Origin of the sequence: Rhodococcus sp. NPDC058505 (assembly GCF_042720095.1) — a bacterium.
GTDB lineage: Bacteria > Actinomycetota > Actinomycetes > Mycobacteriales > Mycobacteriaceae > Rhodococcus_G.
This window is the reverse complement of record NZ_JBHXNB010000010.1, coordinates 8,129-65,134: the sequence shown is the minus strand read 5'-3', so window position 1 is coordinate 65,134 and position 57,006 is coordinate 8,129. Positions and strand designations below refer to the sequence as shown.

The following is a 57,006-nucleotide window of genomic DNA, read 5'->3' as shown; positions in this document are numbered from 1 at the left end:
CAGCTGGCCCGCGCCGCGGTCGAGGCAGGCACCGACGCCCTCGTCGCGGTCGGCGGCGACGGGCTGATCAACATCGCCTGGCAGGCGGTCGCGGAATCCGGGGTGCCGCTGGGCATCATCCCCGGCGGGACCGGCAACGACCATGCCCGACTGTTCCACATCCCGGTCGACGACCCGGTCGCGGCGGCGGACATCGTCGCCGAGGGCGAGACGGCCGACGTCGACCTCGGACGGGTCACCGTCGGCGCGGCCGCGCACTGGTTCGGCACGGTGCTGTGCGGCGGTTTCGATTCCCTCGTCACCGAACGGGCGAACCGGATGCGCTGGCCGCGGGGCCCGATGCGCTACAACCTCGCGATGCTCGCGGAACTGGCGAGCCTGCGGGCGATCCCGTATCGGATCGTGCTCGACGACCGCACCCTCGATCTGGACGCGGCGATGGTCTCGATCGGGAACGGCACCTCGTACGGCGGCGGGATGCTCATCGCGCCGGACGCGAGCCTGACCGACGGACTGTTCGACGTCGTCGTCATCGCTCCGGGCAGCCGATGGAAGCTGGTCCGGCTGTTCCCCACCGTCTACAAGGGGACCCACGTGTCGCTCGACGAGGTGCGGGTCTTCCGCTCCGCCTCGGTGCGGGTGGAGGCGGCGGGTATCACCGCGTACGCGGACGGGGAACGGATCGCGCCGCTGCCGATCGACGTCCAGACCGTTCGGGGGGCCGGGCGCGTCATCGTCGGCGCTCCGGTCCACTGACCCACGCCCCAGGATTGAATGGGGGTTCAGGTGCCACCGTGCCGCCGGAAATGCGCCATGAACCCCCATTCACCGCATCGCGGCGGGCGGGTCAGAACGAGAACAACTCGAACCCAACCGCCCGCGGCGCCGGGAATCCGGGCTTCGGACCGGTTGCCATCTCCACCTGCGCGGCGGCCTGCTCCGCGACCGGGACGTCGCTGAGCGCGGCGAGGTAGCGGGCATGCTCGGCAAGGGACGCGACCGCGAGGTCGACCGTTGCCGTCACGTCAGCGGCGTGCGTGTGCCCGGACGGCCCGGTCACCGCCGCCCACCGCACACCCGACCAGCGCGGTTCGGGCAGGTCCGGGAAGATCCACTCGTTCGCGGCGTCCGCGATCGCGTCCAGTGCGGCCAACCCGACGGCCCGGTGGTCGGCGCTGTTGCGGCGTCCGGGGACCACGGCCTCGTGATGAGTCAGGGTGACGACGATCTCGGGCCGGTGCCTGCGGATCGCCCCGGCGATCGCGGCGCGCAGCGCCGGGCAGTACTCGACGGTGCCGTCCCGGAGGCCGAGGAACTCGACCTCGGTGACCCCGACGACCCGGGCGGACCGGAGTTGCTCCGCCTCCCGCAGCGGTCCGCACTCGGCGGGCGGGACCCCCTCGATCCCCGCCTCCCCCCGCGTGACGAGGACGTAGCGGACGTCCTTGCCCTGCGCGGTCCACCGGGCAACGGCCGCCGCGCAGCCGTATTCGATGTCGTCGGGATGCGCGACGATCACCACGCCGCGCTGCCAGTCCTCGGGAATCGGTTCGATCGTGGGCTCCATGCCAACGAGCATGCCGCCGGATACCGGTTCGGGTGGCGAGACGCGCCCGGGCAGCACGCCTAGATCTTCGTGACCTTCTGCGAGTCCGAATCCGAGAACGCCTTGACCAGCAGGTACACACCGAACACCACGGCGCTGACGGCGAGGATCCAGAACAGGCCCTTCACCAGCACCCCGACCAGGGCCAGTGCGATCCACACCAGCGCAACGACACCGAGAATCTTCCAGAACACGATGGTTCTCCGTTTCTTGCGGGCCGAACCACCACGAGTTGGCGGTCCGCTGCCGTCCAGCCTGACAGGATCGCGCCGGTAAATCACCAGCTCAACGGCAAGATCAGGGAAAGATCAGGGTGAACCCCCATGCCCCGCGGCCGCCCCGACCGGGTGGAGGAGCCCATCGGCCGACGCGCCTGACATAAGCTCGACCGGTCCCCGCCACCTAGGAGCTCTGCACCACCCGTGTCCTCCCGAATCTCCGGCGCCCCGGCACTGACCGCGCGCGACCTCGCCCAGGTCGCGGTCTTCGCGGCGCTGATCATCGCCCTCGGCCTGCCCGGCACCATCACCATCGGCACCTCCGGCGTGCCGATCACCCTGCAGAGTCTCGGCGTGATGGTCGCGGGCGCGCTCCTCGGCGCCCGCAAGGGATCGCTGGCCGTGCTGACCGTGATCGCGGTCGGGATGGCCCTGCCCGTCCTCGCAGGCGGGCGCACCACCCTGACCGCGCTGGCCAGCCCGACCGCGGGCTTCCTGATCGGCTGGATCCCGACCGCCGCGCTGATCGGGTGGCTGACCGTCAAGGCGCTGCCCCGCTACAACGCGATCGTCGGGACCCTGATCAACCTGCTCGGCGGGATCGTCGTGCTGTACGCCTGCGGGATCGCGGGCATGCTGCTGCGCACCGACCTGACGCTGGTGGCCGCGCTGTCGGCGAACGTGACCTTCCTTCCCGGCGACGCGATCAAGGCGGTGGTCGCCGCCGTCGTCGCCGCCCAGGTGCACCGGGCGTACCCCGCCCTGCTGACCGGCCGCCGGGCGCCAGCGGCGCCCGCCGCCGACGCCGCCTGACCCCGCCGATGACCGAGATCCGGTTCCGGTCCGTCGCGCACCGCTACGGGGAACGCGCCGTCCTGCGCGAGGTGGACCTGACCCTCACCGAATCCCGCATCGGGATCGTCGGTGCCAACGGCAGCGGCAAGTCGACACTCGCACGAATGATCAACGGGCTGGTGGTCCCCACCGCCGGGACGGTGACCGTCGACGGACTCGACACCGCCCGCGACGGCAGGAAGGTGCGTCGCAAGGTGGGGTTCGTGTTCACCGACCCCGACCATCAGATCATCATGCCGACCGTCGCCGAGGACATCGCGTTCTCCCTCAAGCGGTCGGGGCTGCCCGCCGCCGACCGGGACGCGCGGGTCGCCAGCGTGCTCGGCCGGTTCGGGCTCGCCGGGCACGCCGACCACCCCACCCACCAGCTGTCCGGCGGGCAGAAGCAGCTGCTGGCGCTCGCGGCGATCATGGTCACCGAGCCCGAGGTGATCGTCGCCGACGAGCCGACCACGCTGCTGGACCTGCGCAACACCCGGCTGGTCTCGGACACCTTCGCGGCGCTGCCGCAGCAGCTGATCGCGGTGACCCACCATCTGGACCTGCTCGCGGACTTCGACCGGGTCATCGTCATCGACTCCGGGGGCGTCGCCGCCGACGGCGCGCCCGCCGAGGCGATCGGCTTCTATCGACGGCTCGCCGGGTGACGACGCTCGGCCTGTACCGACCGGGGCGGTCCGTGCTGCACCGGCTGCCCGCGGGCGGGAAGCTGATCGGGTTGGTGCTGTTCCTCATCGGGCTCGCGGCGTTCGTTCGGCAGCCGTGGCAGCTGGCGCCCGCCGCGGTCGTGGTGATCGCCGGGTTCGGCATCGCCCGCATCCCCGCACGGGTGGTGCTCGCCCAGTTGCGTCCGGTGCTGTGGATGCTCGCGTTCATCGCGGTGTTTCAGGTCGTCTTCACCGGGTGGCGACGTGCGCTGGTGGTGTGCGGGGTGCTGCTGCTGTCCGTCGCCGTCGCGGCACTGGTGTCCCTGACCACCCGGGTACTGGACATGCTCGACGCGCTGCACCGGATCCTCGGGCCGTTCCGGCGGTTCGGGGTGGACCCCAACCGGGTCGGTCTGGTGCTGGCGATGACGATCCGCTGCATCCCGCTGCTTGCCGGGCTGGTCGCCGAGGTGACCGAGGCCCGCAAGGCCCGTGGTCTCGGCTTCTCCCTGCGGGCCCTGGCCGTCCCGGTCGTGATCGGTGCCGTCCGCACGGCCGACGCGATGGGCGAGGCCCTCGCCGCGCGCGGCGTCGACGACTGACGAACGCGGGTCGGAAAACGACGCCAGGCCCGGACGATGTCCGGACCGGGCCTGGCGTCGGTGTGGAACTACTGCGCGGCGGGACCCTCGGTCTTCGGGGCAGCCGCCGGGGTCTGCGGCGCTGCCGCCGGAGTGGCACCGCCCCCCGACGGAAGCGCGTCGCCCTTCATCGAGGCGCGGATCTGCTCGAGACGACTGTGGCCTGCCATCTGCACGCTGGCCTGCTGGACCTCCATCATCCGTCCCTGGACGGAGTTCTGAGCCAGCTCCGCGGAGCCGAGCGCGTCCGCGTAGCGGCGTTCGATCTTGTCGCGCACCGCGTCGAGGCTGGGGGTGTTGCCCGGCGCGGACAGGGTGGCGTCCATCGACCGCAGCGAGTCGCTGACCTTCTCCTGCATCTTGGCCTGCTCGAGCTGGCTGAGCAGCTTGGTGCGCTCGGCGACCTTGGCCTGCAACGCCATCGCGTTCTGCTCGACGGCCTTCTTCGCCTGCGCGGCCGCCTGCAGCGACTGGTCGTGCAGCACCTTCAGGTCCTCGACGGACTGTTCGGCCGTCACCAGCTGTGCGGCGAAGGCCTCGGCGGCGTTGGTGTACTGGATCGCCTTCTCGTTGTCGCCCGCGGTGGCGGCCTGGTCCGCCAGGGTGACGGCCTGACGAGCGTTCGCGTTGAGCTTCTCCACCTCGTCGAGCTGGCGGCTCAGCTTCATCTCCAGCTGGCGCTGGTTGCCGATGACCGATGCGGCCTGCTGCGAGAGTGCCTGGTGCTGGCGCTGCGCGTCCTCGATTGCCTGCTGAATCTGAACCTTCGGGTCCGCCTTCTCGTCGATTTTCGAGTTGAAGAGCGCCATCAGGTACTTCCAGCCCTTGACGAACGGGTTAGCCATGGGTGTGATCCTGCCTCCATCTGATGCGCCGCGTCATCCGCGACCCGGTGCGCGACCGTCGCACACCGCCTTGCGCCACTGTCCTCGTCGAATCTACAGCGATCCGGCACCACCGCGAACCATCCGCGCCGACCCGAATCCGGTCCGGCTGAAGCGAGCGGACCGACCGAACCGCCCCCGAGCGGACCGTCAGGCGGCGGCCAATGCCGTCGCCTGCGGCGCCGGAATCACCACCCGGGTGTCCCCGTCGATGCGCGGCGCCGCCGCGTGCACGACCTCGGGCATCGCGGAGCCCGCGGTCTCGGTACTGACGGCCCCGGCACGTACCGCGGTCGCGTCCGACAGCGTCTCGCTGACGTCGTGGAGCACGTCCGACAGCGGAACGTCGAGCGCGTCGCAGATCGCGGCGAGCAGTTCGCTCGACGCCTCCTTCCGCCCCCGTTCGACTTCGGAAAGGTATCCCAGGCTGACACGCGCCGAGCTCGACACCTCGCGCAGCGTGCGGCTCTGGGCCACCCTCGTGCGCCGCAGACTGTCCCCGAGCGCTTCTCGCAACAACACGGTCATCTGGCACCTCCTTCACTTGCCCCCGACGGGTCGTACGACGAGTCCTGTTGGTTCAACGAGCCGCCATGTCGAGTTGGTTCCCGACCCTATCCCGCCGCACCGGAACGCACGCGACCGAGGACGTCCGACACGGCCTCGGCGACGGCCGCGCGGCGAATCTCCCAGCGACCACCCGGCAACGTCAGCCGCCGGACGGCGACCCCGTCCCGGCCCGCGACCCCGAGGAACACCGTTCCGACCGGGGTGCCGTCCTGCGGGTCGGGTCCGGCGACACCGGTGAGCCCGATCCCCCAGTCCGAGCCGCAGCGCGCGGCAGCGCCGGTGGCGAGTTCGGCGGCGGTGCTCGCGGCGACCGGGCCGTCCGCGGCGAGCGTCGCCGCCGACACCCCGGCCAGGCCTACCTTCAGGTCGGTGGCGTACACGATCAGTCCGCCACGCAGCACAACACTGGCGCCGGGCACGCCCGCGATCGTCGCGGCAAGCAGCCCGGCGGTCAGGGATTCGGCGGTCGCGACGGTTTCCCGTCGTTCGGTCAGCGCCGCAACCAGCGCGACGACCTCGGTGCCGTCGGTCAGCGGATCGGTCATGGCGCCGGGTGGCGGGTGTGCACGTCCGCGCGCAGCCGGATCGACTGAATCACGTAGTCGAGTCCGGTAACGACGGTGAGCAACACCGCGGCACCCATCAGGACGGCGGCCGCGGTCGCCACGGCACCGGACAGCGGCAGCAGATACAGACCGATCGCGACGGACTGCACCAACGTCTTGACCTTGCCGCCGCGGCTGGCCGGGATCACCCCGTGCCGCAGGACCGCGAACCGCAGGACGGTGACGCCGATTTCGCGGGCGGCGATGACGCCGGTCACCCACCAGCTCAGGTCACCCAGGATCGACAGGCCGACGAGCGCCGCGCCGATCAGGGCCTTGTCCGCGATCGGGTCCGCGAGTTTGCCGAAGTCGGTCACCAGCCCGTACTTGCGGGCCACCTGGCCGTCGATCCGATCGGTGATCGCCGCGATTGCGAACACCGCGGCCGCCGCGATCCGCCACGGCGTCTCGTGCCCGTCGCCGACGAACAGCAGAAGCAGGAACACCGGGACCAGCAGGATCCGGAGCATCGTCAGCACGTTCGCGATGTTCAGCACCGGGACGGGGCGCCCGGCCGCCGCGTCGGAGCCCTCGGTCGACGACACCGCGAGACCGTCCGAGGCCCGCTGCTGCGCGGTCATTTTCGGGCTCCGCGACCGGCGCAACGGGGGCGCACGCCCGAGGCGTCAGCGACGCGGGCGGAGATAAGACGGGACGGCACATCGCCCAGAATATCGTTTCGTGCCCCGACTACTGTTCACCCCATGACTTCAGGCGTTGCCCAGTCCGACCCGGACCCGCTGCTCGTCCGCCGCGCACGCACCTCGGACGTCCCGGACATCAAGCGCCTGATCGACATCTACGCCGGCCGCATCCTGCTGGAAAAGAACCTGGTGACCCTGTACGAGGCGGTGCAGGAGTTCTGGGTCGCCGAGATCGGCGGCGAGGTCGTCGGCTGCGGCGCGCTGCACGTGCTGTGGGGCGACCTGGGTGAGATCCGGACCGTCGCGGTCGACCCGACGGTGAAGGGACGTGGTGTCGGCCACCTCGTTGTCGCCCGATTGGTCGGCGTTGCGCGGCAACTCGAACTCGAGCGGGTCTTCGTGCTCACCTTCGAGGTCGACTTCTTCGCCAGGCACGGCTTCGTCGAGATCGAGGGCACCCCGGTGACCGCGGAGGTGTACGCGGAGATGTGCCGGTCCTACGACACCGGTGTCGCCGAGTTCCTCGACCTCAGCTACGTCAAGCCGAACACGCTCGGCAACACCCGCATGCTGCTGACCCTCTGACCCGCCCCTGCCTCCCCCAACGAAAGCGAGTTCCGATGCCCGTCATCGCCGTCGAATACAGCTATGCCGCCGCGACCGCGGCGGCCCGCGACGAGATCCGCCCCGACCACCGCGGGTGGCTCGCCGGCCTCGTCGACGCGGGCACCGTCCTGAGCACCGGCCCGTACGCCGACGGCAGCGGCGCGCTGATTCTCGTCCGAGCCGTGGACGTCGACGCCGCCCGCGCCCTGTTCGCCGACGATCCGTTCGGGCGGGCGGGCCTCGTCGACCGTGCCCGGTTCACCGAGTGGACGCCGGTGATGGGCGCCTTCGCCTGACGCAGGTGCGCCCCGCCCCGCGGACGCGGGACGGGGCGGACAAGCGATCACGCCGTGGTCGTCGGCTCCTTGTCCTTGTCGCCACGGGTCTTGATCAGGCTGGCGACGGTCGTGACGATCAGCACGCCGATGATCACGGTCAGCGAGAACGCGATGCTGATCTCGGGGACCGTGACGTGCTCGCCGCCGTTGACGAACGGCAGGGTGTTCTCGTGCAGCGCGTGCAGCACGAGCTTGACGCCGATGAACGCCAGGATGATCGACAGACCGTAGGACAGGTACACCAGCCGTTCGAGCAGGCCACCGATCAGGAAGTACAGCTGCCGCAGGCCCATCAGCGCGAACGCGTTCGCGGTGAAGACGATGTACGGCTCCTTGGTCAGACCGTAGATCGCCGGAATCGAGTCGAGCGCGAACAGGATGTCGGTGAAGCCGATCGCGATGAGGGCAAGGAGCAGCGGGGTGACGAAACGCCTGCCGTCGATCTTGGTGACCAGCTTGTCGCCGTCGTACACCTCGCTGACCGGCACGAACCGGCGCACGATCGAGACCATCCGGTTCTCGCGCTTTTCCTCCGCGTCTGCCTCGTCACCGTGGTCCTTGACCAGCTTGATCGCCGTGTACACGAGGAAGAAACCGAACAGGTAGAAAACCCAGCTGTAGGCGTTGATCGCGGCCGCGCCGACGGCGATGAACACACCGCGCAGCACCAGCGCCATCACGATGCCGATCAGCAGCACCTTCTGCTGGTATTCGCGGGGCACCGCGAAGCTGGACATGATGATGACGAACACGAACAGGTTGTCCACCGAGAGCGCCTTCTCGGTGATGTACCCGGCGAAATACTCACCGCCGGCGCCGGTTCCCCACTGCCACATGACGAACAGGCCGAACAGGATCGCGATGCCGATGTAGACGGCCGACCAGAAGCCGGACTCCCGCAGGGTTGGTGCGTGCGGTGTCCGCACGTGCGCGAAGAAGTCGAAGACGAACAGGCCAAGGATCACCACGCAGGTGACGATCCAGATCAGGGGTGTGATGTGCACTCGTAGACCTCCGGTAGTCGATCAGGACACCGGAGGTCTCTCCCGCCGAACGTCACCGGCCGGCCGCGTCACCGCGTGCCGCCCCGGGTCGATCGACCGACAACCCCGGAGCGGCGACGGCGCCGATCGTGTTGACGAGGTTGCCACGGATCACGGGGATACTCCCCTCCAAAGCCTCCCCATTCAATCACAGCATCGGCCGCTCGCCACGAACGAGCAGGTCAGTCGTCGGACGGGGATTCGTCCGGGTCGCCGCCGCGGATCGACCACAGCAGACCGTCCAGTTCATCCGGTTTGATCAGCACCTCGCGCGCCTTCGACCCCTCGCTCGGCCCGACGACGCCGCGGGTCTCCATCAGGTCCATCAACCGCCCCGCCTTCGCGAACCCGACCCGCAGCTTGCGCTGCAGCATCGACGTGGATCCGAACTGGCTGGTCACCACCAGCTCGACGGCCTGCAGCAGCACGTCCATGTCGTCGCCGATGTCGGGGTCGACGTCCTTCTTCTCGGCGGCCTTGGCGGTGGTGACGCCCTCGGTGTATTCGGGTTCGGCCTGATTCTTGGTGAAGTCGACGACGGCCGCGATCTCCTCGTCGGTGATGAACGCGCCCTGCATGCGGGTCGGCTTCCCCGCGCCCATCGGCAGGAACAGCCCGTCGCCCATGCCGATCAGCTTCTCCGCGCCGGGCTGGTCGAGGATGACCCGCGAGTCGGTCAGCGACGACGTCGCGAACGCGAGCCGGGACGGCACATTGGTCTTGATCAGGCCGGTGACGACGTCAACCGACGGCCGCTGCGTGGCCAGCACCAGGTGGATTCCCGCGGCGCGCGCCTTCTGGGTGATCCGGACAATCGCCTCCTCCACGTCGCGGGGGGCGGTCATCATCAGGTCCGCGAGTTCGTCGACGATCGCCAGGATGTACGGGTACGGCCGGTACACCCGCTCGCTGCCGAGCGGCGCGGTGATCTCCCCCGACCGGACCTTCTTGTTGAAGTCGTCGATGTGCCGGACCTTGTTGGCCTGCATGTCCTGGTACCGCTGCTCCATCTCCTCGACCAGCCACGCCAGCGCGGCTGCCGCCTTCTTCGGCTGGGTGATGATCGGCGTGATCAGGTGCGGGATGCCCTCATAGGGCGTCAACTCGACCATCTTGGGGTCGATCAGGATCATCCGGACCTCGTCCGGGGTGGCCCGCTGCAGCAGTGACACCAGCATCGAGTTGACGAAGCTGGACTTGCCGGAACCGGTGGAACCCGCGACCAGCAGGTGCGGCATCTTCGCCAGGTTCGCGCTGACGAAGTCGCCCTCGATGTCCTTGCCGAGGCCGATCACCAGCGGATGGTGGTCCTTACGCGTGGACGGGGCGGTGAGCACGTCGGCGAGCCGGACCATCTCGCGGTCCGTGTTGGGCACCTCGATACCGACCGCGGACTTGCCGGGGATCGGCGCCAGCAGCCGCACATTGTCGGTCGCGACCGCGTACGCGATGTTGCGGGCCAGGGCGGTGATCTTCTCGACCTTCACACCCGGACCCAGTTCCACCTCGTAGCGGGTGACGGTCGGACCGCGGGTGTAGCCGGTGACGGCGGCGTCGATCTTGAACTGCAGGAGCACCTCGGAGATCGCGTCGATCATCGCCTGGTTCGCGGAGCTCCCGGTCTTCGGTGGATCGCCGTCGATCAGCAGCGACGCGGGCGGCAGCGTGTAGTCGCCCTCGACCACCCGATCCGGGATCAGCATCTCCGGTTCGTCGTCGGCCTTCGGCGGCGGTGTCGCCGCCTGCTTCGGCTTGGGCTTCGGTTTCGGCTTCGGCGCGGGTGGCGCGGCGGGTGCGGCCGGGGCGGCGAACTCCGCGTCCGGGACGAGCACCTCGGTCGGCGCGTATCCCTCGTCGAGCGGATAGTTCGATTCCGGGTCCGTCGCGACCGGATGGTCGTCGAAGCGGGCGTACCCGGACGAGTTCACGCCGTACCGACCGGAGCCGTCCGCGGCGCGGTCGTCGTCGACCGGGTAGCCGTCGGCGTCGAAGAGCGCGGGGTCGTAGTCGGCCTCGGCGCGCCGCCGAGACGGGCGCAGATTGCGCAGCCCCCTGAGGTAGTCCGGCTCGTGGTCGCCGTACTCGGAGCCGACGTCCTCCTCGTCGTCATACGGTTCGTGCTCGCCGTCCGAATGCGACGCCCCGACCAACGCCCGCAGCCGCGCCGGAACCTCGCGGACCGTCGTCCCCGTGAGCAGCAGGACACCGAAGCACATCGCGAGGAGCAGCAGCGGCACCGACAGCCAGAAGGTGACGCCGTCGGTGAGCGGGCCGCCAGCGACGGACCCCACGATGCCCGCCCCCGTTGCGCGCCCGTCCGCGTCCCGCGGTTCCCCGCTGATCACGTGGTAGACGCCGAGCGCGGGGACCGCGACGAGCAGCGACCCGAGCACCAGACGGGGACGGATGTCGGGTTTCGGTTCGGTGCGCATCAGGATCACCGCGACCACGACACCGACCACGGGCAGCATCGCAGCGGCACCGCCGAACAACCCCCGAACCCCGGTTTCGATCCACCCGCCGACCGGGCCGCCCGCCGAGAACCACATGGCGGCGGCGATCACCGCACTGACCGCGATCAGGCCGAGCGCGATCCCGTCCCGCCGATGCCCGTGCTCGATGTCGCCCGCGCGCCCGACGGTGCGGGTCGCGGCCCCGACCCCGCGGGCCATCAGCGTCCACCCCCGGCCGAGTCCGGCGCCGACGGACTGGAGCGCGCCGCCCGACTTCCGGGGCGCGGGCCTACGGTTCGCGGGCCTGCGCGTGGCGGGTCGCGGCGCCGTTGCCTTTCGGGGGGTGCTGACGGTCTTCGTGGTCCGGCTGCGCGCCGTCGCGCCCTTCGCTCCCGCCCCCTTCGCGCCCCGGGCGGCCGACGACCCACCCGAGGCCCCGCCCCGCGGTGCGGACCGCGGCGTGCTCGTGGTGGATCGGGTCCCGGACTTACCTGCCATGACGGCCAGGTTAGTCGCTCCAGCCCCACCGGGACCATCCGCAACACTCGTCCCAGCGCCGGAGCAGCGCGATCAGACGCCCCGCGTCAGCGCCCGGACCGCGGCGACCGCCCGGTCCGGGCCGTCCAACGCGACCCGGACCGCGTCGCGGCCGAAGCCGTACAACACCAGCTCCGGCGGCGTGCCCACCATGGTCACCTGATCGGCCCCCGCCACCTGGCGCGGGATCACCCGCCGCCCCTCCCCCGCCTCGACGACGACCGTGCACGGCGCCCTCCGGAACGCCATCCGCGTCGTCCGCTTCGCCAGCGACCACAGCGGACCGTCCCAGTCGGCACCCAGGTCCCGCGGCTCCCAGCCGGCACCGGCGCGCCGGACGTCCTCGTGGTGCACGAACATCTCCCCCAGGTTGGCCTGCGCGTCGAACCAACGCAGCGGCGACCAGGCGGGCGGGCCGGTCCGCACCAGCTTGAGCAGCTCCGGGTACGGGCGGGCGGCGATCCCCGCCTGCACCCGCGCGGTGTGCCCGGCCAGGGGCGCCACCAGGATCCCCGGCGCCGCGTCGAGTCGACGTTCCCGCAGGATCAGGTGCGCGGCCAGGTCGCGGGTGGTCCAGCCCGCGCACAGCGTCGGCGCCTCCGGTCCGACCGAGGTCATCGTCGCCACCAACGCGAGTCGTTCGTCATGGGCGAGGCTCATGGCGCGCACGCTACCGCTCCCCGCGCGTCGGCGGGGTCCACGCCCTCGATAGCGTGCCGACATGACCGCCGCCGAGATGATCGTCATCGCCCTCGCCGGGTTCTGCGCGGGCGGCATCAACGCGATCGTCGGATCCGGCACCCTGGTCACCTTTCCCACCCTCGTTGCGTTCGGCTACCCGCCGGTGGTAGCGACGATGTCGAACGCGGTCGGTCTCGTCGCGGGCGGCGTGTCCGGGACGTGGGGGTACCGCAGGGAACTGCGCGGCCAATGGGATCGGCTGCGTTGGCAGATCCCCGCCTCGCTGCTCGGCGCCTGCCTCGGCGCGTGGCTGCTGCTGCACCTGCCGGACGAGGCGTTCGTGACAATCGTCCCCGTCCTGCTGGTCGGCGCGCTGACCCTGGTCATTGCCGGGCCGCGGATCCAGGCGTGGGCGCGGGCAAGGGCGGAGGCAGCGGGACGCACCGCCGACCACGTCGGGACGGGTCGGATGCTCGCGCTGACCGCGGGCACGTTCGCGGTCGGCGTCTACGGCGGATACTTCACGGCCGCGCAGGGCATCCTGCTGGTCGGCGTGATGGGCGCCCTGCTTCCGGAGTCGATGCAGCGGATGAACGCGGCGAAGAACCTGCTCGCACTGCTGGTGAACATCGTCGCGGCCGCCGCGTACACCCTGGTCGCGTTCGATCGGATCGACTGGGCAGCGGCGGGGCTGATCGCCGTCGGTTCGCTGATCGGTGGGTCGATCGGCGCCCGCTATGGTCGCCGGCTGTCCCCGAACGCGCTACGCGCCGCGATCGTGGTGCTCGGCCTGATCGGCCTGTGGCGCCTGCTGGCCTGACGTGACGCGACCCCCGGTGCGGAGGCACCGGGGGTCGCGTGAGGTGACGATGCTAGACGCCGATGACGGTCGGCACGATCATCGGCCGACGCCGGTACTTGTCGGCGACCCAACGGCCGACGACGCGGCGGACGGCCTGCGCGATCCGGTGGGTATCGGTGACACCCTCCCCGGCGAGCCGGGCGAGTTCCGCCTCGACGAGCACCGCCGCCTCCTTGAGCGCGGCCGGGTCGTCGGAGAAGCCGCGCCCATGCACCTGCGGGGTGCTCACGGCCTTGCCGGTGTGCTGGTCGACCGCGAGGGAGATCGAGATGAACCCGCCCTCGCCGAGCACCAGCCGGTCCGAGAGGGTCGAGTCGCCGACGTCGCCGACCGAGTTGCCGTCCACGTAGACCATCCCGACCGGGACGCGGCCGACGATCTCGGCGAGCCCGTCGACCATGTCGACGACGACGCCGTCCTCGGCGAGCACGATCCGCTCCTCCGGAACACCGGTCGCGGCGGCGAGGGCGGCGTTGGCGCGCAGGTGCCGCCACTCGCCGTGCACCGGCATCGCGTTCGTCGGCCGCACCGCGTTGTACAGGTACAGCAGCTCACCCGCGGACGCGTGCCCGGAGACGTGCACCTTCGCGCTCTGCTGGGTGACGACGGTCGCGCCCCGCTTGGCGAGGCCGTTGACCACCGCGAACACCGAGTTCTCGTTGCCGGGGATCAGCGACGACGCGAGCACGACCAGGTCGTTGGCGCGGATGTTGATCTGGCGATGCTCGCCGCGGGCCATCCGCGACAGCGCGGACAGCGGCTCACCCTGCGAGCCGGTGGAGATCAGCACGAGCCGGTCGTCGGGCAGGTTCGCGGCGGTGTCGATGTCGACGACCACCCCGTCCGGCACGGTCAGGTAGCCGAGATCCTGCGCGATCTGCATGTTCCGGACCATCGAGCGACCGACGAACGCGATCTTGCGCTTGTAGCGGACCGCGACGTCGACGACCTGCTGGATCCGGTGCACGTGGCTGGCGAAGGATGCGACGATCACCCGCTGCTTCGCCTTGCCGATGACGCCGTCGAGGACCCCGCCGATCTCGCGTTCGGGGGTGACAAAGCCGGGGACCTCGGCGTTGGTGGAGTCGACGAGGAACAGGTCGACACCCTCGTCGCCGAGCCGCGAGAACCCGGCGAGGTCGGTGAGCCTGCCGTCGAGCGGCAGCTGGTCGAGCTTGATGTCACCGGTGTGCAGCGCGACACCCGCGGAGGTCTTGATCGCGACCGCGATCGCGTCCGGGATCGAGTGGTTGACCGCGAAGTACTCGCACTCGAACGGGCCGTGGGTGGTCATCTGACCCTCGACGACCTCGACGAGGTTCGGCCGCTGCCGATGCTCGCGGCACTTCGCCGCGACCAGCGCCAGGGTGAACTTCGCCCCGATCACCGGCACATCCGGGCGCATCCGGAGCAGGAACGGCACCGCGCCGATGTGGTCCTCGTGGCCGTGCGTGAGGACGATCGCCTCGACGTCGTCCATCCGGTCCTCGATGTGCGCGAAGTCCGGCAGGATCAGGTCGACGCCGGGCTGCTGGTCCTCGGGGAAGAGCACGCCGCAGTCGACGATGAGCAGCTTGCCCTTGTGCTCGAAGACGGTCATGTTGCGGCCGATCTCGCCGATGCCGCCGAGCGCGACGACCCGCAGGCCGTTGTGCGGTGCCTTCGGCGGAAGACCGAGCCGCTCGGTCGGGTCGACAGCGGCGAGTCCGTCGGGGCGCCCCTTCGACTGCCTCGGCGCCTTGTTTCCGCCCTGGCCGCGACGGCGCCGCGGCGCCTTGTCCTTGGCCTGCTTCTCCTGCGCCGGTTCGGCTGCCCGCTCGGCCGCCGCCTTCCGGGACTTCGCCGCCTTGGCCGGGGCCGCCTTCGCGGGGGCGGCCGTCGCGGGGGCGGCCTTCGCGGGGGCGGCCGTTGCCGGGGCCGCCTGCGCCGGGGCGGCCTTCGCGGGGGCGGCCTTCGTCGCGGGCGCAGTATCGGGCACGTGGGTCACGATCGGCGTCTCGGGAGCCGCCTGCGCGATGCTCGGCGGTCCGGCCTGGCGGCGCGCGCTGCGGCGGCGCTCCGGGCGGGTCACGACAGTGCTCCCGCCGCGCGCAGATCCGCTGCCAGTTCCTCGACTTGCGTTGGTGTCGGCGGTACCTGGGGCAACCGCGGATCACCGACCTCGATGCCCTGCAGTCGCAGTCCAGCCTTCGACCCGGTGACACCACCGAGGCGGCCGAACGACCGGATCAGCGGGAGCATGCTGGCATTGATCTGCGTGGCCCGGGCGACGTCACCGGACCGGTACGCGTCGAGCAGCTCACCCAGCCTGCCGGGCACGAGATGCCCGATGACGCTGACGAATCCGACGGCGCCGACGGACAGCCAGGGCAGGTTCAGCGGGTCGTCACCGGAGTAGAACTCCAGGTCGGTGTTAGCGATCAGCTCGGCGCCGGCGACCAGATCACCCTTGGCGTCCTTGACCGCCTTGATCCGGGGGTGCTCGGCGAGCCGGTAGATGGTCTCGGTAGCAATCGGAACGACCGAACGCGGCGGAATGTCGTACAGCATCACCGGCAGGTCGGTGGCGTCGGCGACCGCGGTGAAGTGCGCGAGCAGGCCGGCCTGCGGCGGCTTCGAGTAGTACGGGGTGACGACCAGCAGGCCGTGCGCACCCGCGCGGGCGGCATCCCTGGCCAGTTCGACGCTGTGCGCGGTGTCGTTGCTGCCCGCGCCAGCGACGATCTTGGCGCGGTCGCCGACGGCGTCGATCACCGCGCGCATCAGTTCGAGCTTCTCGGTTTCGGTGGTGGTCGGAGACTCCCCGGTGGTGCCGGCAAGCACCAGGCCGTCACAGCCTCCGTCGACGAGATGGGTGGCCAGCCGCACACCCGCATCCACGTCCAGCTTTCCGTCGGCAGTGAACGGGGTCACCATCGCGGTCAGGATGGTGCCGAACGGACGCTCGACTGGTGCGGATTCAGCATTGGTCATGGTTGTCAAGGTTACCCGGTGGCGCCGCCCACTTCGCACACCGATCACACCCGGCCCGCGACGCCCGGTCAGGCGCCGGCGTCGAACTCGCTGACCGCCACCTCGGAGCCGTCGGCGAGCGTCGCAATCTCAAAGTCGCCGAACACGTTTGGCGCGGCAACGATCAGCTGCCGCAGGCACTCGACCGCGACCTCCCGGATCTCGACGTCCGCGTGCTCGGTGGCGCGCATCGCGATGAAGTGCCGCCACGCCCGATAGTTGCCGGTCACCACCAGGCGCGTCTCCGTCGCGTTGGGCAGCACCGACCGGGCGGCCTGCCTGGCCTGCCTGGCCCGCAACGATCCGTTGGGCACGCTGGCGAGTGCGACATCGAGCGCGTCGAGGAGGTCGCCGTAGGCCGCGCGACTGGCCTCGGTCGCGGACTCGAACAGCGCCTCCAGTGCGGGGTCGCCCGCGATGGCGGGCGGCACGACGACGTTGGCGTCGCGCTCGGACACCGACCGCTGCGACAGCTGCGAGAACGACAGGTGCCGATGCCGGATCAGTTCGTGGGTGCACGAGCGCGAGATGCCGGTGACGTAGAAGCTGACGCTGCCGTGCTCGAGCACCGAGTCGTGCCCGACCTCGAGCAGATGCCGCAGATACCCGGCGTTGGTCGCCGTGCGCGGGTTCGGCTTGCTCCAACTCTGGTAGCAGGCCCGCCCGGCGAACTCGACGAGCGCCTGACCCCCGTCGGCGTCCGTGTCCCACGGGACATCCGCGGGCGCGAGGAACTCGGTCCTCGCGATCAGCTGCACGTTCAGGGACACCGCTCGCCGCACGGAATCATGCGCCACCGGACCACCGCCTTCCCTCCGTCGCCGCGAATCGGCTCCTGCCCGCACCCTATCCACCCCCACCGCCCCCACCACTCCGAGTGAACGGAAGCGTTCAGTCGATGAGATCGACCGAATGTGCCGTTCGCTCGCCGCCCACCTGCACCCGGAAGGACGGGCGGGCGCGGGCACCCGACGTCCGCGCACCGGACCCCACCCAGCGATGACGCCAAACTGGCGTCAACATGCCCTTGACTGATGTCATGTGTGACGCCACACTGACGTCATGGACCTGTCGACCTACACCCAATCCCTGCGCCGCGACCTGACGGCGGCGGCCGCCCTCGGCGACGACAACACCCGCCGCATCGCGGAGGCCCTTGCCGACGCCGCAGAGAATTCGGCCCGCCTGATGGTGATCAGCGCACTGTCCGATCTGGCCGCGGAGGTGTCCGCCGAACTCGGCGACCGCGCCGTGCACGTCCGGCTGACCGGGAACGACGCGACCGTCGAGATCACCGGCACCGACCGCGCCACCGATCCCGAGCAGCCCGCCGCGTCGACACCGCCCGGCGGGGACGGCACGACCGGGACCCGGCCGCCGACCTCGGACTTCGACGACCTGAGCGGGGACATCTCCCGGGTGACGCTGCGCCTGGTCGAGCAGGTCAAGGCGCGCGCGGAGGAGGCAGCGGCACAGAACGGCGTGTCACTGAACTCGTGGGTCGCGCAGGCCGTGCAGGGTGCACTGAGCGATCAGATGCGGCGCAGCCGGGAGAACACGCGGTTCGGCCTGTAACTGACTCACGGGTAAGGTTCGGTCGTCGGCGGTCGTCACCACCGGTGGTGATTGACTGACGCGTCACGTTCGCGGCAATCAGAAGGGGTGGGTCCCACATGGCGGTATCCGGGTCCAAGCAGTTCGACGTCAAGGCCGATCCGGCGACGGTAATGGCGGCACTGGTCGCGGTCGAGCGGCTCGGCGAGTGGTCGTCGGCGCACAAATCGGTCGCGGTCGAGACCACCTACCCGGACGGGCGTCCGCACCGGGTGCGGATGACGGTCTCGGTCATCGGCATCACCGACGAGCAGGTCGTCGACTACTCCTACGAGGGCGACGAGAAGCTGTCCTGGACGCTCGTGGAGGGCAGCCAGCAGAAGCAGCAGGACGGCAGCTACGTCCTCACCGACAACGGCGACGGCACCACCCACGTCGACTTCGCGTTGACCGTGGACCCGAAGATCCCGGTGCCCGGCTTCCTGGTGAAGAAGGCGCAGAAGATGGCCCTCGACACCGCGTCGAAGGGCCTGACGAAGTTCGTCGAGGGCTGACGCCGGGCGGGTGAGGGTGACCGAACCGCGGCAGAGCCCCGGGCCCGACACCAGTCGGGCCCGGTGGTCGTGGCGGGACACCGCCGTCGTGGCCGGGATCGTCGCGCTCGGGTTCGGGGCCGCATCGGCGCTGCCCCGCGACCACCCGGACACCGGTCCGGCCGCCCCGACCTATGCCACCGAACCCGTCGCGTATCCGGTCGACATTCCGGGCTGCGCCGAGGTGCTGCCGCCACCGCCGCCGGTCACCGGCTCCGGCTGGACGATGTACGGCGCGTCGTACGGTTACGGCGACCCGGACTTCGCCTGGTTGACGGCGCCGAAGGCGACCGCGATGACCGACGCGCTGCGCGCCGCGCTCCCGACCGACGCCGACGTGCGATTCGACGCTCCGCGCCGGATGCTGTTGTTCCAGCCGATCTTTCGCATGAACCCCGACCAGCTTCCGGAGGACGTCGCACCCGAGGACGTGTCCGGCGTCAGCGAGTCGCGCGGCTTCCTGGTCCGGGGCGAGGGGTCGGGAACGCTCCGCACCGCCGTCCGCGCCGGCAGCGGAACGCCGCCGGACTGCGTCGCGGGGGCACTGGACGAGCGGCGCACCCTCGCCGACGGCACCGTCGTCGACGTCCTCGACAGCTGGTTCGAGCGCGGCGGGGTGCGCACCCGCACCGCGGGCGCGACCGCGTACACACCGGATGGATCCCGCGTCGACGTGTCGGTGGATGACACGGACGGCGACACCCACAGCGGCGCCCTGCCCCTGACGGTGGACGAGCTGGCGAGGGTCGCGGCCGAACCCGGATTGCGCACCACCACAACAGTTCCCGTCGGCACTCCCGCGGCACGCATGGGCTGCGGCGCGGCACCGGACGGGTCCGGTGCACCGCTCGATCGCGCCGACGTGGAACGGCTGAACGGTGCGCTCGACGCGGCCTTGGTTGCGCTCGGTCCGCTGCCCGCGACCCCCGACCGGCCGCTCGGGTCCCTCGAACTGACCGGCGCCGGCCGGACGTCCGTGTGCACGGAGGTCACGCTGTCGGGTTCCGGCGGCGAGTCCCGACTGCGGGTCGTGATCGCACCGGCACCGTCGGAGTCGCGCGCGGCGGGCGAGCCGCGTCCGGACGGCACCCGGGTGCGCACGCACCGCGAGTACGGCACCACGCACGTGACGGCGACCCGCCCGTCGGGCACCGCGGTGACCGTGGACCTCGGCGGTCTCGGTGCCGTGCCGACGGTCGACCAGGTGATCGCCCTGGTCACCGCGCCGGGCCTGGACCTGCCGTAGAACCGCCGCCGGTCACAGCCGGGCCGCGAGGGTCGCCGCCAGATCGCCCCGGTCCCCCACCGCGACGTCGGAGAGCCCGAGCCACGTCGCCATCGACCGCAGTTCGATCGCGAGCGCCTCGGCGACCTCGCCGGGGTGGTGGCCGTCCTCGACGAACGCGCCCGGGACCCGCAGCGCGTCGGCCGCGCGGTCGGCCTTGAGGTCCACCCGCGCCACCAGTTCCCCGTCGCGGAGGAACGGGAACACGTAGTAGCCGTGTACCCGTTGGGCGGCGGGCGTGTAGATCTCGATCCGGTACCGGAACCCGAAGATCCGTTCGGTGCGGGGCCGGAAGAAGACGAGCGGGTCGAACGGGCTGAGCAGCGCGGTTCCGGTCGCGCGGCGCGGGGTGCGGGCATCGACGTGCCGGTACGCCGCCTCGTCCCAGCCGCGGACCGCCACCGGGATCAGGGTGCCCTCGTCGACGAGGTCGGCGATCGCGGCACGCCCCTGGGCCGCCGACAGCCGGTGGTAGTCGCGCAGGTCTGCCGCGGTCGCGACGCCGAGCGACCGGGCAGCGCGGCGGACCAGTTCCCGGATCGCGTCCGATTCGTCGACGTCGACGGCGACCACGTGGGTGGGGAGCACCCGGTCGGCCAGGTCGTAGTGCCGGGCGAACGCGACCCGGCGGTCCACCGACAGCTGTCCCGAGGCGAACAGTTGTTCGCAGATCACCTTGGTGTCGCTGCGCCCCCACCACGGCCCGCCCCGCTCGGAGGAGATGCTGAGGTGCCGTTCGACGTCGCCTGCGGTGGCGGCGCCGACCTCGGTGATGGCGTCGAGGATGTCCCTGCCGAGGGTGGGGTTTCGTTCGAGGACCCGCCGCTCCCCCTCCCATCGGCCGCCGGCGTACCGCCGCATCCGCCAGCGCAGCAGCGGCCAGTCGTCGACCGGGATCAGCGCCGCCTCGTGCGCCCAGTACTCCACCAGCGCACGGGGTTTCGCTGCGGTGTCGCGCCACGCCGCGGCGTCGAGAAGCGCACGGTCGTAACCACCGATCCGGCTGAACACCGGCATGTAGTGGGCCCGGACCGCCACCGAGACGGAGTCCAGCTGCAGCAGCCCCGTCCGGCGCACCGCGGCGAGCACGTGCCGCCGTGTCGGGGTCGCGGCGGGCCTGCGGTCGGTGAACCCCTGCGCGGCCAGCGCGGCCCGCCGCGCCGCGGACGCACTCATCGTCAGCATGCGCTCACCCTGTCACGGGCCACCGACATCACCGGGGCGGCTACGATCCGGTCGTGCGCATCGCGATCCCGATCATCGCCGCCGCCGTTGCCCTGTCCGCGGCGGGATGCGGGTCGACGGTCGAGGGCACCGCGACCCCCGACCGGTTCGTGCCGTCCTTCGACAACCCGGATCCGTCGGTGCGCATCGAGGGCATCGTGATCGTCGAACCCCCCGCCGGTCTGCATGTCCGTCCGACGCAGCGGGTCGACTACGACCTGGTACCGCCGGTCGGCGGACCGCACGACGCGGTGTGGGCGGCATGCAACGGTCTCGTGTACCCGACCGCGGTGCGCACCGAGAGCATCGTGCATTCGCTCGAGCACGGCGCGGTGTGGATCGCGTACGACCCCGACCGGGTGCGCGGCGCCGACCTGGATCGGCTCGCGGAGCGGGTGGAGGGGCGCAGCTATCTGCTGATGTCGCCGTATCCGGGCCTGCCGGTGCCGATTTCACTGCAGTCGTGGGGGCATCAGCTGCCGGTGGACAGCGTCGACGACCCGCGCATCGACCGGTTCGTCACCGCGCTGCGGCTGAACCCGGCCACCTTCCCCGAGCCGGGCGCCACCTGCTCCACCCTGCCGGGCCGCTTCGACCCCGACGACCCGCCGCCGTTCGATCCGTCACCGGTCGACCCCGACGACCCGGACACCGTCCCGGTCCGCTGACGGTCTGGCCGCGGTCAGCCGGTGCGCTCCGCGAGCCCCTTCCGCCAGTACCCCATGAATGCGACCCGCCTGCGGTCGACGCCCCAGTCCGTCACGAGGAGCCTGCGGAGCTGCTTGATCACCGCGGCCTCCCCGGCGAGCCACGCGTAGAAGTCGCCGGTCGGCTCGGGTTCGGGCGAGTCCCAGAGGATCTGGTCGTCGACGTCGATGTCGTCGAGGTGCTGACTCCCGGCCGCCCGCGCGGCGTCGACGAGCTTGCGGTGGGTGCCGTGCCAGTCGTGCAGGGCGGGCACGAGGAGCGAGCCGACGGCGGCCCCGCCGCGCGGCAGGTACCGGAGGTCAACGTCGGCGGCGCTGGCGATCGGGAGCATGTCGGCCGGCTCCGGCACCTCGACGAGCGCGGTGGCCCGGCATCCCGCGGGCAGCCGCTCGAGGATGCCCGCGATGGCGGGTGCCGCGGTCTCGTCACCGGCGAGCAGGAGTTCGGTCGCGGTGCCCGGCTTCCAGTCCATCCCGCCTGCCGAGTCCGCGCTGCGGGCGTCGGGGCCGACGATGATGAGGTCGTCGCCGGGGCTGGCGCGGTGCAGCCAGGTGGAGCCGGGGCCGACCGGACGGCCCGCCTCGGTGTGTGCGACGAAGTCGATGTCGACGCGGCGGCGCGCCGGGTCGACGACGCGAACGGTGTAGGTGCGGAACGGGCTGCGGTGCTCGTCGGGCAGGTCCCGCCAGCGGGCGTACCAGTCGCCCCGGAGCAACGCCTCCTCGTCGTCGACACCCAGGTCCGCGTAGCAGCGGTCGGCGGTCGGGAACACCACCTTCACCCGCTGATCGCGTGCGTGGTCGGCGAAGTGAACGAAGTCGGGACCGGTGAATCCGACCCGGACGAAGTGCGGGCTCAGCCGCCGCACCTCGGTGACCGTGGCGCGGTAGGGGCGGTAGCCGGGTCGCACGGGGTCCGGAGTCGGGTCGGGCATCGGGGCTCCTCGGCGCGGGTGGCGGCACACCGGCGGTGTCGACCGATGCGGGCAATGAACTTAGGCAAGGCTACACACGGCCGTGGGTGCGCCAGACAGTCAGGCGACGAGCGTCACCGCGATACCCACAATCGCGCCTCCACATCGGCAGGTACCCCCGCCCTCGTCGAGGTGTTGCATCCGTGTCCGATGTCCCTGTCGTTGCGGTGACCTAGGTTGGGCAGATGTCGATGACCTGGCCGCGGGTGCGCGGATTGAACTTCAGCACGATGGGTCGACCCGTCGGAGCCGAAATGTATTCGGACGGAAGCTATACCGGACGCGTGTGGTTCGCACCACCGACATCGTGGCGCGTCGAGAACGCCGCCGGCGAGGTGACGTACATCGAGAACGACACCGACGAATACCGCAGGTCCGATGACGGCATGATGGTGCACTCGGTCAAGTCCCCGAATCGGTGGGTCATGACCATCGGAGATGCTCCGCAGACCCTCCTCACCTCGTACCTGATGTGGCCGCTGGAGGAGCGGGGCACCGAGCCGCACCTGACTGCACCGAGCACCCCGGAACCGGTCGAGTGTCGTGGTCGTTCGGGCTGGCGGGTTCGGTTCATCAATGCCGCATCCGGCGGCGAGGTCGCGTACGTGATCGACGCCGAACTCGGCCTTGTCTTGTCGAGGACAGTGGGAAGTCAGGTGATGGAACTGGCCAACCCCACGCTCGATGAGGACGTCGACCCGGCTCTGTTCGAGTGGACCGGCCCTGCCCGCGAGAAGCAGGACGGCTTCGTCACCCCGGCCCAACGCGAATACGAAGAGAAGATGGCGGCACTGAAGCAGCTGCCCAGGCCACGCGTCACCTGGGTGCCGCGAACCATCACCGCCGAACCGCTCGATGGCGATCCCCGAACGGGTGCCCTCGAACTCCAGGTCACCGCCGAACACGGCTTCTTCACGCTGCGCCAGTGGATCACCGACGTCGGCGAACCCGACCCCGGATGGTCCACCCAGCACGTCCCGGTGAGGCATGCGCTGTCGGTCGGGCCCTGGACCTACGAGATCCGCAGCCACACCCCGATCGACCCGGACGACTGCACGCGGATCATCGAATCCATCGAGCCCGCCGCCCTGCCGGCCGCCACACCTGAACAGATCCGTGACGCCCTCAACCGCGATGCCGCGGCGAAGACCGAGACCGAGGCATCCGAATCGCTGGGTACGGGTCGTCGACTCGACGACTATCTCGGGGACCGCCACGGGGTGTCGCTACTGATCCGGACCGACTTCACCGACGACGACGCCTGGCGGAGCGTGGCCGCGTCGGCGATGGCACCCGGCGTCGGCGACGAATCCGACTTCGTTGCCGTGCTGACGTGCATCGACAACCGGGAGTACGACGGCATGACGATCAACCAACTACTCGACGACATCGGAGATCAGCCGGTGTACTACGCGTTCCTTGCCGACACCACTACCATCACCGATCCCGAGCACCCGATCCTCGCTGTCGATACCAGCCCCACCGAAAGCGACCGGTCGCGGGGCGGAACGGTTCGGGTGATTCCGTCCCAGATGTGGTCCATCGAGAACAATCTCTCCCTCGCCAACATGGACTTCGAGGACTTCACCTCCGCGGCCGGACCCGACGGAATCTACCGCGGATTCGCCTAAGAGCCGGGCTAGTTCATGAGCTGCGCGGCGACCGTTGCCCCCAACTCCCAGCACGCCTCCACCTCGGCCTTGCTCGGCTTGCCGGACACGATGACATTTCCCGCCGCCCGCACCCAGCCGAGCCCGGCGGTGATGGAGTCGACGGCTCGCTCCGCGCCCTCGGTGCCCTCGTTCCCGTGGAGGTAGAGGCCGAACGGCCGACCCCGAGTGGAGTCGAGGATCGGGTAGTAGCAAACATCGAAGGCGTGCTTGAGAGCACCACTGATGTACCCGAGGTTCGCCGGGGACCCGAGCAGGTACCCGTCCGCCTCCAGCATGTCCAACGGCGTCACCGCGAGCGCTGCCCGCCGGACCACCTCGACACCCTCGATCTCGGGGTCGGTTGCGCCGGCGACGACGGCCTCGAACATCTCCTGGCAATGCGGGGAGGGCGTGTGGTGCACCACCAGCAGGGTGGACACCCGGGACGACGCGGTATCTGCGGTCACGGGTGCAGGTTACGGCGTCCCACGCTCGGCCGCCTCGAGTGCGACCGCGCGCCGCATCGTCTCCCTGGCCCGCGACCGATCACCCGCATAGTCGTATGCGCGGGCGAGGCGGTAGGTGGCGAGCCAGCTGTCGGGCTCGGCCTCCCACTCGCGCTGCACCTGCGCGAACAGGGCGTCGGCGGCGTCGCGCTGGACGCGGCCGGACGGCATCGTCGGCAGGTCCGACACGTCGAGGTCGCGACCCTCTTCCCTGGCCCGGGACACCAGGTGCTGATGCTGGAATCCGGATCGGATGGTGGAGTACACCATCCAGATGCCGAGGAACGGCAGCACCAGGACCGCGATGCCGAGCACGACGGGGACGGCGCCGCCGTCCTGAATCAACGCGATCCCGCGCTGCCCGAGCAGGACGAAGTAGAACGCGAGCGCGACGACGATGCCCGCGATCGTCGCGACGACCTTCGTCGAGGACCCCTTCACAGGTCCAGCAGCGGGTCGATGCCGACGGTGAGACCGGGCCGCCCGGCGATCTCCCGAACACCGAGCAGGACGCCGGGCGCGAACGAGTTGCGGTCGATCGAGTCGTGCCGAATGGTCAGGGTCTCGCCCTGCGTGCCGAGCAGCACCTCCTGATGCGCGACGAGTCCGGCGAGCCGCACCGAGTGCACCCGCACCCCGTCGACGTCGGCGCCGCGGGCGCCCTCGAGTTCGGTGCTGGTCGCGTCGGGGCTCGGTCCCCGACCGGCGGCGGCGCGGGCCTCCGCGATCAGCGCCGCGGTCCGGTAGGCGGTGCCGGACGGGGCGTCGGCCTTGTTCGGGTGGTGCAGTTCGATCACCTCGACGGAGTCGAAGAACCGCGCCGCCTGCTGCGCGAACCGCATCGACAGCACGGCGCCGATCGCGAAGTTCGGGGCGATCAGCACGCCGACCTCGGGCCGCTCGGCGAGCCACTGCTGGACCTGTGCGAGCCGGTCGTCGTCGAATCCGGTGGTGCCGACGACGGCGTGGATGCCGTTGGCGACGAGGAACTCGAGGTTCCCCATCACCACATCGGGGTGGGTGAAGTCGACGACGACCTGGGTGCGGGTGTCGACGAAGGTCTCGATCGGGTCGCCCGCGTCGACCTGCGCGACGAGGTCGAGGTCCGCGGCCGCCTCGACGGCCTCGCAGATCGCCTTCCCCACCTTGCCCCTGGCACCGAGCACTCCGACGCGAATCACGGTCACCTGATCTCCACTTCATCCGATCGTTGTCTGCGGCGTCCACGCCGCCGGGTCGCCCGGTCATGAGCCTACGCACCCCCGAACGGCGCCCGGCGGACACGCCCGCTCGACCCCGGGCCGGCGGCGTCGGGCGCGGCCGGGACCCGCCGACCCGGCATCTCGTAACAGGATCGACATACTCGCAGGTGAGGACGTCGCGGGCGGCGCCGTCACCGCCCCCGAGTGCGTCGCCGAACTGGCGATTTCGTCATTCGTCATGCTAAGCAAGAGAGGAGATCCACGAGAATAGGGGACAGTCTTGACGCCAAGGATTGCGATTTTGGGAGCCGGACCGAGTGGGCTCGCACAACTGCGAGCATTCGAATCCGCGTTCAAATCGGATCCCGGCTCGACACCCGAGTTGGTTTGTTTCGAAAAGCAGAGCGATCTGGGCGGCATGTGGAATTACACGTGGCGCACCGGGCTCGACGAACACGGTGAACCGGTACACGGGAGCATGTACCGATTCCTCTGGTCGAATGGCCCGAAGGAATGCCTCGAGTTCGCCGACTACTCGTTCGAGGAACACTTCGGCAGGCCCATCCCGTCGTACCCGCCGCGCGCCGTGCTGCGCGACTACATCATGGGCCGGGTCGAGCAGAGCGACGCCCGCAAGTACATCCGGTTCGACACCGCCGTCCGGCGGGTGGAGTGGGTCGAACCGACCGACGGCAGCGACACCGGCCGGTTCGCGGTAACCGTCGCCGACCACAACTCCGGCACGCTGGACACCGAGATGTTCGACCACGTCGTCGTCGCGACCGGGCATTTCTCGACCCCGAACGTTCCCCATTTCGAGGGGTTGGAGAACTTTCCGGGCCGGGTCATGCACGCTCACGACTTCCGCGACGCCCGCGAGTTCACCGGAAAGCGGCTGCTGCTGATCGGCAGCAGCTACTCGGCCGAGGACATCGGGACGCAGTGCCACAAGTACGGCGCGGCGGAGATCACGTTCAGCCACCGCACCGCCCCGATGGGCCACGACTGGCCTGCCGGCTTCTCCGAGGTCCCGATGGTGACCCGGATCGACGGCAACACCGTGTCCTTCCGCGACGGGAGCGTCCGGGAGGTCGACGCGATCGTCCTGTGCACCGGATATCAGCATCATTTCCCGTTCCTGCCGGACGAGTTGACGCTGCGGACGAATAACCGCCTCTACCCCCGCGGCATCTACAAGGGCGTCGTGTCGCAGGAGAATCCCCGGCTGTACTTCCTCGGAATGCAGGACCAGTACTTCACCTTCAACATGTTCGATGCGCAGGCCTGGTATGTGCGGGACGTCATTCTCGGCAAAATTGCACTGCCGGACCGCGAATCCCGCGAACGGGACATCGATGAATGGCGGGCCCGGGAGGAATCACTCGTCGGCGCGACCGAGGAGATCGATTTCCAGGCGGCCTACATTCGCGACCTCGTGGACCGGACCGATTACCCGGAATTCCATGTGGAAAAGCAGGGCGCGCTTTTCAAGCAGTGGAAGAAGGACAAGAAGAACGACATCATGGGGTACCGGAACTGCAGTTATGCATCGACGCTCACCGGCACCGTCGCGCCGCCGCTGCCCGACCGGTGGCTGAACATCATGGACGATTCCGCGGAGTCGTTCCTCAAGAACGATTTCACGGCCGGGCACCCGCGGGTGGCCGTCGCGGACGTGATCCCGCAGCCCGGCCGGGCCACGGTCTCCGCCTGACCGTCTCGGGACCCGCGGGTGACGCCGCGGGTTCCGAGGTCGCGACCGCTACCGAGCCCGGCCCGTCCGGGACGAGCGCCACGCGAACACCACGCCGAGTCCGAGAAGGACGCCGACCACGTCGGCGAGCCAGTCGAACACCGAACCGCTGCGCTGGATCGGCAGCACCGCCTGCAGCACCTCGGACGCCGCCGCGTACAGCACCCCGCCGAGCAGCACCCAGCCCGCCCGCCAGCCCGCGTACCTGGCCGCGACGGCCAGCGCGAGGAACATCAGCAGGTGCGTGACCTTGTCACTGTTCGGTGGCCCGCTCGGCACCGCCCCGCCGGGCGAGAACAGCATCACCACGGTGATCGCGAGGACCGCGTAGAACGGGATCGCCCGCCGCGGGATCAGCGTCTCGATCCTCACACGATGCCCCGCACCACGGCAGGCAGATCCCGGGCCCGCCGGTACGGCCCGACGACCGACGCCGCGAACGGCCGGGTCAGCAGCATCCCCGCGACCTCCCGCACCTCGTCGGTGGTGACGGCGTCGATGCGCTGCAGCGTCTCGGTGATGCTGCGATGACTGCCGTAGTTCAGCTCCTGACGGCCGATCCGATGCATGCGAGAACCCGAATCCTCCAGTCCCAGAACCATTCCCCCGCGAATTGCCCCCTTGGCGCGGGCGCACTCGGCGTCGGTGATGCCGTTCGAGGCGACCTGGGCGAGGACCTCTCGGATCAGGGTGGTGACGTCGGCCAGGTTCTCCGGCTGGCAGCCCGCGTACACCGAGAACGCGCCGGTGTCGGCGAACGTGTCGACGCTCGAGTACACCGAGTACGCCAGCCCGCGTTCCTCCCGGATCTCCTGAAACAGCCGCGACGAGAGCCCACCCCCGACCGCCGTGTTCAGCACCGACAGCGCCCACCGGTGGCCCTCGTGCCTGCCGAGTCCGCGGACACCGACGCACAGGTGCGCCTGCTCGCTGTCCCGTTCCAGCACGCTCAGTGCGGGCGCGGTGCGGGCCCGCAGCCTGCCCTCCCTGCGGGGCGCCGGTTCGGCACCGTCGACCAGGTGACCGTCGAACGCGCGGCGCACCAACTCGACGGTGTCGTCGTGGTCGACATTGCCCGCGACCGCGACCACCATCCGCTGCGGGGTGTACCGGCGGACGTGGAAGGAGTGCAGCTGGGTCCGGGTCATCGCCTCGATCGACTCGGTGGACCCGATCACCGGCCTGCCGACCGGGTGGTCGCCGAACAGCGCGGTGAGGAACTCGTCGCCGAGCAGATCCTCGGGGTCGTCGTCGCGCATCGCGATCTCCTCGAGCACCACCTGACGCTCGACGTCGACGTCGGCGCTGCGGCACCGGCCGCGCAGCACGACGTCGCTGACGATGTCGATGGCCAGCGGCAGATCCTCGTCGAGGACGTGCGCATAGAAGCAGGTGTGCTCGCGGGAGGTGAACGCGTTCAGCTCACCGCCGATTCCGTCGATGACCTGCGCGATGTCGAGGGCGCTTCGGGTCGGGGTCGCCTTGAACAGCAGGTGCTCGAGGAAGTGCGCGGCACCGGCGACCGACCCCTGCTCGTCCCGGGAACCGACGCCGACCCAGATGCCGACCGATGCCGACCGCACCCCCGGCATGTGTTCGGTCACCACCCGCAGGCCGCCCGGCAGTACCGTGCGGCGGACGGTCGATTTCGGTGTTCTGGTCCGCTTCCGCGGAGTCGGCGTGGTGGCGGTGCGTCGGCGTGCTGTGGTGGCCATGTAGTGGTTCAGCGGTCCTCGTCGAGATGTCCGGACGTCGAGTACCACACAGTACAGGCCACTCAGCGCCGATCGTCCGACGGCACCGCCGTCACCAGCCCTTCCGGTGCGGCTGCGATCCGACCAGCTCACCCTTGCCCGCCGCCTCCCGCGAGCGGTACACGACGTAGGGCCGGAACAGGTAGGCGAACGGCGCACTGAAGGCGTGCACGAGCCGGGTGAACGGCCAGATCGCGAACAGCACGAGCGCGATCGTCACGTGAACGTGGAACGACAGCGGGGCCGCCGCCATCGCCGCCCCGTCCGGCTGCAGGATCCAGATGGACCGGAACCACACCGACACCGTCTCCCGGTAGTTGTGCGCCGCGTTGCCCTCGAACGCGCCGATCATGGTGGTGGCCAGGCCGGCGACGATCGCGGCCACCAGCACCACGTACATGATCTTGTCGTTGACGGTGGTTGCGGTGAAGACCGGTCCGGTGGCCCGGCGCCGGTAGATCAGCAGCCCGATCCCGATCAGGGTGGCGATGCCCGCGATCACGCCGGGGATCGCCGCCATCCAGTGGTAGGCGTGCTCGCTGATCCCGACCGCCTCGGTCCACGACTCCGGGATCACCAGGCCGATGATGTGCCCGAGGATCACGACGAGCATGCCGAAGTGGAACACCGGGCTCGCGATCCGCAGCAGACGGCTCTCGTAGAGCTGCGAGGAGCGGGTCGTCCAGCCGAACTTGTCGTACCGGTACCGCCACCAGGTGCCGACGATCAGGACCGCGAGGGTCACGTACGGGATGACGGACCAGTAGATTTCCCCGGCGGACATGTCAGTGCGCTCCTTCGGTTCGGCGGGGTGGGACGGTCAGGGTGAACGGCTGCAACCCGACCGCCTCGGCGGGCGGGCCCGCCGCCGCCAAGCGCCGGGCCCGCGCGACGTCCTGGTCGGTGGCGGGGGGCAGCGTCGCGGCGACCGCGTCGAGGACCGGCGCGTAGGGCGACCCGAGGGTCGCGAGTCGCTGCTGCAGCAGGTCGATCGCGGGCCGATGCTCGGCGAGCAGGCGCCCACCCGTCCCGGGGTCGACGGTCGCGGCGAACTCCAGCAGGACGGCGAGATGATCGGAGGATTCGGCGGTCGGCGGCTCCACGCCCGCGTCCCGGTAGACCCGGGAGAACCGCAGCATCGCCTCACCGCGATTGCGGGTGTCGCCCTCGGTCCAGTAGGTCAGCAGCAGGGTGGTCCGGCAGTGCAGGTCGAAGGTGTCGACGTAGGCGGTTTCCGCCTCGACCTGCGGCAGCTGACGCAGCCGCAGAGCCGCCCCGCCGAGCTGTTCACGGAGCTGGCCGGGCAGGTGCCCGAGCAGACCGTCCACCGTGTCCATGCGCCCGTTCCGACCCGCGTCCGGATATGCCAGCAGCAGCGACGCACACTGCCAGGCAACACGATTGCGCTGTACCGACCGGTCCCCGTCGACGGTCGACGAGGCCCGCCGCAGCAGCTTCATCGCCCACCGCCGCGGGGGAACATGCCATCCTCGACACCCTTGCCGTCCCAATTGAGCAGGTTCACCCGGGACGGGTTGCTTGCGTTCGCACCCATCGCCTCACTGGTCTGGCGTTGCCGCAGCGCATGGAAGGTCTCCACGGCCACCGGCACCGGGCCACCGCTGGACTCCCCGAACGGTCCGGACCCCTGGTCGTAGAGGCCGGGCCCGCCCTCGAAGTCGAGGGCGCACTCGGTGACGGTCTCCTCGAGGCCGTGCGCGTCCGCAGCATAGGCCGATGGGATCACATACCGCTCTTCATATTTCGCGATCGCAAGCAGCCGGTACATCGCATAGAGCTGCTCCTCGGTCATGCCGACGGTGGCCGGAATGTGTTCCTGCGTCGGCCGGCCCAGGTTGACGTCCCGCATGTACGACCGCATCGCCGCCAGCTTCGCGAGCACGTCCGTCACCACCCCGGTATCGCCCGCGGTGAACAACTCCGCGAGGTACTCGATCGGGATGCGCAGCGATTCCAGCGCCCCGAACAGGTTGCCCAGATCCTCGCCGTCGTGCCCGTCGCGGCTCACCGCGTCGACCACCGGGGACAGCGGCGGGATGTACCAGACCATCGGCATCGTGCGGTACTCCGGATGCAGCGGCAGCGCGACCCGGTACTCCTTGATCAGGGTGTACACCGGGGACCGCTGAGCCGCCTCGATCCAGGTGTCCGGGATGCCGGAGGTGTGCGCCGCGGCGATCACGTGCGGGTCGTTCGGGTCGAGGAAGGTGCCCAATTGCGCCTCGTAGAGGTCCTTCTCGTCCTCCACCGACGCCGCCTCGGTGACCCTGTCGACGTCGTAGAGCACCAGCCCGATGTAGCGCAGCCTGCCGACGCAGGTTTCCGCGCACACGGTTGGCAGGCCCACCTCGACCCGCGGGTAGCAGAACGTGCACTTCTCGGCCTTGCCGGTCTTGTGGTTGAAGTACACCTTCTTGTACGGGCACCCGGACACGCACATCCGCCAGCCGCGGCACTTGTCCTGGTCGACCAGGACGATGCCGTCCTCGGAGCGCTTGTAGATCGCCCCCGACGGGCAGGACGCCGCGCAGGCCGGGTTCAGGCAATGCTCGCAGATCCGCGGCAGGTAGAACATGAAGCTCTGTTCGAGCTCGAGCTTGACCTGGTCGCTGACCTTCTTGAGGATCGGGTCGTCGGCGAGAATCTCCGGCGAGCCGGCCAGGTTGTCATCCCAGTTCGCCGACCACTCCACCTTCATCTGTTTGCCGGTGATCAGGCTGCGCGGCGGCGCGACCGGCATCTGGTCGCTCAGCGGTGCGCTGGTGAGATTCTCGTAGTCGTAGGTCCACGGTTCGTAGTAGTCCGAGATCTCCGGCAGCTTCGGATTCGAGAAGATCCGGGACAGCTTCGCCAGCCGTCCGCCGTCCTTGAGTCGCAGCCGACCCTTCTTGTCCCGCACCCAGCCGCCGCGCCAGCGGTCCTGGTCCTCGTAGGTGCGCGGATACCCCTGTCCGGGACGGGTTTCGACGTTGTTGAACCACACGTACTCGGTGCCGGACCGGTTGGTCCAGGCCTGTTTGCAGGTGACCGAGCAGGTGTGGCAGCCGATGCACTTGTCGAGGTTCATCACCATCGCGAGCTGTGCCATGACCTTCATATCAGTACGTCACCTCCTGGCTCCGGCGGCGAACCACCGTCACCTCGTCGCGCTGGTTGCCCGTCGGGCCGAGATAGTTGAACGCCCAGGAGATCTGCGCGTACCCGCCGGCCAGGTGGGTCGGCTTGACCAGCAGCCGGGTCAGCGAGTTGTGGATGCCGCCACGGTTGCCGGTGGTCTCGGAGCGCGGCACGTCGATGGTGCGCTCCTGCGCGTGGTAGACGTACACGACGCCCTCCGGCATGCGATGCGAGACGATCGCCCGACACACCACCACGCCGTTGCGGTTGACGGCCTCGACCCAGTCGTTGTCCTTGACCGCGATCTTCGCCGCGTCCGCCGGGGACATCCACATCGTCGGCCCACCCCGGGACAGCGACAGCATGAACAGGTTGTCCTGGTACTCGGAGTGGATCGACCACTTGCTGTGCGGGGTCAGGTAGCGGACGGTCAGCCCGACCCCGTCCCGCATCTCCCCCACGTTCGGCTCGTCGAACAGCCGCGCCATGTCCAGCGGCGGCCGGTAGATCGGCAGCTGCTCGCCGACCTCCTCCATCCAGTCGTGGTCGAGATAGAAGTGCATCCGGCCGGTCAGCGTGTGGAACGGTTTGAGTTCCTCGATGTTGACGGTGAACGGCGCGTACCGGCGGCCACCGGTCTCGCTGCCCGACCACTCCGGGCTGGTAATCACCGGCACCGGCCGGGCCTGGGTGTCGGCGAACGTGATTCGGCGTTCCTCGCTGCCCTCCGCGAGGTGCACCATCTGCCGTCCGGTGCGCTGCTCGAGTTGCCGGAACCCCTGCACCGCGAGCCTGCCGTTCGAGGTCCCGGACAGCCGCAGCACCGCCTCGCACATCTTCTCCGCGGTGTCGAGCGCCGGACGACCCGCCGCCGCACCGGAACTCATCACCCCGTGCTTGTCGGCGAGCTCGGCGACCTCGGCGTCGGGCAGGTAGGTGACGCCCTTGGTGACCAGGCCCGCCTTCTCGACCAGCGGCCCGAGCGCGGACCACTTCTCGGCGATCGCCGGGTAGTCCCGCTCGACGACGGCCAGCGGGCCCATCGTCCGGCCCGGGACCGGTACCTCCCCGGTGACCCGCCAGTCCGATTCGGTGCCACCGGGATACGCCATCGCGCCCGGCGTGTCGTGCTGCAGGGTGCCGAGCACCACGTCGGTGCGGGTGCCGAGGTGGCCGCGAGCGAGGGCGGAGAACGCCCGCGCGATCGCACCGAACGCCTCGAAGTCCGACTTCGTCTCCCACGGCGGGTCGATCGCCGCGGTGAAGGCGTGGATGTACGGGTGCATGTCGGTGCTCGACAGGTCCGGCTTCTCGTACCAGGTGGCCGCGGGCAGCACCACGTCCGAGAGCAGCGTCGTCGACGTCATCCGGAAGTCGATGGACATCACCATGTCCAGCTTGCCCTCGGGACCGCCATAGCCGGTCGCTCCGCTGGCTCCGCTCCCCTCCTCGCCGTCGCGCCAGGCGACGTCGTTCGGACGCAACTCGGGTCGGGTCGGCTCGGCCTGCAGGTTCGAGGTGGTTCCGAGCAGGTGCTTGAGGAAGTATTCGTTGCCCTTGCTGGACGAGCCGAGCAGGTTTGCGCGCCAGACGCTCAGCACCCGCGGCCAGTTCCGCGGATTGTCGGGATCGGTGACGGCGAGCCGCAGGTCGCCCGACGCCAACTGTTCGGTGACGTGCGCGGCGACCTCCTTGCCCGCGGCAGCGGCCTCGTCGGCCAGGTCCAGGCTGGACCGGTCGAACTGCGGGTAGAACGGCGTCCAGCCCATCGCGACGGCCGAGGCCATCACGTCCATTGTGTGCTTGCCCGCGAACCGGCCGCGCCCGGTGGGACTGGACAGGGCGTCGGCGCGGTAGCCGTCGTAGCGCCACTGGTCGGTGTGCGCGTACCAGTACGAGGTGCCCGCCATCTGGCGCGGCGGCCGACTCCAGTCGGTGCCCATCGCCACCGTCGCCCAACCGGTGACCGGACGACACTTCTCCTGCCCGACGTAGTGCGCCCAGCCGCCACCGTTGCGGCCCATCGAGCCGGTGAGCAGCAGCAGCGACAGGATCGCCCGGTAGGTCGCATCACCGTGGAACCACTGGCAGATGCCCGCCCCCATGATGATCATCGAGCGGCCACCGGAGTCGATCGCGTTGGTCGCGAACTCCCGCGCGATCCGGACCACCTGCTCCGCGGACACCCCGGTGATCGGTTCCTGCCAGGCCGGGGTGTTCGGCGAGGACGCGTCGTCGTAGCCGCTCGCCCACTGCCCGGGCAGTCCGGGCCGCGCGACGCCGTACTGGGCGAGCATCAGGTCGAACACCGTGCACACCCGGTGCCCGGCGACGGTCCGGACCGGAACCCCGCGCGCGATCTCCTCACCGTGCCCGTCGAGGGTGTCGAAACGCGGGAAGGCAACGGCCGCAACCTCGCCGAGGGAGCCGTCGGTCGGGGCGACGGTCAGGGCCGGCGCCAGATCCCCGAGGTCGAGGTTCCACTTGCCGACCCCCTCCTCCCCGAATCGGTGGCCGAGGGAGCCGTTCGGCACCGCGGGCCGGTCGGTGCCGCCGTCGATCAGCACCGGCTTGAACGCCGCGTTCTCCACGCTCTCCCCGAGATCGGCGGCGGTGAGGTTCTTGCCGGGCACCCACCGTCCGTCCCGTTCCTCCAGCTTCACCAGGAACGGCAGGTCCGTGTAGCGGCGGACGTAGTCGACGAAGAACGGTTCGCGCCGCTGCACGAAGTACTCGGACAGGATCACGTGGCCCATCGCCATCGCCATCGCGCCGTCGGTGCCCGCCGCGCAGGGCATCCACTCGTCCGCGAACTTGGTGTTGTCGGCGTAGTCGGGGCTGACCGTGACGACCTTGGTGCCGCGGTAGCGCACCTCCGCCATCCAGTGTGCGTCCGGGGTGCGGGTGACCGGCACGTTCGAGCCCCACATCAGCAGGTAGCTCGCGTCCCACCAGTCCCCCGACTCGGGGACGTCGGTCTGGTCGCCGAACACCTGAGGGGAGGCGACCGGCAGGTCCGCGTACCAGTCGTAGAAGGAGGTCATCACGCCGCCGAGCAGCTCGATGAAGCGGGATCCGGCGGCGAAGGAGATCATCGACATCGCCGGGATCGGTGAGAAGCCCGCGACCCGGTCGGGGCCGTACTCCTTGATCGTGTGCACGTGGGCCGCGGCGATCATTTCGGTCGCCTCGTCCCAGTTCACCCGGACCAGGCCGCCCTTGCCGCGCGCCCGCTGGTAGCGTCTGCGCCGCTCGGGATCGTTCTGGATGTCCGCCCAGGCCAACACCGGATCCTTCAGCCGGGCCTTCGCCTCCCGGTACATTTCGACCAGGACCCCGCGGGCGTACGGGTAGCGCACCCGGGTCGGCGAGTAGGTGTACCAGGAGAACGCAGCGCCGCGGGGGCAGCCGCGCGGCTCGTACTCCGGCCGGTCCGGCCCGACCGACGGATAGTCCGTCTCCTGGGTCTCCCAGGTGATGATGCCGTCCTTGACGTAGATCTTCCACGAGCACGACCCGGTGCAGTTCACCCCGTGCGTGGACCGGACCACCTTGTCGTGACTCCACCGGTCCCGGTAGAAGATGTCACCGTCCCGGCCGCCCTCCCTGCTGATGGTCCGCCGGTCCGCCGACTCGGTGCCCGGGGTGAAGAACCGCCCGCTGCGCACCAGCGCGTCCTCCACCATGCCACCGGTGGCCGCTCCCTTGGCTGTCACGTGAGCCTCCTCCGCGCTGTCGCGCCCAGTTCCGTTCCGACCTCGTCAACTCGTGGGTTCACTCGACTTCTCCGGCTCGCGCGCATGCAGCTTGACGGCGGTGTACAGCAACGCAACCAGTGCGGTCGCCACCAGCAACGCCAGGCCGACGGTGTAGTCGTTGTCCGTCTCGTCGTACGTCGCGCCCATCACCAGAGGCGGGAAGTATCCGCCCAATCCGCCTGCCGCGGCAACGATTCCGGTGACGGAACCGACGCTCGATGCGGGCGATCGGCGGGCCACCCAGGCGAACACCCCGCCGGTGCCGATGCCGAGGAAGATCGCAAGCAGAATGAAGTCGGTCGCCGACCAGACGTCCGGCGGCGGCTTCATGATCGCGATCCCGGACATCACCGCCGTCCCGGCCAGCGAGGCCAACACGACCCACTTCGGGGCGATCCGGTCGGACAGGGCACCACCGATCGGGCGGGCGATGACGGCAGCGAGCGCGAACGCCGCGGTGCGGGTGCCCGCGTCGACGGCGGAGAAGTCGTAGATCGTCTTGATGTACGTCGGCAGGTAGTTGCTGAACGCGACGAAGCCACCGAACACGATCGCGTACAGGAATGACATCTCCCAGGTCACACGGAGTTTCGACGCGGCGACCAGCTTGGGGACGACGGGTTCGGTGTTCGGCGCGAACGCGGGTGAGTCCTTCATCGCGACCACGCACAGGCCCGCGGTCGCGGCGAGCGCGACCGCGATGATGATGTGCGTCGGGATGAGGCCGAACCACCGGACGAATCGCGGCGTGAAGAAGGCCGACAGCGCGGTACCCACCATGCCCGCACCGAAGATTCCGGTGGCGAAGCCGTGCCGACTTGCGTCGTACCACGACTTGGCGAACGGGATCCCGATCGCGAACACCGTGCCGGCGACGCCGAGCAGGAAGCCCGACACCAGCAGGCCGGTGTATGAATCGAGGTTGGCCGAAAAGCCCACCGCGAGAACGGGAATGATCGACGCCAACGCGACAAAGACGAACAGTGCGCGGCCGCCGTACCGATCCGTCAACGGCCCGGTGACGATCCGGCCGAGCGACCCGACGAGGATCGGGGTGGCAACCAGCATCGACGCCTGCGAACTGGACAGGTCCAGCCGGTCGGCATAGGTGGTCGACATCGGGCCGATCATGTTCCAGGCCCAGAAGCAGATGGTCGAGGTCCAGGTCGCGAGAATCAGGTTCCGCGACTGGGCCGCCTTGTCGAATACAACCTTCGTTGCGTTCACGGCTATCAGCAAACCACCGCCGCGGGCCGATTGCAGTGCGGACACGGCACCGCGGCCAAATTTTCATCTCACATACAAAAAAGGGAGTGCCCCCGGCCACACGGTGGCCGGGGGCACTCCCCGGAGATCAGACCCTCGGGGTCAGGCGTCGGCGCCCTGCTCGGCCGCCGCGTCGCCGCCCTCCTCGTCGACCGGAACCAGCGAGATCTTGCCACGGTTGTCGATGTCCGCGATCTCGACCCGGATCTTGCTGCCGACGTTCACGACGTCCTCGACCTTGCTGATCCGCTTGCCGTTGCCCAGCTTGGAGATGTGCACCAGTCCGTCGCGACCCGGCAGCAGCGAGACGAACGCACCGAAGGCGGTGGTCTTGACGACCGTGCCGAGGAAGCGCTCGCCCACCTTGGGCAGCTGCGGGTTGGCGATGGCGTTGATCATGTCGATCGCGGCCTGCGCGGACGGACCGTCCGCCGCACCGACGAACACGGTGCCGTCATCCTCGATGGAGATGTTCGCACCGGTCTGCTCGGTGATCGAGTTGATCATCTTGCCCTTGGGGCCGATGACCTCACCGATCTTGTCCACGGGCACCTTGATGGTGGTGATCCGCGGGGCGTACGCGCTCATCTCGTCCGGGGTGTCGATGGCCTCGGCCATCACCTCGAGGATCGTGGTGCGGGCATCGTGCGCCTGGGACAGCGCACCGGCCAGCACCTGCGACGGGATGCCGTCGAGCTTGGTGTCGAGCTGGAGCGCGGTGACGAAGTCCTTGGTGCCGGCGACCTTGAAGTCCATGTCGCCGAACGCATCCTCGGCGCCGAGGATGTCGGTCAGGGCCACGTAGCGGGTCTCGCCGTCGACCTCGTCGGACACCAGGCCCATCGCGATGCCCGCGACCGGCGCCTTCAGCGGCACGCCCGCGTTGAGCAGCGACAGCGTCGAGGCACAGACCGACCCCATCGAGGTGGAGCCGTTGGAGCTGAGCGCCTCGGAGACCTGACGGATCGCGTACGGGAACTCCTCGACGCTCGGCAGCACCGGCATCAGGGCCCGCTCGGCGAGGGCGCCGTGGCCGATCTCGCGGCGCTTCGGGGAGCCGACGCGGCCGGTCTCACCGGTCGAGTACGGCGGGAAGTTGTAGTGGTGCATGTAGCGCTTGCTGGTCTCGGGGCCCAGCGAGTCGATCTGCTGCGCCATCTTGACCATGTCGAGGGTGGTGACGCCCATGATCTGGGTCTCGCCACGCTCGAACAGCGCGGAGCCGTGTGCCCGCGGGATCACGGCGACCTCGGCGGACAGCGACCGGATGTCGGTGATGCCGCGGCCGTCGATGCGGAAGTGGTCCGTGAGGATCCGCTGGCGGACGAGCTTCTTGGTCAGCGAGCGGAACGCAGCGCCGATCTCCTTCTCGCGGCCCTCGAACGTCGGCGCGACCTGCTCGAGCACCTCGAGCTTGACCTCGTCGGTCCGGTCGTCGCGCTCCTGCTTGCCCGCAATGGTCAGCGCGGCCGACAGCTTGTCCGTCGCGGCCGCGGCGACGGCGGCGTAGACGTCGTCCTGGTAGGCCGGGAACACCGGGTAGTCACCGGTCGGCCGCGAGGATGCGGTCGCCAGCGCCTGCTGTGCCTGGCACAGGCTGGCGATGAACGGCTTGGCGGCCTCGAGGCCCTGCGCGACGATCGCCTCGGTCGGCGCCTGCGCGCCGCCGTCGATCAGCGCGATGACGTTGTCGGTGGCCTCGGCCTCGACCATCATGATCGCGACGTCACCGGACTCGACGACGCGGCCGGCGACGACCATGTCGAAGACGGCGTTCTCGAGCTGCTCGACCGTCGGGAACGCGACCCACTGGCCTGCCTTGTTCTCCTCGGACGTGATCAGGGCGACGCGCACACCGCCGACCGGACCGGAGAACGGCAGGCCCGCGATCTGCGTGGACGCGGACGCCGCGTTGATCGCGACGACGTCGTACAGGTCCTTCGGGTCCAGGCTCAGGACCGTGACGACGACCTGGATCTCGTTGCGCAGGCCGTCGACGAACGACGGGCGCAGCGGCCGGTCGATCAGGCGGCAGGTGAGGATCGCGTCGGTGGAGGGGCGGCCCTCGCGACGGAAGAACGAGCCGGGGATACGGCCCGCGGCGTACATGCGCTCCTCGACGTCCACCGTCAGCGGGAAGAAGTCGAAGTGCTCCTTGGGCTGCTTGCTGGCCGAGGTGGCCGACAGCAGCATGGTCTCGTCGTCGAGGTAGGCGACGACGGCGCCGGCGGCCTGCTGGGCGAGGCGGCCGGTCTCGAAACGGATGGTGCGGGTGCCGTAGGCCCCGTTGTCGATGACGGCGGTGGACTCGAACACGCCCTCGTCGACCTCGACTGCGGAATTGTTTGTCATCTCTTCTCTTCTCTTCCCTCTTCGTCTTCGCCGTATCCGCATGGTCGTCGCCGCCCTCGTGGCGGCGACGCGCACCTACCCGGGTGCCGCGCCCGGCGTTTCCGCTGGCGGGCCGGCACCGTCGCGGAGGCGGCCATCGATCGAAGCCCTTCGCAGATCGTGCATCTCGACGACCGTGCGAGTGGCCACTACCGAAGACCGACTGCCACGACCTCGGCACGTACGGCGGGATCCCTCGTGGATCCAGGTGGTTCGCGATGGAACCGTGTCCACCGGGGGTTCGGTCGCCGTTCCGGACGCCGCACCACCCGACAAACACCGGTAGCCAACGAGGTCAGTCTATGCACTCGCCTCGTTGGCTACCGGGATGTTCACGTCCGCACCGACCCACCGTGTCGCGGGCGGTACCGGACGAGAGATCATTCTTATCGACGCAGGCCCAGACGCTCGATGAGCGAACGGTAACGCGCGATGTCGACCTTCTGGACGTACTTGAGCAGACGACGACGACGTCCGACCAGCAGCAGCAGGCCGCGGCGGGAGTGGTGATCGTGCTTGTGCATCTTGAGGTGCTCGGTGAGATCGACGATCCGCTTGGTCAGCAGCGCAACCTGCGCCTCCGGCGAACCGGTGTCGGTCTCGTGCAGCCCGTACTCGGAGAGGACGGCCTTCTTCTGTTCGGTGGTCAGCGCCACTGTCACTCCTGTTACTGATGTCTGCGCGACGAAAACACGGGCGGACCCGCGTGGCGCGGCCGCCGCAGACCGCAGCACACACCGAGAGCAGATCCTACCAGGCGCTTCACCGACCCCCGCCCGGCGTCAGCCGAGGTCGCTCGCCCGCCCAAGCAGGTCACGGGTCTCGTCCACATCCCGGCCCATCTGCGCGATCAGCGCCTCCACCGAGTCGAACCGGTCCATCCCCCGTAGGCGGCGCACGAAGTCGACGGCGACGTGCTGGCCGTACAGGTCCGGCGACACGTCGAGGACGTAGGCCTCGACGGTCCGGGTCCGGCCCGAGAACGTCGGATTGGTGCCCACCGACACCGCGGCCATGTGCGCAACCCCGGGGGTCAGCGAGCCCTCGACCGGGTCCTGGGTGAGCACGGTGAACCACGCGGCGTAGACGCCGTCGGCGGGGATCGCGGCATGCTCGGGCGGCGAGACGTTCGCGGTCGGGAAGCCGAGGTCGCGACCCCGCTTTTCGCCGTGCACCACAACACCCTCGACGCGGTGCGGCCTGCCGAGCGCCTCCGCGGCCGCGGTCACGTCGCCCGCATCCACACACGAGCGGATGTAGGTGGACGAGAAGGTGACCGCGTGCTCGGCGAGCAGATTGACCCCGTCGACGGCGAACCCGAATCGGGCGCCGATGTCGCGGAGCATCGGGACGGTGCCCGCCGCCTTCCTGCCGAAGGTGAAGTTCTCCCCCACCACGACCTCGGCGACGTGCAACCGCTCCACGAGGATCTCGTGGGCGTACTGTTCCGGGCTGAGCTTCATGAACTCCGCGGTGAACGGGACGACGAAGAACACGTCGATGCCCAGTTCCTCGGCCAGCTCGGCCCTCCGCCGCAGCGTGGTCAACTGCGCCGGATGACTGCCGGCCCGCACCACCTCCATCGGGTGCGGATCGAAAGTCATGAGCACACTGGGGATTCCCCGTTCACTCGCCGCCTTGACCGCCCGACCGATCAGCTGGGCGTGCCCGCGGTGCACACCGTCGAAAACGCCGATCGTGAGTACGCAACGGCCCCAGTCGGCAGGAACGTCGTCGAGCCCTCGCCATCTCTGCACGCCTGGAAGCCTACGACCCACCGCGCTGGACGTCACGGTCGGCACCGCCGACGCACGTCACTGTCGGCACCGCCGACGCACGTCGCGTTCGGCACTGCCACGAGTGTCGACGTGTCACCCCGACAGCGCATTGCCTAAGCTCGATTCGTGCCCGACCGTAAGCGTGGATCCGACGAGACGACCGATGACATTGTCCTGACGCCCGTCGCCCAGGACTACCTGAAGGTGATCTGGACGGCCGGGGAATGGTCGGGTGAGCAGGTGTCGACCAAGATGCTCGCCGAACGGATCGGGGTGTCCGCGTCGACGGTGTCCGAGGCGATCCGCAAGCTCGCCGACCAGGGGCTCGTCGACCATGCCCGATACGGGTCGATCTCCCTGACCGACAGCGGCCGGTCCGCCGCGGTCGCGATGGTGCGCAGGCACCGGCTGATCGAGACGTACCTCGTCTGCGAACTCGGCTACGGCTGGGACGAGGTGCACGACGAGGCGGAGGTGCTCGAGCACGCGGTCTCGGACCTGATGATCGAGCGGATGGACGCCAAGCTGGGGCACCCCGAACGCGACCCGCACGGCGACCCGATCCCGACCGCGGACGGCACCATCCCCACGCCGGCGGCCCGCCAGCTCAGCGACTTCACCGACGGCGAATCCGGCGTCGTCGCCCGGATCTCCGACTCGGACCCGGCGATGCTGCGGTACTTCGACTCCGTCGGGATCGCGTTGGACGTGACCATCGCCGTCGTCGAACGACGCGACTACGCGGGCACCCTGTCGGTGCGGCTCGGCGAGACCACCGACCCGTCGGGAGGCGCCGTCGAACTGGGCACCCCGGCGGCCGAGGCGATCTGGCTGGTGGACCACTGATCGGGCGGCCCGGCGTGACGCGTCGACGCCGACCGGTGCTGCTGCGGGGCCTGGCCACCGCGATCATCGGGCTCCTGGTCGGCATCGTGGTCGCGTGCACGTACACCGAACCGGCGGCCGTTGCCGACGACCCGGCCGGGTCGTCGGCGGCGGCCGCGTCGGCCGTCGCGCAGGGCACGCAGGCAGGCGCCGAGGAGGCCGCCGACCGCGCGGGCGGATGCCGCCGTGCACCCACCGATCCGACCACCCCGATGCAGGGCTCCGTGCCGCACCGCGAGGACCATCGCCTGCCGCTCACCGTCCTCGACGGGCCCGCGTCGATGCGCCTCGAGCGACCCGGCCAGCGCGGCTTCGTCCCGATCGACACCACCGGCCCCCCGTCACCGGCCCTCGACCTGTCCACCGTCCTGCGAATTTAGATGACCCACCGACCGCGACGGTGCCCCAAGCGGGCGCCCGCGGCGGTGTCGTCACCACCCTTCATTCGCAGCACGCGCCGAGCAGTGTCGGCGCGCAGACAGGAGTCGTCCCGTCATGTCCCCCCGTTCCCGCACCTCCCCGTCCAGCACCGTGCCCACCGGCTCACCGACCCGCCGAATCGCGGCCGTCGCGGTCGCCCTCGCCGCGGTCGTCCTGCTGGTCATCGCCATCGCCCAGATCGTGAGCAGCACCAGCACCGAACCCGAACCCGACTCCGAGCCCTCGGCAGCCACCGGCCAGTACGCCAACAACGACATGTACCGGGACCTGGCAACCCTGGCCCGCCGCGACCCCGCCGACCCGATGGCGCTCGGCTCGCCGACCGCACCGGTGGTGATGATCGAGTACTCCGATCTGCAATGCCCGTACTGCCGCCAGTTCGCCCAGACCACCGAGCCCGAACTCGTCGCGAAGTACGTGGACCGCGGCCTGCTGCGGATCGAGTGGCGCAACCTCGCCTTCTTCGGGGAGGAGTCCGAGCGGGCCGCGCGGGCAGGCTGGGCCGCCGGGCAGCAGGGCCGGTTCTGGGAACTGCACGAGTTGATGTTCGAGAATGCCCCCGCCAAGAAGAACACCGGCGTGTTCACCGCCGACCGGCTGACCGAATGGGCGGGACTGGCCGGGGTCGGGGACCTCGATCGGTTCCGGGCCGACCTGGATTCCGATGCCGCGCGGGCCGCGGTCACCGCCGACATCACCGAGGCGGTCGGCATCGGCGTCAACTCGACGCCCGCGTTCCTGATCAACGGCAGGCCGATCCTCGGCGCCCGCCCGGTCGAGCAGATGATCGCCGTCATCGAGGCGGGTCTGCTCGACGAGGCGCCTGGCGGCGGGCAGTGAATGCCGGAATCGGGTACGGCGCAGCCTTCCTCGGCGGGCTGCTTGCGCTGCTGAGCCCCTGCAGCGCCCTGCTGCTGCCCAGCTTCTTCGCGTACTCGTTCGGCTCCACCGGAAGGCTCGTCGCCCGCACCGGAACCTTCTACCTCGGCCTGTGCACCACCCTGGTGCCGCTCGGGGCGGCCGGGTCGCTGCTGGGCGGGGTGCTCAGCACCCACCGCGAGACGGTGATCACCGTCGGCGGCCTGACCATCATCGCGATGGGGATCCTTCAGATCGTCGGCCGCGGCTTCTCGTTCGGGTTCGCGCAGCGCGCGATGGCCCGGCAGGGCCGGTCGGACCGGGCCGGCTCGGTCTACCTGCTCGGCATGGTCTACGGCCTGTCCGGGTTCTGCGTCGGCCCCATCCTCGGGTCGATCCTCACCGTCGCGGCGCTGAGTTCGTCACCGCTGCACGGCGGGTCGCTGCTCGCGGTCTATGCCCTCGGCATGGCGATGCCGCTGTTCGTGATGGCCGCGGTGTGGGATCGATTCGACCTCGGCCGCCGCCGCTGGCTGCGTGGCCGGGTGCTCACCGTCGGGCGGGTCGAGTTGCACACGACCTCGCTGCTCTCCGGTCTCTTCTTCGTCGCGGTCGGGGTGCTGTTCCTCGTCTCGGACGGCACGTCCGCGCTGGCCGGAGCGGTCGGCGCGGACACCGGCGTCGCACTCGAGAGCTGGGTCCTGCGGCTGGCCGGTGCGATCCCGATGACCACGCTGGCGGCGCTGCTCGGCGGCGCGGCGCTGCTGGTCGTGGCGTGGCGGCTGTTCCGGCCCCGCGCCGAGGCCCCGGTTCCGGTCCCCGCCCCGGAGCGGGACCGCGAGGGCTGAGGCTCAGCTCTCCCGTAGGGTCGCCGGGCGGACGACCATCACCGAACTCGCCCGGCGACCGCGCTCCTGCAGCAACGCGATGGTGTGCCCGCCGGGATCGATCGCGGCGTAGGTGCCGGGGATGCCGATCGGCTCGAGCCAGCGGCCCTGGCTGATCGACTCGGCCTCCGCCGCGGTGATCGGCCGGTGCGCGAACGCCGTCTGGCAGGCCGAATCGATGTCCAGGCTGACCGCGGGGTCGTCGGCCAGCCGGTCGAGGGTGCGGGCATGCTCAAGGGTGAACGGTCCGACCCGGGTGCGGCGCAGCGCCGTCAGGTGCCCGCCGACGCCGAGCGCGGCACCGAGATCCCGCGCAAGGGCCCGCACGTAGGTGCCCGACGAGCACTCCACCTCGACATCGACGTCGACGAAGGTGCCCGGCCTACGGATGGCGGTCACATCGAACCGGTCCACGGTGACGGGCCGCGCCTCGAGCTCGAACTCGGCGCCCTCGCGGACCAGCTTGTGCGCGCGCTGTCCGTCCACCTTGATCGCGCTGACCCGGGTCGGCACCTGCTCGATGTTCCCGGTCAGGGTCGCGATCACCGCGGCAACCTGCTCGTCACCGACGGCGGAGGCGTCCGCGTCGGCGAGCACCTCGCCCTCCGCGTCATCGGTGGAGGTGGATTGCCCGAGCCGGATCGTGGCCGAGTACGCCTTGGTGGTCAGTGACAGCAGACCGAGCAGCTTGGTCGCGCGCTCCACACCAAGGACCAGCACCCCGGTGGCCATCGGGTCCAGGGTGCCCGCGTGCCCGACCTTGCGGGTATGCAGGATCTTCCGGCACTTCGCCACGACGTCGTGACTGGTCATGCCCGCGTCCTTGTCGACGATCAACAACCCGGCGCCGTGCAGGCCGGAGGACGGGGGGCGGTGAGCAGACACGGTTTTCGAGCCTACTGGACCGTGATGGCGGCGATCACCAGGCCGCCGTCGACGAGCCAGCGACCGTCGAACGCCGACAGCGGCGGGCCGTCCTTCGTCTCCCCCGATACCAGCAGGTCGGTGTGGAAGGTGCCGGTCGCGGTGTCCCCGTCCGACGCGCCGAGGGTGAACGTGATGTGCGCGTCCTCGAACCCGAGCCAGCGGAAGGTCAGCGGGAACCACGCCTTGTAGGTGGCCTCCTTCGCGCAGAACAGCAACCGATCCCAGTGCACGGCGACGCCATCGGGGGTGCCGCCGGCGAGCCAGGCGCGTTCGGCGGGCAGGCTGACCGCCTCGAGCACCCCGTCCGGGAGCGGTCCGTGCGGTTCGGCGTCGATGCCCACCGAGCGGACCGCCATCGAGTAGCCGAGCACCGCGCCGCGGTAGCCGTCGCAGTGGGTCAGGCTGCCGACCACACCCCGCGGGAACAGCGGAACCCCCCGCTCACCCTTGAGGATCGGAGCCGGGTCGACGCCGAGCTTGCCCAGCGCCTGACGGGCACAGTGCCGAACGCTGACGAACTCGCGCCGCCGCTTCTCGACGGCCTTCGCGATCAGCGCGGCCTCGCTCGGGTGCGGCTGGAGTTCCGGCGGGTCGGCGAACAGTTCCGCATACTCCACACCTGCCGGGAGAATCTTCTCGATCACGCGCGTGCCGCCCTCATACGTTCCATCTCCGCCTCCTGCTCGGCGGTCACCTTGAAATGCCCGCCCCACTTGTTGAGCGTGCCCGGACCGTACTCCGGCACCGGCAGGATCTGCCGCAACAGCTTCTCCGGCAGCCCGCGGCGCTGCCACTCGCGCGGGTAGCCCAACGACACCTCCTCGAACCGGACCCCGTCATACCAGGTGGTGCGCGGGATGTGCAGGTGCCCGTAGACACTGCAGATCGCGTTGTACCGGGTGTGCCAGTCCGCCGTCCGTTCGGTGCCGCACCACAGCGAGAACTCCGGGTAGAACAGCACCCGCGTCGGTTCCCGGACCAGCGGGAAGTGGTTGATCAGCACCGTCGGGATGGACAGGTCGAGCGCGTCGAGGCGGGCCCGGGTCGTTTCCAGCCGGGCCGCGCACCAGGCGTCGCGGGTCGCGTACGGCTCCGAGGAGAGCAGGAACTCGTCGGTGGCGACGACGTTCTTGTCGCGGGCGTACTCGAGGGCCTCCTCCTTGGTCGCGGTGCCCTCGGGCCGGAACGTGTAGTCGTAGAGCAGGAACATCGGTACGAGCGTCGCCGGGCCACCCTCCCCGTCCCACACCGGGTACGGGTCCTCGGGGGTGAGCACGCCGAGTTCGCGGCACATCGTGACGAGGTAGTCGTACCGGGCGGCGCCGTGGATCTGCACCGGGTCCTTCGCCGTGGTCCACAGTTCGTGGTTGCCCGGCACCCAGATCACCTTCTCGAACCGGCCGCGCAGCGTCTTCAGCGCCCACGCGATGTCGTCGGTCTTCTCCGACACGTCACCGGCGAGGATCAGCCAGTCCTGCGGCGACTCCGGGTACAACTCCTCGGTGACGGGACGATTCCCCTTGTGCCCGACATGGATGTCGCTCACCGCCCACAGCTTGCGTGTCACGCCAACTACCTTCCCGTCCCACTCTTTCGCGCCTGGTTTCTCGACTGGATGTCGGCACCGCCGACCGAACGCTGACTGTCGGCACCGCCGACCGAACGCTGGATGTCGGCACCGCCGACGGCCCAGCGCCCCGATCGTGCCCGCAGCACGACCGCAAGCATCCGCAGCAGCATGAACACCGTCAGCCCCGTCCAGATTCCTGCCAGCCCCCAGTCGTACGCGAGCGAGAGCCAGATCGGCGGCAGGAATCCGACGACCGCGCAGGCCAGGGTGGCGTTCCGCAGGAACGCGGCGTCCCCGGCCCCGAGCAGCACCCCGTCGAGCGCGAACACCACACCCGCGACCGGCATGATCGCCACGAAGAACCACCAGATGACCGTGATCTGCTGCTGGACGTCGGCGTCGGGCGTGAACAGGGTCGGGACCACCCGATGGCCGAGCACGAAGACCGCGGCCAGCAGCAGCGCGAAGACGGTCGACCATCCGGTCAGCCTGCGGGCCAGCGCCCGCGCACCGGCGACCCGGCCCGCACCGAGCGCGGCACCGACCAGGGTCTGTGCGGCGATCGCCAGCGAATCGAGGGTCAGCGCGACGAGATTCCACAGCTGCAGCACCACCTGGTGCGCGGCCACGGAGGCGGCCCCGAACCGGGACGCCACCGCCGCGGCGGACAGGAAGCAGGCCTGAAACGCCAGGCTCCGCAGGATCAGGTCCCGACCGAGCACCACCTGGGCGCGCATCACCGAGGACCGGGGCCGCAGCGGGACCCCGGACCGAATCAGCGCCGCCGCGAAGCAGGACGCCGTCACCACCTGGCCAGCCACGTTCGCCACCGCCGACCCGACCAGTTCCATCCGCGGCGCCCCGAACAGCCCGTGCACCAGGATCGGGCAGGCCACCGCGGACAACGCGAGCCCGGCGAGGACGAACCGCAGTGGCCGCATCGTGTTCTGGACACCACGCATCCACCCGTTGCCCGCCATCGCGATCAGGATCATCGGTGCACCGAACACCGCGACGCGCAACCAGTCCGCCGCCTCCGCAGCGATGTCGGCGCCGCCCGCGATCAACGCGGTGACCGGTGCCGCCAGCACCTGCACGGCGACGATGATCCCGATCCCGATCGCGGCGGCCAGATAGGTGGCCTGCACGCCCTCCCCGACCGCGCCGCGTTCGTCCCCGGAGCCGTGCAGCCGGGACGCGCGCGCGGTCGTGCCGTACGACAGGAAGGTCAGCTGGGTGCTGACCTGCGCCAGGATCAACCCGCCGACCGCGAGACCCGCCAACGCGAGCGCGTTCAGGTGCCCGACGACGGCGATGTCGAACAGCAGGTACAGCGGCTCGGCGGCGAGCACGCCCAGCGCGGGCAGCGCCAACCCGAGGATCCGGCGGGTCGACGGCCGGTCGTCCGCCCGTACCTCGTCGCCGAGCGGGTCAGCCAACGGTCGCCAGCAGGTCCGTGATCACGTCGTCCGCCTCGCCCTCGGCCGTGTAGCCGGACGCGAAGCGGTGCCCGCCTCCGCCGAGCCGCGCCGCGACATCGGAGACGTCGATCGCCGACTTCGAGCGCAACGACACCGACCAGACGCCGGGTTCGTTCTCCTTGAGCACCGACGCGACCTCCGCTTCCGCGGTGGTGCGGACGATGTCGATGACGGACTCGATCTCCTCGGCGCCGAGTCCGGCGGTGTCCTGGTACCGGATCAGCGCGTACACCAGACCGCGTCCACCGGCGGCGTCCGGCACCAGCTGCGCCGACCCGAGCACGGTCGACAGCATTGGCAGCCATCCGAACGGGTGCGTGTCCAGCAGCCGGCGGGTGATGCCCGCCGAGTCGATGCCGGTGTCGATCAGGCGTTCGGCGAGCGCATGCGTGCCCGGCTGCACCCACCGGAACGACCCGGTGTCGGTGACCAGGCCAGCGAACAGGCAGTGTGCGATGTCCCGGTCGATCTCGACCCCCCACCGGTCGAACAGCCGGGTCAGCACGGCCGCGGTGGCCTCGGCCGAATCGTCGATCAGGTTGTGGTGCCCGTAGCGGGTATTCGACCGATGGTGGTCGATGACCAGCGTCACGCGGGCGGCGTCCAGCCGGTCACCGAGGCGCCCCAGCCTGCCGCGGCTGCCGCAGTCCACCGTCACGACCAGGTCCGCGACCTCGGCCACCTCGTCCGGCGGGACCAGCAGCGACACCCCGGGCAGGGTGCGCATCGACTCCGGAAGCACCGCGGGTTGCGCGAACGACACCTGCACCGGCGTGCCCCTGCGGTCGAGCGCCAACGCAAGCGCCAGCCCGCTGCCGATGGTGTCGGCGTCCGGTTGGACGTGGCACAGCACCGTCACCGAGGTGGCGTCCGACAGCAGGGTCACCGCGGTCGCGAGGTCGATGTCCCGCGACGGTTCCTGCGGCTGTGATGTCTGCGCGGTCACGGTCATTGCCCGGTCCTAGTCGGCGTCGCGGGCGTCGTCGTCGGCCGCGGCCCGTTGCTCCCGATACGGGTCCTCGTCGCCGGCGTGCGCCGCGCCCTCCCGCGCCTTCGCGACCTCGTCGTCGGCCGCGCGGGCCCGGGCCAGCAGTTCCTCCATGTGCCGGGCCGCGTCGGGGACGGTGTCCGCGACAAACGTCAGGGTCGGGGTGAACCGGACCCCGGTGCCCGCACCCACCTTCGACCGCAGCACCCCGGTCGCCTTCGCCAGGCCTGCCGCGGCACCCTCGTGGTCGGGTTCACTGCCGAGATCGACGCCGCGGACCGTGTAGAACACGGTCGCGTCGTGCAGGTCGGCGGTCACCTTCGCGTCGGTGATGGTGACGTAGTCGAGCCGCGGATCCTTGATCTCGTGGTCGATCGCCGATGCCACGATCGTCGCGATGCGCTTGGCGAGCTTGCGTGCCCGCGCCGGATCTGCCATGACCGGAGTCCCTTCTCACACGGCGGCGCCGGATCGCTCCTGACGGTGACGCCGCCGCCAACAATTGAAATACATGAAATACACCCTGGCCGGATGCCCGCATCAACCGGGGTTCAGTCCTCGGGGCCGAACAACCTGCGACGCGCGGACAGCAACTGCAGTTCCGGGCGGGCCGCGACCGCGCGCTCACAGGTGTCGAGGACCTCGGTGAGGTGCCCGACGTCGGCACTCGCCACCGCAACACCGATCTCGGCGCGGCGGTAGCGGTCCTGGTCACCGGTCTCCGCGACCGACACCCCGAACCGGGCAAGCGCGGCGATCACGGGCTTGACCACCGAACGCTTCTCCTTCAGGGACCGGACGTCACCGAGCAGCACGTCCAGTTCCAGGGCACCGAGATACAACCGGCCTCCACACGATCACGGGGTGCCCCGCGGGCCGGGCAGGCCCACGGGACACCCACGGTTGCGATCTAGTCGCGCGGCTTCTCGCGCAGCTCGTACGCCTCGATCACGTCACCGACCTTGATGTCGCTGTAGGTGACGGTCAGACCGCACTCGTAACCCTCGCGCACCTCGGTGGCGTCGTCCTTCTCCCGCTTCAGCGAGGAGATGGTGACCGTCTCCGCGACGACGACGTTGTCCCGCAGCAGGCGGGCCTTCGCGTTGCGCCGCATGATGCCGGAGGTGACCAGGCAGCCCGCGATGTTGCCGACCTTCGAGGACCGGAACATCGCACGGATCTCCGCCTTGCCGAGCTCGACCTCTTCGTAGACCGGCTTGAGCATGCCCTTGAGGGCCTTCTCGATCTCGTCGATGGCCTGGTAGATCACCGAGTAGTACCGGATGTCGACGCCCTCGCGGTTGGCGAGCTCGGTCGCCTTGCCCTCCGCGCGGACGTTGAAGCCGATGATGATCGCGTTCGACGCCGACGCCAGGTTGACGTTGGTCTCGGTGATGCCACCGACACCGCGGTCGATGACCCGCAGCTGCACCTCGTCGTCGATCTCGATCCCGAGCAGCGCCTCCTCGAGGGCCTCCACGGTGCCGGAGTTGTCGCCCTTGAGGATGAGGTTGAGCTCGTTGTGCTCCTTGAGCGCGGCATCCAGATCCTCGAGGCTGATCCGCTTGCGGCTGCGGGCCGCGAGCGCGTTGCGCTTGCGGGCGTTGCGCCGGTCCGCGATCTGCCGTGCGATCCGGTCCTCGTCGACGACGAGCAGGTTGTCGCCCGCACCGGGCACCGACGTGAAGCCGATGACCTGGACCGGACGCGACGGCAGCGCCTCGAGGACGTCGTCGCCGTGCTCGTCGACCATGCGGCGCACGCGACCGTAGGCGTCGCCCGCGACGATCGAGTCGCCGACCCGCAGGGTGCCGCGCTGGATGAGCACGGTCGCCACCGGGCCGCGGCCGCGGTCGAGGTGCGCCTCGATGGCGACACCCTGGGCGTCCATGTCCGGGTTGGCACGCAGGTCCAGCGACGCGTCCGCGGTGAGCAGGACCGCCTCGAGCAGGTGCTCGATGTTGGTGCCCTGCTTGGCGGAGATGTCGACGAACATGGTCTCGCCGCCGTACTCCTCGGCGACCAGGCCGTACTCGGTGAGCTGACCGCGGATCTTCGCCGGGTCGGCGCCCTCCTTGTCGATCTTGTTGACCGCGACCACGATCGGCACGTCGGCCGCCTGGGCGTGGTTGATCGCCTCGACCGTCTGCGGCATGACGCCGTCGTCGGCCGCGACGACCAGGATCGCGATGTCGGTGGCCTTCGCACCACGGGCACGCATGGCGGTGAACGCCTCGTGGCCCGGGGTGTCGATGAACGTCACCAGCCGCTCGACGCCGTCCAGCTCGGTCAGCACCTGGTAGGCGCCGATGTGCTGGGTGATGCCACCGGCCTCGCCCTCGCGGACGTTGGCCTTGCGGATCGTGTCCAGCAGGCGGGTCTTGCCGTGGTCGACGTGACCCATGACGGTGACCACCGGCGGACGCTGCTCGAGGTCCTCCTCGCCGCCCGCGTCCTCGCCGTAGGTGAGGTCGAACGACTCGAGGAGCTCGCGGTCCTCGTCCTCCGGGCTGACGACCTGGACGACGTAGTTCATCTCGCCGCCGAGCAGCTCAAGGGTCTCGTCGTTGACGGACTGCGTCGCCGTGACCATCTCGCCCAGGTTGAACAGCGCCTGGACCAGTGCCGACGGGTTGACGTCGATCTTCTCGGCGAAGTCCGACAGGGACGCACCGCGGGCGAGCCGGATGGTCTCGCCGTTGCCGCGGGGCAGCCGCACGCCGCCGACGGCGGGTGCCTGCATGGAGTCGTACTCTTGCCGCTTCTGCCGCTTCGACTTGCGGCCACGCCGGGGCGCGCCACCGGGACGACCGAACGCTCCTGCCGCGGCACCGCGCTGACCGGGGCGACCGCCGCCGCCGGGACGACCGCGGAAGCCTCCACCCGCGGGTGCGCCGGCACCGGGAGCACCCGGGGCGCCGCCGCCACCGCCGCGGTAGCCGCCGCCACCGCCGCCGCCGGGACGCCCACCCGGGCCGCCGGGACGGCCGCCGCCGGGGCGACCGGCGCCGGGCGCCGGACGGGACGAACGCGCGGGCATCGCGCCGGGATTCGGGCGCGGGGGCATCGAGCCGGGGCTCGGCCGCGGGCCGCCCTGGCCCGGAGCCGGACGGGGACCGCCGGGTCCCGCCTGGGGGCGCGGGGCGCCGGGAACCGGACGGGGACCTGCCTGGCCGGGACCCGGTCGCGGGCCGCCGGGCCGCGGCGCCGGGCGCGGTGCCGGACGCTCAGCCGGGGCCGACGAGTACGGGTTGTTGCCGACCCGCGGCGCCTTCGGTCCGGGCTTGGGGCCCGGTGCGGCCGGTCGCGGTGCCGGAGCCGCCGGAGCGGCGGGGGCCGCCGCTGCGGGTGCCGCCGGGGCCGGGGCGGGCGCCGGGGCCGGAGCCGCGGGCTTCGGGCCCGGGGTCGGCGGCTTGGGGGCCGCCGCAGCCGGGGTGGGCTGCGGGGTCGCCGCAGCGGGGGCCGGGGCGGCAGGAGCCGCCGGGGCCGGGGCTGCCGGCTTCGGGCCGGGACGGGGTCCGCCCGGCTTCGCGGTGGTGGCCGGCTTCGCGGCCTCCTGGCGCGCGGGAGCCGCCTCCCCCTTGGCCGACGGGAACGACTCCCGCAGCCGTCGCGCAACCGGCGCCTCCACGGTGGAGGACGCCGACTTCACGAATTCGCCCTGCTCCTTGAGCCGAGCGAGAAGTTCCTTGCTGGTGACACCGAGTTCCTTGGCCAACTCGTGCACGCGGGCCTTGCCTGCCACTGCTCTCCTCTACTGAGAGGTCGAGCGTGGCTGATGCCCGCACGACCTCGGGTTAACTCCGATGGACGATCATCGTTGGTGCTTCACGGTGTGCTCATGAGTGTGTTTGCCTGACTCTTCTCGAGAGATTGCCTGTGTTCCCGGGTACTGGTGGTGCCGTTGTTCGAGTACCGGGTTCACGAGGTACTGCTCTGTTGTGGATGCGGTTCGATCAGGTGATCGGTGCCGAGTACCTCCGCACCGATCGCGCGATCGAGGGCCGCCGTGTCCAGGCTTCCGGACACTCGCAGCGCCCTTCCGAACGCTCGACGCTTCTCCGCCTGGCTCAGGCACCGCCGGTCGGGATGCAACCACGCACCTCGACCGGGAAGCCTGCGCCGCGGATCGGGTACCAGCACCCAGCCCTCCGGCCCGGTCTGTTGCGCCACGATCCTCAGCAGTTCAGCGGCCGACGCGAGTTTCCGACATCCGACGCAGGTTCGCACCGGATGACCGGTGCGCGGGCGCGCGTCTGTCGAGTACTCATGCCGAGCCATTGACCACTCTACCGCTGTTGTCCACCGTTATCCGCACGGCGTCCTCTAGACGCGCGTCGGGGCAGGCCCGGAGGCGCCGCCACCGTCCTGGGCCGCGTCGCTGCGAATGTCGATCCGCCACCCGGTCAGCCGCGCAGCCAGCCGGGCGTTTTGCCCCTCTTTGCCGATGGCCAGCGACAACTGGAAGTCGGGCACCACCACTCGGGCGGCCCGCGCCTCGGCGTCGACGACTGTGACGGACACCACCTTCGACGGCGACAACGCGTTCCCGACGAACCTCGCCGGGTTCTCGTCGAAGTCGATGATGTCGATCTTCTCGCCCGCCAGCTCACTCATGACGTTGCGCACGCGTTGCCCCATCGGGCCGATGCAGGCACCCTTGGCGTTCAGTCCCTGCACCCGGGACCCGACCGCGATCTTGGACCGGTGCCCGGCCTCGCGGGCGACGGCGACGATCTCGACCGACCCGTCCGCGATCTCCGGAACCTCAAGTGCGAACAACTTCCGGACCAGGTTCGGGTGCGTGCGCGACAGGGTGATCTGCGGGCCGCGCTGCCCGCGGGTGACGCCGACGACGTAGCACTTGATCCGCTCGCCGTGCTCGTACACCTCGCCGGGAACCTGCTCGGCGGCAGGCAGGATGCCCTCGGCTCCGGTGGCCTCGCTGCCGATCCGGACGACGACGACACCCCTTGCGTTGGCCCGGGTGTCGCGCTGGATGACACCGCCGACGATCTCCCCCTCGTGGGTCGAGAACTCGCCGAAGCTCTTCTCATTCTCCGCGTCCCGCAGCCGCTGCAGGATCACCTGTCGCGCCGTGGTCGCGGCGATGCGCCCGAAGCCCTCCGGGGTGTCGTCCCACTCCTCGCCGACCCGGTTGCCGTCGACATCGACCTCGGTCGCCATCACCCGAACAAGACCGGACTTGGTGTCGACATCGATCCGGGCGTGCGGCTGATGCCCCTCGGTGTGCCGGTAGGCGGTCAGCAGCGCGCTCTTGATGGTCTCGATGATCGTGTCGACCGAGATCCCCTTGTCGTCCTCGATCGCGCGCAGCGCCGACATTTCGATATGCACTTGTCTATCCCTCCACCTGGAAATCATCGTCAGACTCGCCGGGCTCCGGCTCGTCGATCACGCCGGGGAGCGCACGGCCCGCGGCCACACCCCCCGCCAACTCGAGCTCCTGCGCGTTCGGCGTCGAGAACTCCACCTGCACCACGGCCGTGCGCACATCGGCGATGGCGATCTCCCGGACAACGGGCCCGCCCTTGGCTGGCACGACCAGGGCAACGACACCGTCACCGAGCACACCGACCCGGCCGAGCACCTTCTCGTCACCGATCTCGACCCGTACCCGCCTGCCCTGGGCGCGCCGCCAGTGTCTCGGCTCGGTGAGCGGACGGTCCACCCCCGGGGAGGTGACCTCAAGGGTGTACGGCGCCTCACCGAATTCGGTTGCGCTGTCCAGCCGGTCGGAGATCAGCCGACTCAGGTCCGCGACGGCGTCCAATCCGAGCCCGGCATCGCTGTCGACCATCACCCGAACGACACTCCGGCTGCCTGCCTTCGTGACCGTCACGTCCTCCAGGTCGTAGCCCTGGCGAGGGACGAGATCGGTAAGAAGCTCGATCACCCTCTCCTTCGACGGAACCGGCATCAGTAGAGCTCCTCGTTCAGTTGTGGTCGGATCAGTTGTGGTCGCTCGTCGGCGGCCTCGGGCAGCATTCGCCAGCCGCGGGGCGCGAGGATCTAGAATAACGCGGATTCGACGCCCCGGTGACCACGCCGCCCCTGCGCCTGAACGGGCACCCGGCCTGACAAGATGAGCGCCGTGCCCGCACCCTCGACTCTCCCGCCGCCGTCCGGCGCGGCTCCTCCCTCGTTCCCGGCACTGTCCCGACGCTCGGCGCTGAAGGTGGGCGCCCTGACCGTTGGTCTTGCCGCGGTCGCCGCCGCAGCGGGATGCGCGGGCGCGGACGATCATCCGGACGAACCCGACCCGCTGCTGGCCCCACTCGATGCGGCACGGCGGGACGCGGCCGCCGCACACGCCGCGGCCGCGGTCGCGCCGGAGCGAGCGGGTGCGCTCGCCGTCATCGCCACGGAACGCACCGCCCACGCGGACGCCCTTGCCGCCGAGATCACCCGCGCCGCGGGGCAGGATCCGTCGGTGGGCCCCGCGACCACCTCCGCGGCGCTGACCACCGCCCCCGCCGCACCCCCGTCGGTCGACGAGCTGCGCGGCATGCTGGCCGAATCTCAGCGCGGTGCAGCCACACTCGCCAGCACGCTGGACGGCCACCGGGCCGGTCTCGTCGGGTCGATCAGCGCGGCGGTCGCCGCGCAGCAGGCGGTGATGCTGCTATGACCTCCCCCACCACCCCCTCGGCGGCAACCCTCGGGCCGGAGCAGCAGGCCCTCGTCGACGCGCTGCGCGCCGAACACGCGGCGGTGTTCGCGTACGGCATCGTCGCCGCCTACTCGAACCCGACCCGGGCGGCGCAGGTCGCCGCGGACACCGCGGCGCACCGCGCGCGGCGGGACGCGACGATCGACGCACTGTCGGCCGCGAATGTCGATGCGCCTGGCGCGGAGCCGGGATACACGATCCCGTTCCCGGTCGCCGACCCGACGGCCGCGATCCAGTTGGCCGTGCAAATCGAGGCCGACACCGCGACCGCCTGGCGGTCGGTGATCGAACGCGCACAGTCCGAGCCCGTCCGGGCGGCCGCCGTCGACGCACTCACCGAATCCGCACTCCGGGCAGCCAGCTGGCGGGCCGTCCTCGGGGTCAACCCGCCGACGGTCGCGTTCCCCGGCCAGCCCTAACCGCGCTCCGCGCCCGTGCGTGATTTTTACCCCGCAAGGGGTAAAAATAACGCACGGCCGCGGCGCCCGGTCGCGGGGCCGTGACGATTATGAACTTGCCCCCGTCGGGCCCCAAGCCC

At 70.2% G+C, this 57,006-nt stretch carries 57 protein-coding genes (1 of these 57 running past the window's edge); 19 read left to right on the top strand and 38 right to left on the bottom strand.

The genetic code is table 11. The annotated features are described in order from the left end of the window. On the top strand, positions 1-756 hold the 3' portion of the coding sequence (locus ACFWPA_RS10205) for a diacylglycerol kinase (RefSeq protein WP_378508803.1). The gene continues 141 nt to the left of window position 1, outside the view; only the last 756 of its 897 coding nucleotides appear in the window; the start codon falls outside the window, past its left edge; it ends in the stop codon at positions 754-756. Between the two features lie 91 nt (positions 757-847). On the opposite strand, the gene ACFWPA_RS10200 is transcribed toward ACFWPA_RS10205, so the two are convergent. Together ACFWPA_RS10200 and ACFWPA_RS10195 are read right to left on the bottom strand one after the other, a co-directional pair. Then, positions 848-1,555, bottom strand: a complete 708-nt coding sequence (locus tag ACFWPA_RS10200; protein WP_378570109.1) for a PIG-L deacetylase family protein — start codon at positions 1,553-1,555, stop codon at positions 848-850. A 71-nt stretch (positions 1,556-1,626) separates the two neighbouring features. Further along, a complete protein-coding gene (locus tag ACFWPA_RS10195) occupies positions 1,627-1,800 on the bottom strand; it encodes a hypothetical protein (protein WP_378508804.1) in 174 nt (57 codons plus the stop codon). A 228-nt stretch (positions 1,801-2,028) separates the two neighbouring features. Here ACFWPA_RS10195 and ACFWPA_RS10190 point away from each other — a divergent pair, with 228 nt between their 5' ends. Genes ACFWPA_RS10190 through ACFWPA_RS10180 form a run of 3 tightly spaced genes read left to right on the top strand, consistent with a single transcriptional unit; the run spans position 2,029 to position 3,928 of the window. After that, the gene (locus tag ACFWPA_RS10190) at positions 2,029-2,637 is read left to right on the top strand and encodes a biotin transporter BioY (RefSeq protein ID WP_378570099.1); all 609 of its coding nucleotides are present in this window, start codon (positions 2,029-2,031) and stop codon (positions 2,635-2,637) included. 8 nt (positions 2,638-2,645) lie between these two features. After that, positions 2,646-3,326 carry an energy-coupling factor ABC transporter ATP-binding protein gene (locus ACFWPA_RS10185; RefSeq protein ID WP_378508806.1) on the top strand — a complete coding sequence of 227 codons (681 nt, stop codon included), beginning with the start codon at positions 2,646-2,648 and terminating at the stop codon, positions 3,324-3,326. Then, positions 3,323-3,928, top strand: a complete 606-nt coding sequence (locus ACFWPA_RS10180) for an energy-coupling factor transporter transmembrane component T family protein (protein WP_378508807.1) — start codon at positions 3,323-3,325, stop codon at positions 3,926-3,928. The genes ACFWPA_RS10185 and ACFWPA_RS10180 overlap by 4 nt, the downstream gene beginning before the upstream one ends. 68 nt (positions 3,929-3,996) lie before the next feature. Here the strand turns inward: ACFWPA_RS10180 and ACFWPA_RS10175 are convergent, their stop codons facing one another. From ACFWPA_RS10175 to pgsA, 4 genes are all read right to left on the bottom strand, one after another. Beyond that, a complete protein-coding gene (locus ACFWPA_RS10175; protein WP_378508808.1) occupies positions 3,997-4,812 on the bottom strand; it encodes a PspA/IM30 family protein in 816 nt (271 codons plus the stop codon). A 189-nt stretch (positions 4,813-5,001) separates the two neighbouring features. After that, on the bottom strand, positions 5,002-5,379 hold the full coding sequence (locus ACFWPA_RS10170; RefSeq protein WP_378508809.1) for a helix-turn-helix domain-containing protein: 378 nt from the start codon (positions 5,377-5,379) through the stop codon (positions 5,002-5,004). Positions 5,380-5,465: 86 nt separating this feature from the next. Next, complete coding sequence (locus tag ACFWPA_RS10165) at positions 5,466-5,966, bottom strand: CinA family protein (RefSeq protein ID WP_378508810.1); 501 nt, start codon at positions 5,964-5,966, stop codon at positions 5,466-5,468. Continuing rightward, complete coding sequence (gene pgsA, locus ACFWPA_RS10160) at positions 5,963-6,607, bottom strand: CDP-diacylglycerol--glycerol-3-phosphate 3-phosphatidyltransferase (RefSeq protein WP_378570098.1); 645 nt, start codon at positions 6,605-6,607, stop codon at positions 5,963-5,965. The genes ACFWPA_RS10165 and pgsA overlap by 4 nt, the downstream gene beginning before the upstream one ends. Positions 6,608-6,730: 123 nt before the next feature. Here pgsA and ACFWPA_RS10155 point away from each other — a divergent pair, with 123 nt between their 5' ends. Together ACFWPA_RS10155 and ACFWPA_RS10150 are read left to right on the top strand one after the other, a co-directional pair. Next, positions 6,731-7,255 carry an amino-acid N-acetyltransferase gene (locus ACFWPA_RS10155; RefSeq protein WP_378508812.1) on the top strand — a complete coding sequence of 175 codons (525 nt, stop codon included), beginning with the start codon at positions 6,731-6,733 and terminating at the stop codon, positions 7,253-7,255. Between the two features lie 35 nt (positions 7,256-7,290). Next, entirely contained in the window at positions 7,291-7,572 is a 282-nt protein-coding gene (locus tag ACFWPA_RS10150) for a YciI family protein (protein ID WP_378508813.1), read from the top strand. 47 nt (positions 7,573-7,619) lie between these two features. Here the strand turns inward: ACFWPA_RS10150 and ACFWPA_RS10145 are convergent, their stop codons facing one another. From ACFWPA_RS10145 to ACFWPA_RS10135, 3 genes are all read right to left on the bottom strand, one after another. After that, entirely contained in the window at positions 7,620-8,618 is a 999-nt protein-coding gene (locus tag ACFWPA_RS10145; protein WP_378508814.1) for a TerC family protein, read from the bottom strand. Between the two features lie 221 nt (positions 8,619-8,839). After that, a complete protein-coding gene (locus ACFWPA_RS10140) occupies positions 8,840-11,608 on the bottom strand; it encodes a DNA translocase FtsK (RefSeq protein ID WP_378508815.1) in 2,769 nt (922 codons plus the stop codon). Between the two features lie 72 nt (positions 11,609-11,680). Beyond that, on the bottom strand, positions 11,681-12,307 hold the full coding sequence (locus ACFWPA_RS10135) for a TIGR03085 family metal-binding protein (protein WP_378570097.1): 627 nt from the start codon (positions 12,305-12,307) through the stop codon (positions 11,681-11,683). Between the two features lie 61 nt (positions 12,308-12,368). Between ACFWPA_RS10135 and ACFWPA_RS10130 the strand changes: the two genes are divergently transcribed. Then, positions 12,369-13,148: a sulfite exporter TauE/SafE family protein gene (locus ACFWPA_RS10130; RefSeq protein ID WP_378508817.1), complete on the top strand. Its 780-nt coding sequence runs from the start codon at positions 12,369-12,371 to the stop codon at positions 13,146-13,148. Between the two features lie 52 nt (positions 13,149-13,200). Here the strand turns inward: ACFWPA_RS10130 and ACFWPA_RS10125 are convergent, their stop codons facing one another. The 3 genes from ACFWPA_RS10125 to thyX form a co-directional block, all read right to left on the bottom strand. Then, a complete protein-coding gene (locus tag ACFWPA_RS10125) occupies positions 13,201-15,261 on the bottom strand; it encodes a ribonuclease J (protein ID WP_378570096.1) in 2,061 nt (686 codons plus the stop codon). Beyond that, entirely contained in the window at positions 15,258-16,163 is a 906-nt protein-coding gene (gene dapA, locus ACFWPA_RS10120; protein ID WP_378508819.1) for a 4-hydroxy-tetrahydrodipicolinate synthase, read from the bottom strand. The genes ACFWPA_RS10125 and dapA overlap by 4 nt, the downstream gene beginning before the upstream one ends. Positions 16,164-16,231: 68 nt before the next feature. After that, on the bottom strand, positions 16,232-16,984 hold the full coding sequence (gene thyX, locus ACFWPA_RS10115; RefSeq protein WP_378508861.1) for an FAD-dependent thymidylate synthase: 753 nt from the start codon (positions 16,982-16,984) through the stop codon (positions 16,232-16,234). Between the two features lie 280 nt (positions 16,985-17,264). On the opposite strand from thyX, the gene ACFWPA_RS10110 reads away from it, so the two are divergent. The 3 genes from ACFWPA_RS10110 to ACFWPA_RS10100 all read left to right on the top strand — a co-directional run bounded on the left by ACFWPA_RS10110 (position 17,265) and on the right by ACFWPA_RS10100 (position 19,595). Continuing rightward, positions 17,265-17,777, top strand: coding sequence for a toxin-antitoxin system HicB family antitoxin (locus ACFWPA_RS10110; protein ID WP_378508820.1), 513 nt, complete (start codon positions 17,265-17,267; stop codon positions 17,775-17,777). Between the two features lie 98 nt (positions 17,778-17,875). After that, positions 17,876-18,310 carry an SRPBCC family protein gene (locus ACFWPA_RS10105; protein WP_378508821.1) on the top strand — a complete coding sequence of 145 codons (435 nt, stop codon included), beginning with the start codon at positions 17,876-17,878 and terminating at the stop codon, positions 18,308-18,310. A 10-nt stretch (positions 18,311-18,320) separates the two neighbouring features. Further along, the gene (locus tag ACFWPA_RS10100; RefSeq protein WP_378570095.1) at positions 18,321-19,595 is read left to right on the top strand and encodes a hypothetical protein; all 1,275 of its coding nucleotides are present in this window, start codon (positions 18,321-18,323) and stop codon (positions 19,593-19,595) included. A 12-nt stretch (positions 19,596-19,607) separates the two neighbouring features. On the opposite strand, the gene ACFWPA_RS10095 is transcribed toward ACFWPA_RS10100, so the two are convergent. Next, on the bottom strand, positions 19,608-20,819 hold the full coding sequence (locus tag ACFWPA_RS10095; RefSeq protein ID WP_378570094.1) for a winged helix-turn-helix domain-containing protein: 1,212 nt from the start codon (positions 20,817-20,819) through the stop codon (positions 19,608-19,610). 53 nt (positions 20,820-20,872) lie between these two features. On the opposite strand from ACFWPA_RS10095, the gene ACFWPA_RS10090 reads away from it, so the two are divergent. Further along, positions 20,873-21,526: a DUF3105 domain-containing protein gene (locus ACFWPA_RS10090; protein ID WP_378570093.1), complete on the top strand. Its 654-nt coding sequence runs from the start codon at positions 20,873-20,875 to the stop codon at positions 21,524-21,526. Between the two features lie 14 nt (positions 21,527-21,540). Here the strand turns inward: ACFWPA_RS10090 and ACFWPA_RS10085 are convergent, their stop codons facing one another. Next, positions 21,541-22,500 (bottom strand): siderophore-interacting protein, encoded by a 960-nt coding sequence (locus ACFWPA_RS10085; protein WP_378570092.1) that lies wholly within the window; start codon positions 22,498-22,500, stop codon positions 21,541-21,543. Between the two features lie 224 nt (positions 22,501-22,724). Here ACFWPA_RS10085 and ACFWPA_RS10080 point away from each other — a divergent pair, with 224 nt between their 5' ends. Then, positions 22,725-24,170 carry a DUF6924 domain-containing protein gene (locus ACFWPA_RS10080; protein ID WP_378508826.1) on the top strand — a complete coding sequence of 482 codons (1,446 nt, stop codon included), beginning with the start codon at positions 22,725-22,727 and terminating at the stop codon, positions 24,168-24,170. A gap of 8 nt (positions 24,171-24,178) precedes the next feature. On the opposite strand, the gene ACFWPA_RS10075 is transcribed toward ACFWPA_RS10080, so the two are convergent. The 3 genes from ACFWPA_RS10075 to dapB are packed head-to-tail and all read right to left on the bottom strand — an operon-like array spanning position 24,179 to position 25,878. Next, a complete protein-coding gene (locus ACFWPA_RS10075) occupies positions 24,179-24,631 on the bottom strand; it encodes a flavodoxin family protein (protein WP_378508862.1) in 453 nt (150 codons plus the stop codon). A gap of 36 nt (positions 24,632-24,667) precedes the next feature. Further along, positions 24,668-25,138 carry a hypothetical protein gene (locus ACFWPA_RS10070; RefSeq protein ID WP_378508827.1) on the bottom strand — a complete coding sequence of 157 codons (471 nt, stop codon included), beginning with the start codon at positions 25,136-25,138 and terminating at the stop codon, positions 24,668-24,670. Then, positions 25,135-25,878, bottom strand: coding sequence for a 4-hydroxy-tetrahydrodipicolinate reductase (gene dapB, locus ACFWPA_RS10065; RefSeq protein WP_378508863.1), 744 nt, complete (start codon positions 25,876-25,878; stop codon positions 25,135-25,137). Before dapB ends, ACFWPA_RS10070 begins: the two co-directional genes overlap by 4 nt. A gap of 301 nt (positions 25,879-26,179) precedes the next feature. On the opposite strand from dapB, the gene ACFWPA_RS10060 reads away from it, so the two are divergent. Beyond that, on the top strand, positions 26,180-27,613 hold the full coding sequence (locus ACFWPA_RS10060) for a flavin-containing monooxygenase (RefSeq protein ID WP_378508828.1): 1,434 nt from the start codon (positions 26,180-26,182) through the stop codon (positions 27,611-27,613). A 48-nt stretch (positions 27,614-27,661) separates the two neighbouring features. Here the strand turns inward: ACFWPA_RS10060 and ACFWPA_RS10055 are convergent, their stop codons facing one another. From ACFWPA_RS10055 to ACFWPA_RS10010, 10 genes are all read right to left on the bottom strand, one after another. Further along, a complete protein-coding gene (locus ACFWPA_RS10055) occupies positions 27,662-28,024 on the bottom strand; it encodes a VanZ family protein (protein WP_378508829.1) in 363 nt (120 codons plus the stop codon). Next, positions 28,021-29,367, bottom strand: coding sequence for a M16 family metallopeptidase (locus ACFWPA_RS10050; RefSeq protein WP_378508830.1), 1,347 nt, complete (start codon positions 29,365-29,367; stop codon positions 28,021-28,023). The genes ACFWPA_RS10055 and ACFWPA_RS10050 overlap by 4 nt, the downstream gene beginning before the upstream one ends. Before the next feature lie 91 nt (positions 29,368-29,458). Continuing rightward, complete coding sequence (narI, locus tag ACFWPA_RS10045; protein ID WP_378508831.1) at positions 29,459-30,190, bottom strand: respiratory nitrate reductase subunit gamma; 732 nt, start codon at positions 30,188-30,190, stop codon at positions 29,459-29,461. A gap of 1 nt (position 30,191) precedes the next feature. Further along, a complete protein-coding gene (narJ, locus tag ACFWPA_RS10040; protein ID WP_378508832.1) occupies positions 30,192-30,866 on the bottom strand; it encodes a nitrate reductase molybdenum cofactor assembly chaperone in 675 nt (224 codons plus the stop codon). Further along, positions 30,863-32,524, bottom strand: a complete 1,662-nt coding sequence (gene narH, locus ACFWPA_RS10035; RefSeq protein ID WP_378508833.1) for a nitrate reductase subunit beta — start codon at positions 32,522-32,524, stop codon at positions 30,863-30,865. The genes narJ and narH overlap by 4 nt, the downstream gene beginning before the upstream one ends. A 1-nt stretch (position 32,525) precedes the next feature. Beyond that, positions 32,526-36,230, bottom strand: coding sequence for a nitrate reductase subunit alpha (locus ACFWPA_RS10030; protein ID WP_378508864.1), 3,705 nt, complete (start codon positions 36,228-36,230; stop codon positions 32,526-32,528). A 75-nt stretch (positions 36,231-36,305) separates the two neighbouring features. Continuing rightward, positions 36,306-37,529 (bottom strand): nitrate/nitrite transporter, encoded by a 1,224-nt coding sequence (locus tag ACFWPA_RS10025; RefSeq protein ID WP_378508834.1) that lies wholly within the window; start codon positions 37,527-37,529, stop codon positions 36,306-36,308. A gap of 141 nt (positions 37,530-37,670) precedes the next feature. Further along, the gene (locus tag ACFWPA_RS10020) at positions 37,671-39,920 is read right to left on the bottom strand and encodes a polyribonucleotide nucleotidyltransferase (RefSeq protein ID WP_378508835.1); all 2,250 of its coding nucleotides are present in this window, start codon (positions 39,918-39,920) and stop codon (positions 37,671-37,673) included. Positions 39,921-40,345: 425 nt separating this feature from the next. Continuing rightward, positions 40,346-40,615 carry a 30S ribosomal protein S15 gene (rpsO, locus tag ACFWPA_RS10015; protein ID WP_378508836.1) on the bottom strand — a complete coding sequence of 90 codons (270 nt, stop codon included), beginning with the start codon at positions 40,613-40,615 and terminating at the stop codon, positions 40,346-40,348. A 126-nt stretch (positions 40,616-40,741) separates the two neighbouring features. Next, positions 40,742-41,716: a bifunctional riboflavin kinase/FAD synthetase gene (locus tag ACFWPA_RS10010; RefSeq protein WP_378508837.1), complete on the bottom strand. Its 975-nt coding sequence runs from the start codon at positions 41,714-41,716 to the stop codon at positions 40,742-40,744. 147 nt (positions 41,717-41,863) lie between these two features. Between ACFWPA_RS10010 and ACFWPA_RS10005 the strand changes: the two genes are divergently transcribed. The 4 genes from ACFWPA_RS10005 to ACFWPA_RS09990 all read left to right on the top strand — a co-directional run bounded on the left by ACFWPA_RS10005 (position 41,864) and on the right by ACFWPA_RS09990 (position 44,769). Then, complete coding sequence (locus tag ACFWPA_RS10005) at positions 41,864-42,583, top strand: metal-dependent transcriptional regulator (protein WP_378508838.1); 720 nt, start codon at positions 41,864-41,866, stop codon at positions 42,581-42,583. Positions 42,584-42,597: 14 nt separating this feature from the next. Beyond that, positions 42,598-43,002, top strand: a complete 405-nt coding sequence (locus ACFWPA_RS10000; RefSeq protein WP_378570091.1) for a hypothetical protein — start codon at positions 42,598-42,600, stop codon at positions 43,000-43,002. Positions 43,003-43,117: 115 nt separating this feature from the next. Beyond that, positions 43,118-43,903, top strand: coding sequence for a DsbA family protein (locus ACFWPA_RS09995; protein ID WP_378570090.1), 786 nt, complete (start codon positions 43,118-43,120; stop codon positions 43,901-43,903). Further along, entirely contained in the window at positions 43,900-44,769 is an 870-nt protein-coding gene (locus ACFWPA_RS09990) for a cytochrome c biogenesis CcdA family protein (RefSeq protein WP_378508841.1), read from the top strand. The genes ACFWPA_RS09995 and ACFWPA_RS09990 overlap by 4 nt, the downstream gene beginning before the upstream one ends. A gap of 3 nt (positions 44,770-44,772) precedes the next feature. Here the strand turns inward: ACFWPA_RS09990 and truB are convergent, their stop codons facing one another. From truB to rimP, 11 genes are all read right to left on the bottom strand, one after another. Further along, the gene (gene truB, locus ACFWPA_RS09985) at positions 44,773-45,693 is read right to left on the bottom strand and encodes a tRNA pseudouridine(55) synthase TruB (protein WP_378508842.1); all 921 of its coding nucleotides are present in this window, start codon (positions 45,691-45,693) and stop codon (positions 44,773-44,775) included. 11 nt (positions 45,694-45,704) lie between these two features. Continuing rightward, complete coding sequence (npt, locus tag ACFWPA_RS09980; protein ID WP_378570089.1) at positions 45,705-46,379, bottom strand: 4'-phosphopantetheinyl transferase Npt; 675 nt, start codon at positions 46,377-46,379, stop codon at positions 45,705-45,707. Further along, positions 46,376-47,302, bottom strand: coding sequence for a metallophosphoesterase family protein (locus ACFWPA_RS09975; RefSeq protein WP_378508844.1), 927 nt, complete (start codon positions 47,300-47,302; stop codon positions 46,376-46,378). The genes npt and ACFWPA_RS09975 overlap by 4 nt, the downstream gene beginning before the upstream one ends. A gap of 5 nt (positions 47,303-47,307) precedes the next feature. Next, the gene (locus tag ACFWPA_RS09970) at positions 47,308-48,744 is read right to left on the bottom strand and encodes an MATE family efflux transporter (RefSeq protein ID WP_378508845.1); all 1,437 of its coding nucleotides are present in this window, start codon (positions 48,742-48,744) and stop codon (positions 47,308-47,310) included. Continuing rightward, the gene (locus ACFWPA_RS09965; protein ID WP_378570088.1) at positions 48,737-49,738 is read right to left on the bottom strand and encodes a bifunctional oligoribonuclease/PAP phosphatase NrnA; all 1,002 of its coding nucleotides are present in this window, start codon (positions 49,736-49,738) and stop codon (positions 48,737-48,739) included. Before ACFWPA_RS09965 ends, ACFWPA_RS09970 begins: the two co-directional genes overlap by 8 nt. 9 nt (positions 49,739-49,747) lie before the next feature. Then, positions 49,748-50,212, bottom strand: a complete 465-nt coding sequence (gene rbfA, locus ACFWPA_RS09960; protein ID WP_378508847.1) for a 30S ribosome-binding factor RbfA — start codon at positions 50,210-50,212, stop codon at positions 49,748-49,750. A gap of 113 nt (positions 50,213-50,325) precedes the next feature. Then, a complete protein-coding gene (locus ACFWPA_RS09955; RefSeq protein ID WP_378508848.1) occupies positions 50,326-50,616 on the bottom strand; it encodes a DUF503 domain-containing protein in 291 nt (96 codons plus the stop codon). 68 nt (positions 50,617-50,684) lie between these two features. Then, positions 50,685-53,519, bottom strand: a complete 2,835-nt coding sequence (gene infB / locus ACFWPA_RS09950; protein ID WP_378570087.1) for a translation initiation factor IF-2 — start codon at positions 53,517-53,519, stop codon at positions 50,685-50,687. A 176-nt stretch (positions 53,520-53,695) separates the two neighbouring features. Continuing rightward, a complete protein-coding gene (locus ACFWPA_RS09945; protein ID WP_378509443.1) occupies positions 53,696-54,055 on the bottom strand; it encodes a YlxR family protein in 360 nt (119 codons plus the stop codon). A gap of 45 nt (positions 54,056-54,100) precedes the next feature. Next, positions 54,101-55,120: a transcription termination factor NusA gene (nusA, locus tag ACFWPA_RS09940; protein WP_378509446.1), complete on the bottom strand. Its 1,020-nt coding sequence runs from the start codon at positions 55,118-55,120 to the stop codon at positions 54,101-54,103. Positions 55,121-55,136: 16 nt separating this feature from the next. Next, a complete protein-coding gene (gene rimP, locus ACFWPA_RS09935) occupies positions 55,137-55,715 on the bottom strand; it encodes a ribosome maturation factor RimP (protein ID WP_378509442.1) in 579 nt (192 codons plus the stop codon). 174 nt (positions 55,716-55,889) lie between these two features. Between rimP and ACFWPA_RS09930 the strand changes: the two genes are divergently transcribed. Together ACFWPA_RS09930 and ACFWPA_RS09925 are read left to right on the top strand one after the other, a co-directional pair. Further along, complete coding sequence (locus tag ACFWPA_RS09930; protein ID WP_378570086.1) at positions 55,890-56,426, top strand: hypothetical protein; 537 nt, start codon at positions 55,890-55,892, stop codon at positions 56,424-56,426. Further along, positions 56,423-56,887, top strand: coding sequence for a ferritin-like domain-containing protein (locus ACFWPA_RS09925; RefSeq protein ID WP_378509440.1), 465 nt, complete (start codon positions 56,423-56,425; stop codon positions 56,885-56,887). Before ACFWPA_RS09930 ends, ACFWPA_RS09925 begins: the two co-directional genes overlap by 4 nt. The last annotated feature ends 119 nt before the right edge of the window (positions 56,888-57,006 follow it).

Coding starts and splice junctions, on each gene's coding strand:
- ACFWPA_RS10185 (WP_378508806.1), top strand. CDS start 2,646: ATGACCGAGATCCGGTTCCGGTCCGTCGCGCACCGCTACGGGGAACGC.
- ACFWPA_RS10175 (WP_378508808.1), bottom strand. CDS start 4,812: ATGGCTAACCCGTTCGTCAAGGGCTGGAAGTACCTGATGGCGCTCTTC.
- ACFWPA_RS10170 (WP_378508809.1), bottom strand. CDS start 5,379: ATGACCGTGTTGTTGCGAGAAGCGCTCGGGGACAGTCTGCGGCGCACG.
- ACFWPA_RS10165 (WP_378508810.1), bottom strand. CDS start 5,966: ATGACCGATCCGCTGACCGACGGCACCGAGGTCGTCGCGCTGGTTGCG.
- pgsA (WP_378570098.1), bottom strand. CDS start 6,607: ATGACCGCGCAGCAGCGGGCCTCGGACGGTCTCGCGGTGTCGTCGACC.
- ACFWPA_RS10155 (WP_378508812.1), top strand. CDS start 6,731: ATGACTTCAGGCGTTGCCCAGTCCGACCCGGACCCGCTGCTCGTCCGC.
- ACFWPA_RS10150 (WP_378508813.1), top strand. CDS start 7,291: ATGCCCGTCATCGCCGTCGAATACAGCTATGCCGCCGCGACCGCGGCG.
- ACFWPA_RS10140 (WP_378508815.1), bottom strand. CDS start 11,608: ATGGCAGGTAAGTCCGGGACCCGATCCACCACGAGCACGCCGCGGTCC.
- ACFWPA_RS10135 (WP_378570097.1), bottom strand. CDS start 12,307: ATGAGCCTCGCCCATGACGAACGACTCGCGTTGGTGGCGACGATGACC.
- ACFWPA_RS10130 (WP_378508817.1), top strand. CDS start 12,369: ATGACCGCCGCCGAGATGATCGTCATCGCCCTCGCCGGGTTCTGCGCG.
- dapA (WP_378508819.1), bottom strand. CDS start 16,163: ATGACCAATGCTGAATCCGCACCAGTCGAGCGTCCGTTCGGCACCATC.
- ACFWPA_RS10110 (WP_378508820.1), top strand. CDS start 17,265: ATGGACCTGTCGACCTACACCCAATCCCTGCGCCGCGACCTGACGGCG.
- ACFWPA_RS10105 (WP_378508821.1), top strand. CDS start 17,876: ATGGCGGTATCCGGGTCCAAGCAGTTCGACGTCAAGGCCGATCCGGCG.
- ACFWPA_RS10095 (WP_378570094.1), bottom strand. CDS start 20,819: ATGCTGACGATGAGTGCGTCCGCGGCGCGGCGGGCCGCGCTGGCCGCG.
- ACFWPA_RS10085 (WP_378570092.1), bottom strand. CDS start 22,500: ATGCCCGACCCGACTCCGGACCCCGTGCGACCCGGCTACCGCCCCTAC.
- ACFWPA_RS10080 (WP_378508826.1), top strand. CDS start 22,725: ATGTCGATGACCTGGCCGCGGGTGCGCGGATTGAACTTCAGCACGATG.
- ACFWPA_RS10050 (WP_378508830.1), bottom strand. CDS start 29,367: ATGGCCACCACAGCACGCCGACGCACCGCCACCACGCCGACTCCGCGG.
- narI (WP_378508831.1), bottom strand. CDS start 30,190: ATGTCCGCCGGGGAAATCTACTGGTCCGTCATCCCGTACGTGACCCTC.
- narJ (WP_378508832.1), bottom strand. CDS start 30,866: ATGAAGCTGCTGCGGCGGGCCTCGTCGACCGTCGACGGGGACCGGTCG.
- narH (WP_378508833.1), bottom strand. CDS start 32,524: ATGAAGGTCATGGCACAGCTCGCGATGGTGATGAACCTCGACAAGTGC.
- ACFWPA_RS10030 (WP_378508864.1), bottom strand. CDS start 36,230: ATGGTGGAGGACGCGCTGGTGCGCAGCGGGCGGTTCTTCACCCCGGGC.
- ACFWPA_RS10020 (WP_378508835.1), bottom strand. CDS start 39,920: ATGACAAACAATTCCGCAGTCGAGGTCGACGAGGGCGTGTTCGAGTCC.
- ACFWPA_RS09995 (WP_378570090.1), top strand. CDS start 43,118: ATGTCCCCCCGTTCCCGCACCTCCCCGTCCAGCACCGTGCCCACCGGC.
- ACFWPA_RS09965 (WP_378570088.1), bottom strand. CDS start 49,738: ATGACCGTGACCGCGCAGACATCACAGCCGCAGGAACCGTCGCGGGAC.
- rbfA (WP_378508847.1), bottom strand. CDS start 50,212: ATGGCAGATCCGGCGCGGGCACGCAAGCTCGCCAAGCGCATCGCGACG.
- ACFWPA_RS09945 (WP_378509443.1), bottom strand. CDS start 54,055: ATGGCTCGGCATGAGTACTCGACAGACGCGCGCCCGCGCACCGGTCAT.
- nusA (WP_378509446.1), bottom strand. CDS start 55,120: ATGTCGGCGCTGCGCGCGATCGAGGACGACAAGGGGATCTCGGTCGAC.
- rimP (WP_378509442.1), bottom strand. CDS start 55,715: ATGCCGGTTCCGTCGAAGGAGAGGGTGATCGAGCTTCTTACCGATCTC.
- ACFWPA_RS09925 (WP_378509440.1), top strand. CDS start 56,423: ATGACCTCCCCCACCACCCCCTCGGCGGCAACCCTCGGGCCGGAGCAG.